The sequence below is a fragment of the Rahnella sp. RFA10(1/100) genome (assembly GCF_004195115.1).
Taxonomy (GTDB): Bacteria; Pseudomonadota; Gammaproteobacteria; order Enterobacterales; family Enterobacteriaceae; genus Rahnella; species Rahnella perminowiae.
On record NZ_SEWR01000001.1, the window covers coordinates 1 to 57,671 of the forward strand.

A 57,671-nucleotide genomic window follows, 5' to 3' on the forward strand; every position below is an offset into this window, starting at 1 on the left:
AGTGAGTTTGTAGCCGTCACGACCATCAAGGTAATGCCTGACGGCCATAAGTTTGATTTGAAAATTGTATTTCATATGAACTCCGAATGAAGGTTTAAAAAGTCCAACATTCGGGGTTCAGTTCATCAGCGTGCAGAATATTTACAGCGGTTTCATGATGCAGTAGCGTCGCGGGCAGATGAACACGTTCAGGCTCTTGTTGAGGAATATGGCGGCCCACATCAGATAGCTAGGGATCTTGTCCAGGCAGCCTGTGGCGCTATTCTGAGCGTTAAAGAAAGCCTTAAAGACGTCCCCTTGAAAAAATGGTGGGTCAGGCCGAAGTATCACTGCATCCCGTCGGCGTAGCTGCACACATTACACCGTGGAATGCCAACATCGTGTACTTCTGCAACAAAGCTGCAGCCGCGCTTGCCGCTGGCTGCACCGTGGTAACCAAACCCAGCGAAATGAGCGCACTACAGACCCAAATCCTGATGGAATGCGTTGACGCCGCCGGATTGCCGGCAGGAGTCATCAATGTTGTTAATGGCCGCGGCGACGTGGTTGGCGTGGAGCTGACCATTAACCCGGACGTAGCCAAAATTTCCTTTACCGGGTCAACTGCCGTGGGTAAAAGTATTGCCGCTCGCAGCGCCGACACCCTGAAGAGAGTTACTCTGGAGCTGGGGGGCAAGTCAGCCCATATAGTTCTTGAGGATGCTGACCTGAACAAAGCGCTGCCATTCATCCTTCAGTCAGGTTTCCTGAACAGTGGCCAGGCGTGCATTGCAGGCACCCGAATTCTGGTGCCGGAAAGCCGTTACGATGAAATTACGACCGCGCTGAAACAGGCCGTCGGGCAACTGAAAGTCGGTCTGCCTCAGGATTCAGATACGGTTATTGGTCCAATGGTCTCCCGGACGCAGTACCAGCGCGTACAGGAGTATATTAAAACAGGCATTGAGGAAGGCGGCGAAATACTGACTGGCGGCCCCGGGAACCCTGAAGGGCTTGAAGACGGTAACTTTGTTAAACCCACCGTCTTTATCAACGTAACAAATAATATGACCATCGCACGTGAAGAAATTTTCGGGCCTGTATTGTGCGTCATTTCCTATAAAAATGAGCAGGAAGCGATCGATATCGCCAATGATTCATCCTATGGCTTGGCGGGCTACGTCAGCGGAGAGGATTTAGCGAATGCGAGAAAAGTCGCTGAGCAGATTCAGGCCGGAACGGTTTCGGTTAATGCATTTGCTTATACCTCTTTCGCTCCTTTCGGCGGCATGAAGCAGTCAGGTATCGGAAGGGAGAACGGTGCGTATGGCATTCAGAGTTACCTGGAATATAAGACGATAGCCTGAAGCTAATTGATAATTCCGCTGTTTATTTCAATAGCGCCCGGTCCCTTCACAGACCAGCAGAGAGTGTGGGGGGATTCATACCAGGCAGACACCAGAGGTTGGATAATGAGAGTTTTAATCTATGGCGCATCCGGGATGGTCGGCCAGGGCGTATTGCGCGAGTGCATGAAAGCAAAAGATGTCGAAACTGTAACCGTTATCGTTCGTTCGCCATTGCCTGAATGCCATACCCGCCTTAATCAGGTTGTTACAGATGACTTGATTTCACCGCTGGCTGGCTTGAATGCAGCGGGAAAATGGGATGCCTGCTTTTTTTGTCTGGGCGTGAGCGCATCAGGTCTGTCAGAGGAAGAATACAGTCGTATTACTTTTAAACTGACACTTGATGTTGCCTCAGACCTGGTACGGTTAGATCCGGATATAACCTTTATCTATGTCTCGGGTGCAGGGACAGACAGCTCTGAAGCGGGAAAAAGCATGTGGGCAAGAGTTAAGGGTAAAACAGAAAATAGCCTGCTCAGGCTTGGCTTCACTTCGGCACTGATGTTTCGCCCTGCAATAATATGGCCTCTTGACGGTATTCGCTCTAAAACTACGGTCTACAGAATTTTTTACACCATACTGTCACCATTCTTTCCTGCCTTAAAACGCCTCTTTCCCAACAGCATTATTACCACTGAAGAAATGGGAAAAGCCATGCTGAATGCCGTACGCTATGGTTACGGTAAGTCCGTCCTCGGAAAAGAAGATATCTGCCTGCTTGCCAAAAAATAATAACAGTCACTGTTTGTTCTTACTTAAAAATGTCCGCTTCTTGCTCATAACCGCCGGTCAAAAAACCAAAAAGCCCACTTAAGTTTCCCTAAGCGGGCTTATCTAATAGGGCTCCTCTGACCGGGAACGCCATTTCCATTAATTGGCTAATAACTAAGAAAAACTCCCCTCCTGTCAAGAGCACCAAAATGGTCGCTATTGGCCTCGCGTTATCGTGAGGCCCGCGCCAGTCCAGCCGGTGAACATGTGGTGTCTGATTCAGCCGATATCGACTTTCATGGCGATGTCCCAGCTGCCGGCGCCATTCTTGGCCAGGCCGATCATCATCAGGCCGAGCGACTCTAGCGTCTTGGCCATTTGCAGGCCGCCGACATCGAACGGACGCAACCCGAGACTTTCGATGAAGGTCGAGACGCGTGCCTTCGCCTGCGCATCGTCGGCTGCGATGAACGCGTCGAGGTGCCCACCCCTGGCCAGTACGTGGCCGAAGAGGGTGTTGAACGCCTTCACGACATGCGCGTTGGCGGGGAGGAGCCTGGCGGTCTCCTGCGCACCGGAACTGCCGTGGGGAGTGACGAGGCCCGAGAGGTCGGGGGCAACCGGGTTAGTGATATCGATGATCACCTTGTTGCCGAGCGCTTCGCCAAAGTCGGCCACCACCGCCGCAACGCTGCTGTACGGCACGGCGAGAATGACGATGTCGCCCGCCGGCGCAGCGCCGTAGGTCCCTATGGTCACGCCGGCTGCCAGCTGGTCGGCCAGCGTCTGGGCCCTGGCAGTGTCGCGTCCGATCACTTCAAGGGTATGTCCAGCCTTGGCGGTACGCCTGGCGATGGCCGTGGCCATGCCTCCTGCTCCTATGATGCTGATAGTGCTCATATGCTGATTCCTCGTGAGTTGGGGGATTGCCCGTCATTGCTAAACGGGCCTCCCCGGTTGATATGTCGTGTGCGTCGGGCCTCCCGCGTCATCCCTGATGCCATTGCCGGGTCGGCAAAGTCTTTGCCCGAACGGGGCAGGGCATCGCGACACCGCCGTCTGCCAGGCTCGTTGCGAGCCGAATCCCTGTCACAGCTCAACTCAACTGGCAGGGAAGTAATGACCGTTGTCCAAACCGGCGAGCAGCCCGGGCTGGGCGGGTTCCCAGCCGAGGGTCTGGCGGGTGATGAGGCTGGATGCCGGGAGGTTCAGCGTGACCAGATTCGCGAGGAACCCAAAGTATCCCGGCAGCATGAGTTCGTCGGCGGGAATGCTCACCGCAGGCAGGCCCAGGCGGCTGCCAATGGCCTCGGCGATCTCGCGGAACGGGATGCCCTCGCTCTCGAGCCCATGCCAGGTCTTGCCGGCCGGACCCTTCTCCAGCGCCAGGCGGAACAGCGAGGCGAGGTCGCGGGCATGCACGGCCGGCCACAGGTTTGCGCCGTCTCCTGGGTAGCCGATGACACCCTTCTCCTTCGCGAGCTTAATCAGTATCGGGAGGAACCCGGCATTGTCGGTTGTGCTGTGCGCGATGGTGGGGATCCGCACGATCGAGGATCGCACGCCGCGCTCCGCAAGGCCGATTACCGCGAGTTCCACGACATTACGGACCCGCAGGGAGCCCTTGTACGCATCGCCGCCGGGAAGGGCCGGGTCCTCTTCGGTCGCCGGTCGGTCCAGGAAGCTGGCCCCGGGCGCCGTCCAGCCCAGGTTCGTGGGCGAGCCAATGCTCCCCGAAACGACCAGCGGTTTTCCGGTTCCGGCCAATGCCTCGCCGTACGCGTGCATGACCTGGAGTTCTGCTGCTGCTACGGCGTCAATCCCGCCGACGGGAAGCAGGTCTTGCCTGTGCGCGACGTGGATGACGCCATCGGACTCCGCAGCCGCCGCCCTGAGCCCATCCAGATCGGAAATATCCCCGCGACGCACCCTGGCGCCGAGCGCGGACACCGCCGCGGCGGATTTATCCGACCTGGCCAGGCCGGTGACCTCGTGGCCGGCGGCGATAAGTTCGGGAATGATGTACGAGCCTATATGGCCGGTCCCGCCAGTGACTAAAACGTGCATGATATTTTCCTTTTAGGTGCGATATGAGTGGGGGTGTCGTGCGCTCAACCGGGAAGGCTGACGCCGATCGAGAAGTTGGTGTGCCTGACGGAGTGGGTCATGAGGCCCAGACACAGCATGCAGGCGTGCTCCAGCGTCCGCGCCATGAACAGCGGCCCGGTATCCATCGGGCGCAGCCCGAGGCTCTCGATGAACGCCGAGACATGTGCCTTCGCCTGCGCGTTGTCCCCGGCGATGAACACGTCCAGCCGGTGACCTTTGACTGAACCCACGGCCAGCACGTGGGAAAACTGGGTGTTGAATGCCTTGACGATATCCGCATCGGCAGGGGCGGCCCTGGCGATCTCCCGCGCGCCGAAACTGTCTTCAGGCGTCAGGAAGCTTGAGAAGTCGGTTTTGATGGGATTGGTGATGTCGATAAGAAGCTTGCCCGCCAGCTTTTCGCCGTACTGCTTCAGCACGCCGAGAACGGCGGAGTAGGGAACCGCCAGGATGACGATGTTCCCGGCCGGGGTGGCGCCGAAGGTTCCCGTCGTTGCACCGGCTCCGATCTGCCCGGCCAGCGCCCGAGCCTTGTCAACGTCGCGACTCATTACCTCGACGAGGTGTCCGGCCCTGGCGGCAAGACCGCCGATCGCCGCCGCCATGCCGCCGGAGCCGATGATGCTGATAGTGCTCATGTGCAATTTCCTTACGGATAGGGGTTAATCATTCATGGATTGCAGGTGCGATCCCACAACCGGACTTAACATACAGGTCATGCTAGCCTTGTCACTTGCAATAAACAAGTAAAATAACTTGTAAAAAACAAGTGAAAAAAAGAGGAGGGTTTGCTTGCGATAGACAAGCGATGTAAGATCCCGCCATGAAAACGACGAATAAAGAAATTCGGTCCCATTGCGCGGTCAACTATGGCGTGGAGATCTTTGGCGACCGGTGGTCGCTCTTGATCATTCGCGACATCGTTTTTACCGGTAAGAAGACCTATGGCGAGTTTATGAAATCAGAAGAGGGCATCGCGACCAATGTCCTGGCGTCCCGCCTTGCCTTTCTTGAACAGCAGGGGGTTCTTGCGAGAGCACCCAGCCCCGACGACGGGCGCAAGGATTTATACACTCTGACCGAGAAAGGCCTCGACCTGATTCCTGTCATGCTTAACATCGTCCTCTGGAGCGCGAAGCACGATTCGAAGTCGTACGTATTGCACCGCAGGGAGTGGGTTGATCGATTAAGTCGAAACCCCGTGGAAGTGAGCGAAGAGGTGAAGGCGCTGGTTCGCCATGGCGGATGCATGTTTCCCGCTGGCAAGCAATGAGTAAGACGGCAAGCGTGCCCTGTCACGCGCAGAAAGAACAACGTGAAAACGATGCCGGGTGCCTGCCATCGGGCTTTCAAGCCGAAAAGCCAAGCTGAAAAATATGTCACTTTTCCCAAACGGAAAAGCAAAAAGCCCGCTCAGGTTTCCCTGGGCGGGCTTCTTTAATTTTGTTTCTCTGGCTGGGTTTGCCTTTGCCTGTAACTTTTTTGATAAGAAAGACAAACCTGAACTCTCTTCCTGTCAAGACCACCAGGGTGACCACTAAAAGTGGTGGGTTACATAAATCTGGTTTCAGCGATCTTCTGCATGTGATGATCGTTACTGTGGTGTCCACCGCAAGGGAGGCGTAACTAGAGCGAACATCGAAGAATCTGCCCTAAGTGGAACTATGTACAAAGAGATTTGACAGGCAGCTTTGTGCCAGGAGCGGACGTGGTTAACGTCATTCCTGAAGGTCACAGTTGCCATGTGTAAAGAGGAGATGAAGAATTTGATTTGTTTACAGTGGTGAGTGGTTGGGTTAAGCCAAGGCAAGAAATCATCCGTATGGAGGGCTGTTTGATGAGTTGTGAGCACTGCTTGGATCTATGTGTTAAATACGTTATACGTCAACCTGAACAATTACGTAAGGCAATCCGTATTGCAAAGTATGCGCTCAACGAAGGGATTCTGACCGAGATTGAAGTAACTGATGATTTGAACCAATATAGCTTTAATGAGTGTTCTGAAAAGATGATATGGGGCGATATAGTTGATTATCATTTTGTATGTAACCATTGCGACACTCAATTTGTATTAGGAACTGAAACATATCATGGCAGTGGTGGCTATTGGTCACCCGAGAATGAAAAACCATCCGCAATAATTGACTAAATATCGTTCTTGGTAGCTGATCCTGGGAGGTTCGAATGCTTTATAGCTGCATGAATAATACAAAATGGAATGAAATCCGCTTGGCAATGGTTGGCATGGAATCTCCTCCTTTATGGAAAATGACGTTTCTCAATGGCTATGAATCCGTAGTTGATGGCGAATGGTTTTACCATTTCAGAGAGGGCGGCTATTTGGATATCCAGTATCTTGATGTTTTGACTAATTCAGTTGAGCAGCATGCCACGGTTGGCACTATTCTTCGGGCTATTCATCTCCCAGGAATGGAGACTTCCACGGGTTATAGGATTTTGGGGTACGCAGATTCAGTCAGCAATGTGGATTATCTTTAGCTGGACAAAACCGTTAAGCGGTCAACAGGATTACTTTAGTTGTTGTGTCAAATTGGCTTCCGCTCTTCGCTGACTATAGAGTGGATTAAATGTTGCACTGAAAGCTATCAGGTCAAAGTCAATACAGTCAGGCATCTTCCCACAGCTGCAACAATTCACCAGGCAACTGTTCCTTATTAAATCCCTCAAACCAATAAACTTTGCCTTTTCGCCCAACAATCGGCACTTCTCCTCAACCCGGATGAAACAATGCGCGATCCCAGTCCGGCTTGAGACGACCACGTCGTTTAAGGCGCTCACCATTACATGCAGCTGAGCGTATTGAAGGAAAGTTAATAAAGAAACTTAACGGCATTCCTTCTTTTTGTGCACGTTGCAATTGCCTAGATATCCAGGCTTGGTTACGTTGGCGAAGTTTCTGTTTCATTGGCTGCTCGTCTGGCTCGACTCACTTGTCAATCAATGGCTTCACTGTAATCTAGCGACATGCTTTGTACAAGAATGCCCGCTCCTCGCTCGCAGCGGACCTAACGAACCTCACACTGGTCTGCTTCGTGCCCAGGCTGTGTGAAAACTTTTTTGGCCGCTGAAACTGCCAAAAACAGAGCTGAAAACCGCGCTCATACGTAAAATTCGGCTCTACTAACCAGTCGATCAATTCCAGATTTTGCGTAGACGTGCGCACTTCAGTTTTTGGTCAGGGTTTTCGCACAGCCTGTGCCAGGAACGGACGCTGCAAAATCTTTCGTGAGTAAAATAGCCCGCAAAAGGAAAACTCCGGACTTTATTTCATGTTTTTGCCGATTTGTATCGCGCATCAAGTTTGTCGAGAAAAGTGAACAAAACCTTATTCATTTCAGTGTAATCATGTGTACGCAGCTCTTCCACGGTATTGACGAAGCGATAGTCTGCGGCCCGGTTCAGGTCTTTCGCGGAATGGGCAATCAGCCGTTCAACCACGTCCGGGGTAAGCTCCATATGGCACTGGAATCCGTAAACTAAATCGGAATAAGCCACGATTTGACGCGGACACCCTTCACTGTAGGCGATAATTTCAGCATGAGCCGTCAGGCCCGGCATATCGTTATGCCAGTGACCTACTTCCAGCGTTGCGCCAAAATGGGTAAACATCTCATTTTTACTGCCCGCCTCGGTCAGGAAAATCGGGAACTTACCTATCTCTTTTTCTGGACTGGGGGCAAACGGGGCATCAAGCGCTTCACCAATCAGCTGAGAACCTAAGCAAATACCAATGACGGCTTTACCAGACTTTATGGCCGAAGCAATTAAAGCCTGCTCAGCTTTTGAGTTAAAATGGGCGCACTCTTCAAGGGTCACGGCCGGATCCTGTGGTCCACCCATGACAATCAATAAATCGATGCCATGAGCATCATATGGGAGCTTTTCACCTGCATAAACACGGGAAAAAGTGACGTCATGACCCCGTACTCTTGCCCATGTTTCATAGGCCCCCGGTGCTTCAAAACTTTCATGTACGATGAAGTGTACTCGCATTGGCATATGCTCCTGTCAAACTTATGATAATCTTCTTTTTTACGTCTCACCCAGCCAATATTGTTCCAGACTGGATGTTTCAACCTGATTATCATACTTGCAGGGGCTGAATCTGAAATGCCAGGTAGTATAGATAAAGCGCCAAGACACGATGACGCCACAGGCTGGTCAGGCACCGCCATATGCTATCAACGCGGGGAAGCTGATCCTCCTCATTATCATATTGAAGGACAACTGCTCTTTGCCACCAGGGGAGTTATGCTGGTTGAAACGGAGGGAAACCGCTGGGTAATACCTCCTCAGCGCGCGTTATGGATACCGCCTCTTCAGATCCACAGTTATAACCTGCTATCGCAGACAGACCTGCGCGCCATCTATTTCAGCAGCAACCTTATCGCTGAATGCACGAACTTTACGAAGAGTAAGCACGTGCACGTCATTACCGCTACCGGGCTGGTGAAAGAATTGATAGCCGGGTTATTCAGTGAGGACTATAGCGAAGCGGGTCAACGGAAAATGGCCCTGTTGCTTCTGGAGATCCTCAGCGAGGCAACCCCCTTAACTGCGCAACTTCCTATGCCCCGTGATGAGCGCTTATTCTGTGCAGCCAGAGAGATAATGGTCAGCTATCGCTGGGAAGCGTCGCTTAGTGAGCTGGCTCATATCGCCACAATGTCTGAACGTACCTTCTCGAGACTGTTTATCAGGGATACAGGATTCAGTTTCAGAACCTGGAAGCAAAGAGCCAGGATTTGTGCTTCGTTAGATCTTCTCGCCAATGGCATGCCCATTAAGCAGGTCGCTTACCAGCTTGGATTCTCATGTCCGGCCGCATTTACAGCGGCTTTTCGTGCCATTTTGGATTCCACACCCCGTAATTTTTTGCCGTAATTTCATGAAAAATCCCTGGCAGAGCACAAATGATGAAGCGTCAGATCCATGCCACCGCGTCGGTGCTTGCAGCCCTTTTTCTGGCCACGTTCTGGACTTCGACGCTGATAACGGCACTGCCAGTTGACTGATGCAGCATACATATTCTGCATGCTGCAAAAACAGGAAAACAAAAAGAATAAAAATATCAAACCGGTACCCACTGCCGGTTACCGGATTGTCACGGAAAGAGCCGATACCGGGTTGCCGGAAGGTTATCTTTTGCCGATGTGACCAATTTCTACGCCAGCTGAGAGGCTTCTGCCAGTAAGGCCGCCTGCACGGCAGGACGGGCATAAATATTTTCCCTATAGGCCGTTAATACAGGCCAGCGATTCAGTTCGATGGAAAAGAATTTACACCAACCCAGCACGGTGAAAAGGTAAGCATCAGCAACGCTGAACGACGGGCCCGTCAGATAGGCATTTTCATTGAGCGTATCCTGCAGAAAATCGAACCGCCGGAAGAGTTTTTCACGAAAAATCGACCTGACGTCTTCAGGCAGTGTTGAGTTGAAAAGCGGTGCGGATCCCGCGTGTATTTCAGTGGTGATAAAGTTTAGCCACTCCTGCAGGCGCACTCGCGCCCAACTGTCCGCTCGCGGTGCCAGCCCTCTTTCCGGCTTCAGGTCAGCGAGGTACTGCACAATTGCCGGACCTTCGGTCAGTATCTGGCCATTGTCCAGTTCCAGTGCGGCGACATAACCTTTAGGGTTAATGGTACGGAAGTCACGTCCGTCAGCGGTGAGTTTGCTTCTGTTGTCCACTTTAACCAGTTCAAATTCAAGCCCGAGTTCACGCAGAACGATGTGTGGTGAAAGCGAACAGGTATCCGGGGCGTAATAAAGTTTCATTATCTCTCCGATAAAATTGAAAAGCTGTTTAACAATGTGCTGTGCGTTCCTGAACACACTGTGCGTAATGTGTTTCCTGCTGTAAAATTAATGATTAACAAATTAACTATTAGATGAGCTACTGATACGCATGATGAATCTTGTGCACTGGCGCTTACTGGTAGCCGTTGCGGATGCCAGTAATATCTCACGCGCCGCTGAAGAGGTAGGAATGACTCAGTCCGGCGCCAGTCAGGCTATCGCCCAGTTAGAGGCTTCACTTGGGTTCCCGGTGTTCACGCGGGAGCGTCGGCACATCGGCGTCACCGCACTGGGTGAGCAGGTTATTGAACAGGCAAGGAGAATGCTTGCGAGCCTGAATGCGATCCGCGTGCTGGCTGATGAGAGCCGTGGTCTACATGGCGGAAGGATTCGCCTCGCCAGTTTTCCCTCAGTGACTTCCACATTTCTTCCTGGACTGCTGCGCGACTTTAAACGCCTGCATCCGGGCACAGAAGTGGTGGTACTGGAAGGTACGGATGAGGAAGTGGAGGAATGGATTGCAGCAGACACTGTTGAACTGGGTGTGGTGATGAACCCTGTACCGGGAAGAGCAGACGTGGTTTTGGGTCAGGATGCGTGGGTAGCGGTAATGCCATCCCATCATTTGCAGGGGCGCAATGAAAGGGCGCATGGCATAACGCTAGAGGAACTGGCCGACCAACCCTTTATTCTCGCGACAGGCGGATGTGTCGTTAATGGAAAAAGCCTGATGGAGCAGGCAGGCTTGCACCTCTCCGATGTACGCGTAAAAGTACGGGATTGGGTCAGCGCCTGCATGCTGGTGCGTGAAGGCATGGGGGTGGCGCTGGTGCCTGAATCTGCCCTGCCAGATGAATTGCGGGGCTTGTGCGTGGTACCGGTGACACCTTCTATACACCGTGAATTTTGTCTCGTATGTTCGCCATCTGGAAAATCTTCCGGTGCGACGCAGGCATTACTGCAAGGGCTGCGTAAAGGAGGATGATTAGCTATCTATCCTATCAACAAAGAGTACTGGGTCAGTGTGATCCTTTCCGGACCATAGTCGTCCAGGGAAATACACGAGCTGCTTGCCGACAGCCATGAATTAACGTCCTGATAATATATTCAAGGATTGATATATATGTGCTGACAAATAGTAAGCGGGCAAACGCGAGTTGACTTTACGCTATCGCTACTTTAAAAAGATCTGGCAGCTATAAAATTTTCAGGGGAAATTAGCGCATGCAACTGCAGGATAGCCTTCAACAGGAAGTTATTACATCTGTAAATAAATCACTTACCTTTGATGTTTTGTATCAGGTTATCAGACCGGATATATCAACGTTTATTGCTGCAAGCTCGAAACTGCCATTAAAAAACCTTGATTACTGGGAATGTTTGATCCGTTGGACAATTTCATCGTCACTTCAAACGTCTCATCCACAATACGCAAGATTTAAGAATTACCTGATTGGTTCTCTCAAATGGCTGGATGTTTGTAATGCTGATGGTTTCAGGCGGGAAAAAGCATTAAGGACATTATCAGGTGGAGCACCAAATAGTTTTTTATTTGCTTTGGTCGTCCGGAAACTTAATGACTGGGTTCCTCAGGTAAGAGAGGCTACACGTGATGTATTACCATTAATCGCTGAATGTTCAGACCCGGAGATTATCGTTGATGTCTTGTTTATAACGCTCCCCTACTGGAATTCATGGGGGAGAATGGGTGATAGAGAAAAAGATATTCTGATGAAAATTATTTTAATGGAGAAAGTAACCGAGTCTCTTAAAAAACGGCTTATTTATTCCACATCGGGACCTGTTGCCACTGTATTTATGCAAGCCGGTCGTATAAATGCATTAGACGCCTTTCTGACAGAGATTGCAGAATCATCGGTTCAACCCACCCTGCGAGCAAAAGCATATCGTTGTCTGTTTGAAAGCAAATTCGTTTGGGCTGAGGGAATGACATGGCAGTGGATTGACAAAGCATATGGCATAAGACGCAGCGTTCCTGTTTTAAAGGAGCGAATAATAGATACCAAAAGGCCTTTTCTTGAGAATTTAAAAATGGCAACCATTGACCGTTCACCTATTGTTCGGCGTATAGCAGGAGAAATGCTAATCAAGGAATTAGATCATATTGGAGATGAAGCATTCAGACTGGCAAAAATACTGGCATCAGATACATCGCTATCAGTATCTGAACGAGGGAGGTACGCATTGGCCGACTTAGGAAAACGTACGTGACACTGTCACTAATAATATGATGCAATATATGTAAATTATGCTCTGCATGAGCAAGGCCGTTATCGTATTGACGACTTTATCCGCTATTCCAGTAAGTTTCCCGCTATATTTTCATACACGTTTTATCACTTATCCCACTGCTAACCCGACGCCGTAGATATTCCCGTAGCGAACGGGACTCATTTTGTTTCACTTATTGCGGTAAATAATTGCCGGGTGTAATCCTGCTTGGGCTGCGTGATCAATGCCTCTGCCTCCCCGGTTTCGATAATCTCTCCATCCTTCATAACGATGACGCGATGACTCATATGGAGCACTACGCCTGGGTCATGTGAGATTAGCAGAATGGCCAGGCCCAACTGGTGTTGCAGGGTTTTCAACAGGTCCAAAACCTGCGCCTGGGTCGTGACATCCAGTGCTGAAACTGGCTCATCGCAAATCATGATATCAGGATCAGAGGCCAGCGCCTGGGCTATTGCCACACGTTGCCGCTGCCCACCTGAGAGTGTTTGCGGGCGACGTGTCAGTAATTCAGGAGACAGCCCTACCTGCTTCATCAGCAGCAGTATTTTATTCTCTATCTCTTCCCGGTTCAGACCTGGGATGAGCTTTAATGGCTGACGGATGATTTGCCCAATTGTGTACTGGGGGTTGAACGAGCCAAGCGGGTCCTGTGTGATAGTCTGAATTCGCCCCCGCAACGGGCGACGTTGTTTTTCAGACATGCTGCTCCAGGCCTGATTGTTAAGCCTGACCTCACCGGAGTGGGGGGACTGCAACGCGAGTAAAATCTTGCCAAGTGTCGTTTTCCCGCATCCTGATTCGCCGACCAGTCCCAATGTCTCTCCCCGGCGCAGCGACAGAGAGACCTGCTTCAGAACCTGGTGTGTTGAACCATCACCACGGGGATAAGCCAGTGACAGGCGATCGGCACGAAGCACCACCTGTTCAGAAGCCGCCTTCATCCTGGGATCGGGCACGTTGCCCGATGTTGAAAGCCAGCGGTGACGGGTATGAACGCCGGGAATAGCACTTAATAGTTTCCGTGTATAGGGATGCTGTGGTGCCGCTAAAACCCGGGCTGCTTCGCCCTGTTCAACACCGATACCCTGTTGCATCACCAGTACGCGATCGGCGATTTGTGACACGACGGACAGATCGTGGGTAATCAACAATACCGCGTGCCCGCGATCCGCCAGTTGGCGAAACAAAAGGAGGATATGTTGTTGTACCGTCACATCCAGGGCAGTGGTGGGTTCATCTGCAATCAGCATCTGTGGCCCCGCTGCCAGTGCGGAGGCTATCAGGGCGCGCTGCCTCAGGCCGCCGGAAAGCTGATGGCTGTACTGCTGCATACGATGATGGGGGTCAGGAATGCCTGCGGAGGTGAGCAGCCCGGCGACCTGGCGATCAATATCCCGTCGTGGCACACGCCGATGCAACTGTAGCGCCTCTGCCACCTCCTGCCCGATGGTGCGTAAAGGATCGAGAGATGTCAGTGCATCCTGTAAGACAAAACCAATCTCTTTACCACGCAGGGCTTTCCACTGAGGATCTCCTGAGGCAAGCAGATCCTGTGCTTTGCCATCCGCTGTTGTCAGTCGCAGTCGTTGTGCGTCAACGCTGGCTTTTTCACCTGCCAGCCCAACCAGTGCGCGCGCGGTGACCGACTTACCCGAACCGGATTCCCCGACCAGCGCCAGGATCTCACCCGCATACAGGTTAAATGACAGTCCCTTGACCACCTCGACATCCGCGAAACTTACCGTGAGATGCGATACCTCCAGCAGCGGGTTAACAGGACGGTTGTTCTCCATAATGGTTACGCTCCTTTTGATGCAATTGTTTGCAAGCGGCGGCCGGCCAGTGTGAGCGCAATCACCGACAGCGCCACCACGCTCGCGGGCAGCAGGCTTATCCATGGCGCAATGTCGAGAAAGTCGCGGCCGTCAGCCAGCAACGCCCCCCATTCTGCGGTAGGCGGCACCACCCCCAGGCCCAGAAAGCTCAACGCAGACGCGCTCAGGACAGCCTGACCAATGCCGATGGTTAACACAATCAGCAACGGGCGCAGCGAGTTGGGAATAATATGCCGCATGATGATGGTGAAAGGCGTTTCGCCGAGGGCGATGGCTTGTTGCACATAACCCGATAGTCGCACCTGGAGGATTTGTGACCGTAGCAGCCGCGCATACCCCGCGATACCCGATAAACCCACTGCCAGCAGCGTATTGGACGGGCCGCGCCCCAGTACGGCGATTACCAGCAATGCCAGCAATAGTTCCGGGAAGGCCAGCAGGATATCCAGCAGGCGCACCACCATAAACCGTATCGGACGGGGCCCCAATGAGGCGATTACACCAAGCAGAATCCCGCCACAGCCCGCAATCAGGGTGGCGCCAACACCAATACTCAGCGACAACGCTGATCCGTATATCACGCGGGTGTAAACGTCACGTCCCAGCGCGTCGGTACCGAACCAATGGTGTAGCGAAGGCGACTGCAATATGGCCTCCATATCCATATCATCCGGCAAGCTGTGGGTAAACCAGTACGGTGCAATGGCAATCAGCACCAGCAATACAATGGCTATTGCCGGGAGCAGGCTTTTTAACGTGAGTAACGGGTGCGCCGGGCGCGATCTGTCACGCTGACGGTTAAGGATAAGGGCCGGATCGCTACTCATATCAGAATGACCTGTTACGAAGACGAGGATCGATGAACAGATAAATCACGTCCATCAGCAAGTTTATGACGATAAATAACAATGCTGAAAGCATTACCAGACCAAGGATAAGCGGCATATCGCGGCTGGCAATGGCCTGAAGCGTGATTTTACCCAACCCGGCGCGGCCGAAAACAGTTTCGGTCAGGATGGATCCGCTGAGCAGATTCGCCAGCATGGTACCGGTCAGTGTAGAAGCGGCAAGCGATGCATGACGCAGTCCGTGGCGCAGGCGTAGCAACGTCTCGCCCGCGCCACGGGTACGAACCGTCATGGCAAACGGCTGTTGCAGGGCCTCTTCCAGACCGTCACGCAGCACCTGACTGAGGATGGCTGTCAGTGGCAGGCTCAGTGCGATAATCGGAAGCACCAGCGAAACCCAGCCGTCGTTACCCGTTACCGGAAACCAGTTCAGGCGGAAACTGAAAATGCTCAGCAGAATAATACCAATCCAGTAGACCGGTGTACTCAGCAGACAAAGTTCCAACCCGGAGAACAGTGCGCGCAGTGGCCACCAGCGCCCGGAGGTCGCCAGAGCGTTGAGCGTAGCCAGTAATACCGCCAGCAGAAGCGCGCAACCTGCCAGTGTCTGGGTCTGTATCAGCGCGGCAGTAATGACTGTGGTTACCGGTGCCCGGAACTGGAAACTCTCACCGAAATGGCCCAGCAGCGCCTGGCCGCAATAATGCAAATACTGCGCCCAGAGAGGCTGATCCAGCCCAAGTTTCGCCGTCATCGTTGCGCGCCAGGCATCATCAACGACGTTCTCGCCGCCGCTCATGATAAGTATCGGATCGCCAGGTATCAGTTTGATAGCTATAAACGTCAGCGTGGCCGCTCCCCACAGGACGGCAATAATGGAGAGCAGGCGGTGCAGGACAATTTTTGCCATATCAGTTGCTCAGCCAGGCATCATAAAAGTTAGGTTTAGCGTTGGTAGCCCAACTGATACCCTGGACTTTTTTGCTGATCCCCAACTGATACGCCGGTATGTACAGCGGAACGACATAGGCCTGATCAATCACCTGGCGCTGGATATCACTGTATATCTGTTTCCGTTGTGCATCAGGAGCACCAATTGCCAGCGTTAGTTTATCGTCCAGTGCATTAACGTGACTGTAGTTGGCACCTTTAGGTGGGATGTAGGCTGAGTGAAAAACGGTACGCAGAATATCCGGTTCGGCGCGCACGTAGAAATTCGAGACGATATCGTAGTCGTTGCTGGCGGTACGCGCGCTGAAGATACCACTGTCAACCGGATCAAACTGAAGGTTAAAACCGGCTTTCTTCACCTGGAACTGGATGGCCTGGAACAGGGTGACATCCGCGCTTTCGGTCGATGCCGGGTCATAGAGAAAATGCACGGTCAACGGCTGCCCCGGGCTGAGTTGTTTTGCCGGCTGGGCTGCGGAAACGCGGGCGTTAGCGTCGTAATAAAGTGTTTGTGGCCCCAGCACGCTATCCGCAGGTTTCAGCGTACCAAAGAAAGCGACTTTTACCGCAGAAGCGGGATCGACCGCATGCAGAAACGCCTGCCGGACGTTAACGTCGCTGAACGGACCTTTAGACGTATTGAGGTACAACACCCGTGGAATGCCCGGATTTTCTTTGGTCAGAATACTGACTTGTGGATTACGCTGAAGTGCACGGACATTGGCGGGAGGAACGGCATCAATGGCCTGCACCTGCCCGCTGGTTAATGCGCCCAATCGGACAGAGGATTCCGGCAGATATTTAAAGTTAATGGCGGAGAGCCATGCAGGACCCTGATGGTGCGCATAGCCCGGCCCCCATTGATAATCATCACGGCGTGTCAGCTGGCTGCCGTTGCCCTTGACGAAGGATTTAAGGATAAAAGGCCCCGATCCCACGACGGTGTTGCTGGTATTTGGGGTGTTCTTCAGATAGGTCGGTGATTGTATACCGAGATAAGGCAGACTCAGACCCTGCAACAGTGGCGCAAACGGCGTCTTATAGTGGATCACCACGGTAAAATCATCCGGTGTGGTGATGCTGTCGATCGGGCCAAGCAGCGATTTCGCATAGCTTGAGGTAGTTTTGGGATCCAGGATGCGATCCAAATTATATTTAACCGCCTGCGCGTCCAGCCGGGTTTTGTCGCTGAAGGTCACGTCCTTGCGCAGGTGGAAGGTATATTGCGTGTGATTGTCGTTAATCTCCCAGCGCAAGGCAAGCCACGGGGTAAAACGGTTATCCCCGGCTTGCCCTACCAGCGAGTCCACGACATTACGGGTAATCAAGGCCGTGACTGAGTAACCGGTAATGGAAGGATCGATGATAGGGGTGTCGCTACCTAAGGCGACATTTAATGTCCCGCCCGATACAGGCGATTCTGCTGCGTGGGCCGTTGCGACCAGTGCCGCTAATAATAATCCTACTGCCGCTTTTTTTTTCATTATTCCTTGCTCCGGGGTATTCAGGCTCTGAGGGTATGACCTCACCCTACAAAGTTGAAGATGCTCATAAAAGTAATAAAAAATGCTATTTATATCTAATTTGAGAATATGGAAGAATGCATACGGATCTGCGCTTCCCGCATACCCTGATTCAGGCGCGCTCAAAAACGGTGGCGATCCCCTGGCCCAGCCCGATACACATCGTGGCGAGGCCAAATTGCCTGTCACGCTGTTCCAGCAGGTTGATTAATGTGGTGGTAATGCGGGTCCCGGTGCATCCCAAAGGATGGCCGAGTGCGATGGCGCCGCCATGTTGATTAATCTTGTCGTCCATCTGGTCAAGCAGACCCAGCCCTTTAATGCAGGACAACACCTGCGCGGCGAAGGCTTCATTAAGCTCAAACAGGTCGATATCTTCGATGGATAGCCGGGCGCGTTTCAGTGCTAATTCGCTGGCCGGAACGGGGCCGTAACCCATGGTTGAAGGCTGACTGCCCACCACTGCCATGGCACGTATACGGGCGCGTACAGGCAGGCCATGGGCACGTGCATACGACTCGCTGGCCAGTAAGACTGCTGATGCGCCGTCTGCCAGTGACGACGACGTCCCTGCAGTGACCGTTCCCGTATGAGGATCAAAAACGGGTCGCAGATTATTGAGACTGTCCAGGCTGGTTTCCGGGCGGATGACCTCATCTTTTTGATGGCGAACCAGTGCGCCATGAGCATCATGACCGTGGGTAGGCACGATCTCTGCATCAAAAAGCCCCTTAAGACTTGCATGTGCGGCCCGCTGATGGGAACGCAGCGCAAATTCATCCTGCATTTCCCGACTGATATTATGCATTTTTGCCAGTAGCTCCGCCGTGAGCCCCATGTTGCCTGCCGCACGGGCAACGGTTTTACTCAGGGCGGGATGAAAATCAATGCCATGGGTCATCGGAACATGGCCCATATGTTCAACCCCCCCGGCGATACAAAGAGTAGCGTCACCAACCATGATGGCCCGCGCGGCATCATGTAACGCCTGCATGGATGAACCGCAAAGCCTGTTCACCGTCGTCGCAGGCACCGTGTGAGGTATTTCCGCCAGCAGTGCCGCATTACGGGCGATATTAAATCCTTGCTCCAGCGTTTGCTGTACGCATCCCCAGTAAATATCGTCAATGTTTGTTGACGACAGGCCGGGTTGTCTGGCCAGCAGCTCGCGCATCACATGTGCTGAAAGGGCTTCTGCGCGGACATGGCGAAATGCACCTTCACGGGCGCGGCCCATCGGCGTTCTGATCGCATCTACAATAACGACATTTTCCATTGAATATTCCTTATGCCAGTACGCTGCGTTGAGCATCGGCGGTGGGATGAGGATAAAACGGTGCGCTCTGGTGAGCAGGGGAAAGCAGCAATGCAGGTAACTGATAGAGGCCACCCAGCGCGCTAAAGTGCCGGGCCGCGCGGTTAAAGTTTGCCGTACCCCGGGTATCGACATAACGGCATGCACCGCCGCGATAAACCGGGAACCCCAGCCCCTGAATCAATGCGGTATCTGCTTCAGCAGCGGAGCCGATCACGCCTTCTTCAAGGCAGCGGATAACTTCATTCACCATCGGGATCATCATGCGATCGATAATGTCATCTTCGCTCAGCGGCACAGGGGGAGACTGCAGTGCGGCCAGCTTCGTCTCAAAATCTTTATCTGCCACACGCTGGCTGCGGCCCTTCTTGTCCTGCTGATAGCGATAAAATCCCTGTCCTGTTTTTTCTCCCAGACGCTGATGTGCGTGAAGAAAATCAATAATTGCCATGGTATCGGCGTTAAAACGCTCGGGCCAGGCGGCAGAAAGCTGTTTAAAAATGGCGTGTGCGGTATCGATCCCGATAACATCCAGCAACCATGCCGGGCCCATTGGCCAGCCAAAGGCATCTTCCATTACCCGGTCAATATGGCGGAAGCTGATGCCATCACGCACCAGCATCAGCAAACCGCTCAGGTAAGCGAAGAGCACCCGGTTGATAAAGAATCCCGGCCTGTCTTTGACGATCACGGGGGTCTTTCCCAGCCTCCTGGCATAGGCCACCACGGTTGCCAGCGTGGCATCCGAGGTGTTTTCACTGCGAATAATTTCCACCAGCGGCATGCGCTGCGCCGGATTAAAGAAATGCAGGCCGCAAAATTGCGTCGGTCGTGTCAGTCCGCGTGCCAGTTCACCAACCCCAAACGTTGAGGTATTGGTGACCAGCACGGTGTCCCGGGCAATGTTTTGCTCTGCCGTGGCCAGCACGAGGGCTTTTACCGCTTTATCCTCTACCACGGATTCAATCACTATCCCGGCCAGATCAAGCCCTTTATAGCCTGCTGTTACGCGTATGTCTGACAGCACGCGGGCCATGTGATTTCCGTCAATCTGATTTTTCGCCAGAAGCTGGTTAAGCCATTTTTTAGGAGCATCCAGCGCAGCGAGCTGGGATTGCGGTCTGTTAGCGTGTATCAACGCGGGTACGCCATGCAAAGCAGAAAGATAAGCGATTCCCTTACCCATAATCCCGGAGCCCAGTACCGCGACCTGTTCAACAGGCTGACCATATGCCGCCAGCGTTTCTGCCCGTCTGATGACCTGTCTTTTGCTGAGGAACGCCCCGATAGAGGACTTTGCTTCGTCCGTGCGCGCCAGCCTGAGAAACTGCTGGCGTTCGGCGTCTGAGGCTTCGCGGTGGGCATGGGAGGCTGAAAACTCGACAGTACTGATAGCAGCAACCGCGGCCGCCTTATACTTCTGTACCGAATTTTTTACCCCTGCAGACGCATGGAAGAATGTCATAACAGACTCTGTTGTGCTCAGGCGCAGCGGGGCCTGTTTTTCACGCCGTGCGACCCGCCAGTCCAATTCACCCTGCGAAGCACCGGTCAGCATATGTGTCGCCGCACTCAGGAGTTGCGACTGAGCGATCCTGGCATCGATCAGGCCCAGTTTCAGGGCGCGGTCGGCATCAGAAGACTGGCCGGTGGTGATAAGCTCCAGGGCATGATCGACCCCCACCAGACGGGGAAGTCGCACTGTGCCGCCAAAGCCCGGAATGAGACCCAGGCTCACTTCCGGCAGGCCCAGACTTGAAGCCGGTGTGGCGATGCGAAAATCGCAGGCCAGCGCCAGTTCACAGCCCCCGCCCAGTGCCGCGCCGTCAATCGCCGCAAGCGTAGGGAAGGGCAAATAATTAAGTAAGTCTAACGATTTATTAGCGTTGTTGATCCAGACGTCGAGGCTATTATCCTGCCGATATTGCAAACTATGTAATTCATACAAATCGGCACCGAGATTAAAGTTATTTTTAGCCGAGCGAATTAATAGCCCCTTAATTTCATTATGATTGCGAGCTATAGTTAATGCTGCATAGAGTTCCTCAAAGAAAACGGAATTCATGGTATTAACTTTGGCTGCGGTGCTATTCAGAACCAGCTCTGCTAACCCATTATCCAGCCAGTTAACGGTCATTTCACGGCCATGAAAAAGCATTTTTACACCTCATTTATTCGGGTGAAAGAAAGCCAGCGACAAGGATTTAATCGTCACAGTATTTGCTGAGCCTTTATTCGGCTTAATAATGATTAGCACAAAATAGATGAAGGGTTTAAATGCCGATTTTGATGTTTAATATACAAAAATGTAGAGTGTTAATTAAAAATTTTATTATGTTTTTCCGGGTTATTATATTAAGAATTGGCATTTAACTTTCTTTACATTCTGATGCAAGTTTATTCCAACTTAACTAAAACGGGACAAACTGCATGAATACCTGGAGTAATATTAAGAAAGCCGTTCAGATCAGTAACAGCTTCTGGCAGGTAACACAGGACTCAGGTTTATCGAACCTGGCAATCACCAATCTTGGCAATGGTCATCATCAGCAAGTCAACAGTGATCACCGCTTTGTGAATATGTCCTCATATTCTTATCTGGGGCTTGATTCACACCCTGAAATTCTCCGGCAGGCCATTGCCGCCTTGCAAAGTAATGGTTCGCTCAATACCTCCACCTCGCGCATACGCATCCAGTTTGAGCTACTGGGGCAAGCTGAGCAGGCGCTGGCCGATCTTATTGGTGCAGACGTGATTACTGTCGCCTCCTGTGCCGCTGCTGCTCAGGGTATTTTGCCGCTGGTTGCATCCGGGGCGCTGACGGAGAATCAACCGCCGGTGCTGGTCTTCGATAAAAATGCTCATTTCTGTCTTAACATCATGAAACCGGTATGCGCTGATGAAACCGAAGTCATTACCATTGCTCATAATGATCTGGAACAACTGGAAGCGATCTGCAAAAAATATCCGCGCGTGGCCTATGTGGCAGATGGGGTTTACAGCACCGGTGGCCAGGCTCCGGTAAAAGAACTTCTGCATTTACAGGAAAAATATGGCCTGTTCCTGTTATTTGATGAGGCTCATGGCCTGTCTACTGTGGGTAAACTTGGCAGGGGACTTGTACTGGATACGCTCGGAGAAATTAATGACCGGACGGTCATTATTACTTCTCTCAATAAGGGGTTTGGTGCTTCGGGAGGGGCGGTGTTTATTGGCCGGCGACCTTATAACGAACAGCGTACGCTCATTTCTCGCTTTGCCGGTCCATTCCTCTGGTCACAACGTATCAATACTGCCGGGCTCGGTGGGATCCTGGCGTCGGTCGCCCTTCATCACACTCAAGAGCTGACGCAATTACAGAATCAACTGCAGCAAAATATCGAATATTTTGATTCGCTGATTGCAAACGACAATCACAATGACGGGCTGCCAATACGTTTTATTCAGATAGGTTCCGAGGAAGCGACCATCTCAATCGCCAAAACGCTATTTGAACGTGGTTTTTATACCTCGCCGATTTTCTTCCCGGTCATTGCGCGCGGTAAAGCAGGTTTGCGCATTATGCTACGTTCAAACATCAGCCGCAGTGAGATTGCGGAGTTTGCCGGACACGTCAACCAGTTGCGAGCGAACTATGAATGAATCTGAAAGTTACCGTGTTCCGGCCGTGGACACGCTTTCGTTGAGGATCATGTCGCTGGCCTGTCTGGTCGTGTTCATGACGCAGATGGCGACCACCATCTACCTTCCTTCACTTCCGGTCGTGATGCGGGAGCTTGGGATGACCCAGAGCGCGACAGAGTTGTCGATCTCGATTTTCGTCGTCGGCGCGGCGGTGCCCGTTATTTTCTGGGGAGCGGCGGCAGACCGCTATGGACGGCGCATCTCACTGACATTATCGCTGGTGTTATTTATCGGCACCAGCCTGCTGCTGGCGTGGTGCAGGGACGCTAACCTGCTTCTGGTTTTACGTGCCTTGCAGGGGATCGGCGCGGGGGGAGCCGCGATTATCGGGCGCATTCTGGTTAAAGATAACTGGAGTGGTGCGGAACTGGCAAAACGACTTTCCGTATTGTCGGTAGCGTTTATTACCGCGCTGGGCGGCGGACAGTTTATCGGCGGACTTATCAGCTATTACCTGCACTGGCAGGTTGCCTTCCTGGTGCTGGCCGCCACCGGCTTTGTTGCGCTGCTTTTCTCACTGACGGTGCCGATGGCGTATGCCGAACCTGCCAGGATCAGCAAGGGTATGGCGCATGCCTACTTAACCATTCTGCGGCGCCCAGGTTTTTTCTGGCCAGCGTGCGTGGGAGGGCTGGGCTTTGCCACGACCGTGACATTGCAGGAAGTCAGTCCGTTTGTCATGCAGCAGAGTTTTGGTCTGGAGGTGACCAGCTTTGGTCTCTTTGGCCTGCTTATCGGCATCTCCTATCTGGCCGGCGCATTGACGGTAAATCGCATCGTGCACGCTACGGGAGTGGTCACCTTAATGCGTCGTGGCTCGTTGATGGTCGCGATCTCCGCGCTGGCGCTGCTTGTTCTGTGGTGGACTGGGCTACTTAGCCACACATCGGGACTGGTTATTTTTATCCTGCTGTATTGTCTGATTATTTTCGGCCAGGCGGTGATGTTCCCAAGCAGCATGTCGGCGGCGGTGAACGATGGTAAGGATTTCGGAGCTTACGCGATGGCGCTGTGCGGGTTTCTGCAGCAGGGGATGGCGGGAATTGCCTCCTCATTTGCCGTGCTGCTGGAGCATCACGGCACATGGACGCTGGCCATCTTGCTGACCGGACTGGCGAGTTTTCTGATCGCCCGGTTCAAAGTCCACGCTTAATTTCTAAGAGAGGCACCATGGCGACAATTGCAGCACGTCATTACACCGATAATCCGACGTTTCGTGAAAACCAGCAGGCATTTGCCCGGATGCAGCAGCCAATAGATGAAGCGCGGCAAGCGGCGCTCCAGGGAGGAGGGGAGGCGGCTCGTCAGAAACAGGCGGCGCGTGGCAAACTTTCAGCCCGTGAACGTATCGCCCTGCTGATTGACGTAGGCAGCGCCTTTGTTGAAATTGGGCAGTTGGCTGCTCATCAGGTATATGAACATTCGGTGCCGTCGGCCGGGATCGTGACCGGTATCGGTATTGTTAAAAATCGCGCAGTGGCGATTTACGCCAATGATGCTTCGGTAAAAGGCGGTGCATATTATCCGCTGACATTGAAGAAGCATCTGCGCATGCAGCAGATTGCCCGTGAAATGGCACTTCCCAGCGTCTATCTGATGGACTCGGGGGGCGTTTATTTGCCGCTTCAGGAAGAGATTTTTCCTGATGAACATCATATCGGGCGCATTTTTCGCAATATTGCTGAAATGTCCGCGGCGGGTTTACCCCAGATCGCGGCGGTGTTGGGTTCCTGTACCGCAGGAGGAGCATATATACCCGCAATGTGCGACGAAACGGTGATTGTCAAAGACAACGGCACTATTTTCCTCGGCGGCCCGCAGCTGGTGCGTGCTGCAACGGGGGTAATTGTTGATGCCCAGACCCTTGGCGGTGCCGATGTCCATACGCTGGATAGCGGTGTGGCCGACCACTATGCAGAACATGACCGTCATGCGTTGCACATTGTCCGTGACATTATTGCCCGCAGCGATGCCGGTAAGCTTGCGTCACCGCCGATGGCGGCGGTTGAGCCGCTGTTCGATCCGCGCCAGATCCCTGGCATTATCAGCGCAAATCCGCGTGAACCTATCCCCGTTCGGGAGATTCTTGCCCGCCTGCTGGACGGCAGCGAGCTGACGGAATACAAAGCCCGCTATGGGCGCACGCTCATTTGCGGAACGGGCCATATCGGCGGTTTTCCGGTCGGGGTGTTGATTAATGACGGGGTGCTGTATTCAGAAAGCGCGCAGAAGGCGGCGAACTTTATCGAGCTGTGTGTACAGCGCAATATCCCCTTGTTGTTCCTGCATAACATCAACGGCTTCATGGTGGGGCCGGAGTATGAAGCCGGGGGCATTGCCAAACACGGAGCCAAAATGATGAATGCGGTCGCCTGCGCCCGTGTGCCTAAATTCTCTGTCCTGATTGGCGGCAGCTTTGGGGCGGGCAATCTGGCGATGTGTGGTCGCGCGCTTGGCCCGCAGCTCATGGCAATGTGGCCGAACGCGAAAATGTCTGTCGTCGGCAGCGAGCAGGCGGCAACGGTGATGGCACTGATGCGTGAGGAGCATTTAGAAAAAAAAGGCCAACCTTTCACCGCTGAAGAGGCTGAACGGGTCAAACAACCGGTCCGCGATGCTTATGACCGGCAGGGACAGGCATTGTATGTCGCTGCACGTTTGTGGGTGGATGCCGTTATTCTTCCCGAACATACCCGCGACTGGCTGGCGTTGGGACTTGCGCTTGCCCACCAGGCACCCCAGCAGACGACCCATTTTGGCGTTTTCAGGATGTGAACCATGTTGAATCGAATTCTTATTGCTAACCGTGGCGAGATTGCCCGACGTATTGCCCGCACCGCCAGAGAAATGGGTATTGAGTACGTAGCGGTTTATTCTGATGCCGATACCGAAGCCGATCATCTGTCAGGTGCAATACGGACCGTCAATATTGGTGGCCCGCTTGCCGCCGACAGCTATCTGAACATTGATGCGCTTGTGAGTGCCGCACGTCATTCGGGCTGTGATGCGGTTCATCCCGGCTACGGATTTTTATCTGAAAACCCGGAGTTTGCCGAGGCGGTTTCCCTGGCTGGGCTGACGTTTATCGGACCGTCGGCGAATATCATCCGCGATATGGGCAATAAAATTCTGGCCCGGCAACAGATGGAAAAAGCGGGAGTGCCAGTACTCCCCGGATCGCAGGAAGCTTCTGAATCCTTCAGTGTGCTGAATGCGCTGGCTGAAGAAATAGGATATCCGGTGATCCTCAAGCCTGTCGCGGGTGGCGGGGGTAAAGGAATGCAGGTGGTGGAGCAGGCTGCTGAAATGCAGGCGGCCGTTGCCGCGGCCGTGCGTATCGCCAGGGCTAACTTTAACGATGGCCGTCTGATGATCGAACGCTATATCCATTCGCCGCGTCATATCGAAGTGCAGATCATGGGTGATAAGCACGGGCAGGTGGTGCACCTGTATGAAAGAGAATGTTCACTGCAACGGCGGCATCAGAAAATTATCGAAGAAGCCCCGGCGACGTCCATTTCTGCGGAGGTTCGCGAAGCAATGTTAAACGCGGCCGTCAACGGGGCACGGCAAATAGGCTATTTTAATGCGGGAACATTTGAGTTTATCGTTGCGCCTGACAACCGGTTTTATTTCCTTGAGGTCAACACCCGCCTGCAGGTAGAGCATCCGGTGACGGAAATGATCACAGGACTGGATCTTGTTGAGTGGCAGATCAAAATTGCGGCGGGCGAACAACTGCCCTTGTCTCAGTCGCAGATAGTCAGTAAGGGGCATGCTTTTGAGAGCCGTATATATGCTGAGGATCCGGACGATGACTTTACTCCCTCGCCAGGACCGGCCACAGTAACATGGCCGGAGACAGCCCGGACCGACAGTGCTTTCGACCACCATGGCGAGGTACCTGCGTTTTACGATCCGCTGATTGCTAAACTTATTGTCCATGCCGCAGATCGCGAGCAGTCCCGGCTTAAAATGGTGCAGGCACTGACTCAGACGTGGGTGTTTGGGGTGACGACCAACAGTGGCTTTCTTCTGGAATTATTAAACCATCCCCGGGTGATGGCCGGTAACCTGCATACCGGGTTAATTGACCAACTTCTTACGGAGCGTGACGTCTCAGTCGGGCCACTGGCTGCCGTTGCCAGCGCAGCTGCACTGCTGGCAAAGCAGGAAAGTGCAGGGCGTACCTCTTCCCCCTGGTACGGGCTACAGGGAAACAGTGACCGGCAGGCATTAGACCCGGCGGCACCCGCAGGAAAAATATATATCCGCTATCAGGGGAATGAAATTGCTGTCAATCTGCTGACGCTCGGTAATACCCGGGTACTGACGGCTATTGGTCCGGAGACATTTACCATCACTATCGCGCCGGTGAATCATGGCTGGGGCGGGCAGTGTGGTGATGTGAGCTGGCAGGGAAGAGAGAGAAAAGGGATCGTGGAAGTGATACTGGCGGGCAAGCGATACCGGGTCGATAGCCAGCTGCATCTGGAAGAGAATAACCGTTCGACTGGCAATGGCGTAACAGCCCCCATGCCGGGAACCATCGTATTTATCGCGGTAGAACCGGGCGCATTCGTTAAGGAAGGCGATACGCTTGCCATCGTCGAGGCGATGAAAATGGAAAACCGGGTGGTGGCAGTCACCGGGGGTGTGATTGCTGAGGTGCTGTGCGCAACGGGTGAGATCGTCAGTAGCGGGCAGCAACTTTTTACCCTTGAGGAGAGGCCGGGTTAATAACCGCATTTTCACACATTGGTTTATAGGGGTTACGGATGCCGGGGAACAGAATCGTAAACCTGGAAAGGTTTTTCAGAAGGCTTGAGACGGCGGATTTTGGTGTCGTTAAGACACCTTTGGTGGTCACGTCATTATCGAACCGCAAACTTTTGCGGATCCGGAACCTCATCACACGTAACCAGCCAGGGATCTAACCCACCGGAATACGACGGCGGTCTTCTTCCAGAGATGCGCCACCAATTAAGACGTTGTCTGGATGGAGCATGTCGTAATCCCGGCAAATAAGAACGCCTTTGCGTCTGATGTTTTTAACCCGATCCACGTATTGCAAATATCAATCAATGCCAGGCTTAAAAAATAATGAAAAGGCGAGGCAATCATTGTTCAGCCCCCCGGGAGACTTCGGCTGTTTCGCCACTCTCCTGCATGTACGCTGTGGTTGTCGTCTACTGAGAAACAGAGCGTAGCGGTGCCCCCGCGCGCAGTCCCGCCATCACCATGTCGATGAGCCAGGTTAGCCGGGGCTGCCACTCATCATTAAAATCGAGCTGCCATATCCCTGCAATTGCCAGGAAAAAGTCGTCAGTGGTAACCCCCGGGTGGATAGTTCCCGCTTTCTTATTGGCATCAAGTAACAACTGAGCGGCAGCAATGACAGGGGCATAGCCTGCCTTTTCCGGACAGTCCCGCGAGAGCGATACCTCGCGAATGGCATTGGCCAGGCCTGCTTTGGTCATTGCGTATTCGGCAAGGCGATTCATCCAGTCACGCAACGCCTGTTCGGGTGCGCAGGTCCGGAGCAAATGTTCTGCAAACTTTGTGACCTGCAACATCTCATAGCGATAAACCTCCATCACTAATACCTCCCGTGTCGGGAAGTTGCGATAAAAAGTGGCCTGCCCGACGCCTGCCTTCTTCGCGATCGTGCTTAGGGGCACGTCTGCGGAAACGGTCAGTTCCTGAAGTGCAACCGACAGAATACGCTCGCGGTTTTGCTGCGCGTCAGCCCGTGCCGGGCGACCCGTTTTTTGTTGCTGTGTCACCAGTCCTCCTGTCCACAATATTAAAACTTGCTTAACGGACAATTGTCCGTTAATTTTTTCCTGTCGGACAACTGTCCGTTTGGCATTCTACCTTTTTCATCAATCCGGAGAAACATATGAAAACTTCAGGTAATACGATCTTCATCACGGGTTCCACCTCGGGGATAGGGCTGGGCCTTGCGGTACGTTTTCATGAAGCAGGCAATAAGGTCATTGTAGCTGGCCGTCGCAAGGCTTTACTTGATCAAATCACAAACGATTACCCCGGCATCGAGGCCATTGAACTCGATATTGCCGATGCCGGTTCCATTACCCGGGCAAGCGAACTCGCAGCAGCACGCTACCCCGACCTGAATGTTGTCATCAACAACGCCGGTATTATGTTGAGCGAAAATGTTTTGGATCAGAATGCAGTGAAGATTGCGCAACAGACTGTTGAGATCAACCTTCTGGGGACCATTCGTATGACTTATGCGTTCTTACCGCAGCTGGTTAAAAAGAATGACAGTGTCATCATTAATGTCAGTTCTGCACTGGCGTTTGTTCCGTTCCCTATTGCCATGACCTATAGCGCCACAAAAGCTGCGGTTCATTCATTCACTGAAAGCTTGCGTGTTCAGCTCGCCGACACTTCCGTACGCGTAATTGAGTTAGCCCCCCCAGGCGTGCAAACCACATTGTTTGGTCAGGAAAGTGACGAGCATGCCATGCCGCTGAAAGACTTCATTAATGAGACGATCGACCTTTTGCATGCAGAGCCCACACCTGATGAAATCATCGTTGAACGCGCCAGATTTTTACGCACTGCCGGGGCTACGGGTCACTACGACAGCGCCCTTAAAATGCTTTCTGAATGGAAGGCTGCAGACTAAGAGCGTTCGTGGCAAAGAGTATGGGCAACCCCGACGCAGCAGATTAGTCACTCCATAATCGAACTGAAATGACCCAAATCTGACGACCAAATTCTCCCGATGCGGAGGGAAAACTGAACATGCATCGGGAAGACTTTTCACGCTAGCTCGTTGAATTTAAATGATACAAAGGTTCGTTCAGTTTTATGAAAACCAAAAAGCCCGCTTAAGTTTCCTTAAGCGGGCTTCTCTAAATAATTAATGGTGCAATAAGTCACTTAAAAACTTCCTGGCACGTGGGTGTTGCGGATGATTGAAGAAGTTTTCCGGTTTGGATTTTTCCAGAATTTTCCCCTGATCCATAAACCAGATTGTGTCCGCCACGTCGCGGGCAAAATTCATTTCGTGTGTGACGCACATCATGGTCATACCTTCACGTGCAAGACTGCGCATCACATTCAGGACTTCACCGACCATTTCCGGATCAAGCGCCGACGTCGGTTCATCAAACAGCATCACTGGCGGTTTCATGGCTAATGCCCGGGCGATGGCAACACGTTGCTGCTGCCCGCCGGAAAGCTGTGCCGGATAGGCATTGGCTTTGTGTGATAATCCGACACGTTCCAGCAGTTCACCAGCGTGCTTGCGTGCTTCCTGACGTTTCACGCCGAGCACCTTTACCGGCGACATCATGATGTTGTCCAGCACCGAAACGTGCGGGAAAAGATTAAAGTTCTGAAAGACAAAACCGATACGCGTGCGCAACTGGTTCAGGCGGGTGCTGGTGCCATGAATATCCATGCCATCGAACAGGATCTGGCCCTCTTCAATAGGTTCCAGCCGGTTGACGGTGCGGATCAGCGTTGATTTGCCCGAGCCGGACGGTCCGCAAACCACTACGACTTCACCACTTCTAATTTCTGCACTCAGGTCGGTCAGCGCCTGATATTCGCCATACCATTTATTAACCTGATTAAATAAGATCATCGGTCGCATCGTCGTTCCTTATTATGGTTGAGTCTTCAGCAGTGGAGCCTTCGTCATTTTCTCCGCTTCCGGCATCCGGTTCTGTCGTTTGCGCGTGATACGGGCTTCAAGCTTATTGGCCAGCCACGTCAGGCTGAAACAGATGATGTAATAGCCAATCGCGACAATCGCGAAGACTTGAAAAGGTTTGGTCAGCAGTTGGTTATTCACCTGATTAGCGGCAAAGGTCAGCTCCGGCACGTTAATGACGTAACCCAGCGTGCTGTCTTTAATGATAGAAACCAACTGGCTGACCAGACTTGGCAGCGTGTTGTATAACGCCTGCGGCAGAATAATCAGACGCAGCGTTTTGAAATAACTCATCCCTAAAGCGCGCGCCGCTTCGTACTGGCCGCCCGGCAGCGCCTGAATGCCGCCGCGCACGATCTCGGCGATATACGCACTTTCATAAATCACCAGCGTACACAGCATAGTGCTGAAGCCGCTGATGTTGTGACCGATTAACAGTGGAACGCAGAAATACGTCCAGAACACCACCATCAGCAGTGGAATGCCGCGTAAGCCGTAGACCCAGCAGGCAGCGGGCCAGCTCAGCCAGCGGAAAGGCGATAAACGCGCCAGCCCGAGCAGAATACCCACCGGCAGTGCAAACAAAACGGCCAGCAGGGAAATCAGTAATGTACAAAGTATCCCGCCCAGTGGCCCCTGCGGGTATTGCCCCATCAGGAACAGCATCCCGTTGTCGTGCAAAATCGTGAACATCTCGAGCATGTGATTACCTCGCGTAGGCCCGCTGGAACCGGCGGGCCAGCAATGCGCCAGCACCCATCAGCAGCAGAGAGAAGAACAGATAACCGGCGGAGGCCACCAGATACGATTCGAAAGTCCGGAACGTCTGGTTTTCAATATCACGGGTCACGTAAGTCAGTTCAGCTACGCCAATGACCATAGCCAGACTGGTGTTTTTGAACAGTAAAACGGTGTGGTTGAGCAGCGAGGGCAGCGCGTTGCGGATGCCCTGCGGTAAAATAACCGAACGCAGCGATCGGGTGTAACTCATGCCCAGCGCGCGTGATGCTTCGGTTTGCCCTTCAGGAATAGCGCGTAATCCGCTGCGGATGTCTTCAGAGAAATACGCCGCCTGACACAATCCGAGCGCAAACATCGAGAACAGAAACTCGGCGTTGAAATCGTTAATCCACATCTGCACAGATTCCGGCAGCAGCGTCGGAATGGCGAAATACCACATCATCAGCTGAATAAGCGTCGGTACATTGCGGTGATACGACACATAGGCGCGGACGAAATATTCGGCGGCGCGTTTGTGCGTCAGCCGGATGACGACCAGCAGCAGGGCAATACACATCGCGAGCAGCCAGGACCCCAGCGCCAGCTTGAGGGTGACAACCATGCCATCGACGATCATCTGCCCGAACTGACCGGTCAGGACTTTGCTGAAATCGAGCGTCATCGTATTTTCACCCTCCTGAATGGTTGTACTGTGGGTTTATAGGAAAAAGATCACAGACCTTCGCCGGGGCGCATGGTGGAAAGGCCACCGGGAACCTGCAACGTCGGGGTGATTTCGATGTTGCCGATGTTGACGGCAATCGGCGCAGAAACGGCAAACGCCACGCAATCGGCGATGTCTTTGGCTTCGGGCAGTTCAAAACCGTCAATGAAACGGCGGCGGGCTTCTTCGTGATCGCCGGAAACATTGCCGAAAATATCAGTCGCCACGCGGCCCGGGCAGATTTCAGTGATGCGCACACGCTTGCCGTAGCAGTCAACGCGTAGCTGGCGTGACAGGGCGTGAACTCCGGCTTTGGTGGCGTGATAAATCGAGTTGCCGCCGAAGTTATAAATCGCGGCAATCGAGGTGATGTTGATGACGTGGCCGCGATCGCGTTCCATCATGCCCGGTACCAGCAGGCGGCAAAGATGCAAAACGGCGCGCAGATTCACATCCACCTGCGTATCCACGGATTCTTCATCGGCGCTCAGGATAGAGCCGGGACGGGAAACCCCGGCGTTGTTCACCAGAATATCCACGCTGATCTCGCTGCACAGGCGCGTCACCGCGTCGAGGTCGCTGACGTCGAGCGCATGCGGAATACAACCGGTGCGGGCGGCGAGGGCGGCCAGCTGATCGGCGCGGCGCGCGACGGCATGAACGGTGATCCCTTCCTGACAAAGGCGTTCGACAATGGCTTCACCCATGCCGGCCGATGCGCCGGTCACCAGCGCGGTTTTGTAATCTGAAAATGGCATTGCGACTCTCCTGTTAAACCTCCGGCTCCATCATGTTCTGCCGGTGGGTGTTTTCTGACTGTATCCAGTAATTCTCAGACGGTATAAGACATAAACCGTGTGAGGCGATAAGAGGGGCTTATAACAGCGTGTTTTACCGTGCCATCTGGCGGCGTTGCCGGGCTGGCGGCATCAGCGCGATGTCCATTTCGGCAATAATTTCCCGCAGCGTATGCACCATTTCGAGGGATTCCGGCGTATCGCCGTGAACCAGAATCGATGTCGCATCCACCGGCAACGTCGCGCCGTCGATGCTTTGCACCGTGCCTTCGCGCAGCAACTGCCGGATGCGCGCGCGTACCTGCTCTTTGTCATGAATAACCGCGCCCGGCAGCGTCCGGCTGACCAGCAGGCCGTTGCTTTCATAGGCGCGGTCGGCGAGAAACGTACCAATCACCGGCAAATCCAGCGCCCGCGCCATGCGTTCGACGGCGTTGCCGGGCATCGTGCTGATGATCATTTGTGCATCGAAATTCTTCACCGCCTGCAATAACACCCGCGCCAGCCGGGCGTCTTCGGACACCATATTGCCCAGCGCACCGTGGAAACTCATGTGCGTCAGCGGGTAATCCGCCGCTTTCGCAAAAGCAGAAAGCGCGCCAAGCTGATAGGTGACGTAATGCGCCATCACCTCCGGTTCGATGTGCATCCGGCGGCGGCCAAACCCGGACAAATCGGGAAATCCGACGTGCGCACCGAGATCCACCTGATACTTTTTCGCCAGCGCGACGGTTTTCGCCATAATCACCGCGTCCCCCGCGTGAAACCCGCAGGCCACGTTGGCGGAGGTGATCAGCGGCATCAGCGCGGCGTCGTCGGCGATGGTGTAATCGCCAAAGCCTTCGCCGATATCGGCGTTTAAATCGATGTATTTCATGCGGCCAGCTCCTCGCGGCGTAAAGTGAAAATCTCCGCGCCGTATTCAACGCAGTCACCGTCTTCCACGAACAGGGATTCCACCACGCCCTGCACCGGGCTGCGCAGCGGCAGATAAATCACGCCGACTTTCAGCAGGCCGAGCAGCGCATCTTTCCCGACTTTTTCACCCGGTTGTGTGAACGGAATTTTGTTGAGCGGATGCCGTAACAACACAATGCCGGGGAAAGGTGCACACACCGCGTCGGGAGCGGTCAGCACGGGAAGCGCAGGCGTTTCGTCCGGCATGCGGCATGGCAAAATGGCGGGGGAGACTGGCGCGTATTTCATGCTGATCCGAAAGCCGTTTCCGCTGAGTTCAATCTGGCTCAGGCCGGACGTACGCATCTTTCGTGCGATATCTCGCAACTCGCTGAGTGCTGGTGCTTTTTTTTCCATATCCTTCCCGTCGAAGAGAGAGTGTCCCCGCGCAATAACGACGACAAAACGACCCGCTTTGCGGGCGGTAAAAGCACTCTATCGTGTCACTGCCGACGTCAGGAAAGAGGATTTCGCTTTGCGGTAATAAGGTGTGCTTATTACCCCACCAGCGTCAGTGGCCGGTTATCCACCGTGCGGCTGGCCATCAGCGACAGTAAAATCGCTTTGACCGCTTCGGCGGGCTGGGACAGCGGCAGATGGTCGGACATGCAAAATGACAGCGCCGCCTGAATATTCGGTTTATCAATTTTCGCCATCCACGAACCCGAGGCTTTGAGCATCGCGCGGGCGGCGGATTCCGGCATGATCGTGCAGCCTAAACCCGCCGCCAGCGCGGCATTGAGGGTGGTTTGCGATTCGATTTCGCATTTCACGCGGTACGTCACTGCTTCATGGATAAACGCGTCGTCGATGACTTTACGCATGATGTTGTAAATGCGCGGCAGGAACAGGTCATACTTTGCCACCTGCGCCAGACTGACGGATTTCAGCGGTTTGCTCAGCGCGTGCGGGCAGACGAAATACAACTCTTCTTTCATCAGCGGTATAAACCGTAATCCGTGAATTTCCCGGTTGCCGTAAATCACCGCCATATCCATCCGGCCATTCATGATCAGCTCGCTGAGCGTGGTACCGAAGTTTTCATTGAAATACAATACGATGCCCGGATATTGCCGGTGGACTTCTTCCATCAGCGGCAATGCCAGTTGCTGTGCGGCGGTGCCCGGCGCAAGCCCGACAGAAACGCTGCCCGAAAGTGCCAGCGCCGAGCCGTCAATCGCGCTCTGGGCCTGATCGCACTGGCGCAAAATGGCCTGCGCGTGGATATACAAAATCTTGCCCGCTTCGGTCGGCGTCACGCCGCGTTTGGTGCGGATCAGCAGTTGCTGATTCACTTCGCCTTCCAGCGTCGCGAGTTGCTGGCTGAGCGCAGGCTGTGCAATGTGCAGGATATCTGCGGCCTGAGTGAGGCTACCCACATCGACAATCTTAATAAAATATTTAAGGCGGCGGAGATTCACGATGGCATCCTCATCACGGAAACAAGTGGTGTTATAAGTAATGTGTATGAAGCAAGATGAGTGCCAACACGCACTAACAGGCTGATTTATGTCCGATATCCGGTTTTCCTTCTGATTTACCCGCCGATTTATTCACTGTATAGCCGGATGTTTTCTGCCTTTGCGCAGCCTCCCGAATAATGAAAATTCCCGCCTGCACTGCGCCGGTGCAAATTGCCTGATTTGCGCGTTCAGCCATTGTTTTGTGTTATGTCACCACAACAAAGCGCTATTGGTCGGCGCGGTCCGTTCCTCATTACTCTTTCCCCTGAAGTGCCTCATCGCTGTCCGTCTTTTTACGTTCGATAAAAACAATGGAACCCCAGGACCATGCCTGATATCGCCGATCGCTTAAAAAATGTCTCTGTTTCTGCCTCCGTCGCCATGACGCAAAAGGCCCGTGACCTCGCAGCCGCAGGCGTGAACGTCATTGCGCTTTCTACCGGTGAACCGGATTTTCCGACGCCCCCTCATGCCACGGAAGCCGCCTACGCCGCCGCGCTCGGCGGTGATACCCGTTATCCGCCAACCGACGGAACCCCGGCGCTGCGGGCGGCCATTGCGCGTAAATTTCAGCGCGATAACAACCTGAATTACGACGTGAGCCAGATCCTCACCGCAGGCGGCGCGAAGCAAATTATTTTTAACGCGATGCTGGCGACGATTAATCCGGGCGATGAAGTGGTGATCCCGACGCCGTCGTGGATTAGCTATGCGGATATCGTCAAATTCGCGGGCGGTATTCCGGTGCCGGTGGCCTGCCCGGAGGAGAACAATTTCAAGCCGTATCCGCAGGACATCGACGCGGCGATTACGCCGAAAACCAAGTGGCTGCTGCTGAATTACCCGAGCAATCCGACCGGTTCCGTGGCAACCCGCCAGGAATTGCAGGCGATGGGCGAGGTGATGCTGCGCCATCCGGGCGTGTGGATCCTGACTGATGACATTTACGAACATCTGATTTATGACGACGTGACGTTTTATACGCTGGCCGAAGTGGAACCGCGTTTGCTCGATCGCGTGCTGACGGTCAACGGCGTGTCGAAAGCCTATTCCATGACCGGCTGGCGTTTAGGTTTTTGCGGCGGTCCGCAAGATCTGATTAAAGCCATGAGTAACGTGAACACGCAAAACAGCGGTGGCGTCACCACGCTCACGCAGGCAGCGGCGGTCGCGGTGCTTAACGGCCCGCAGGATTTACTGAAAGAGCGCGCCGAAATCTACCGCCAGCGCCGCGATTACGTGCTGGAGCGGTTAACATCCGTGCATGAACTGCGCTGTCATAAACCGCAGGGTGCGTTCTATCTGTTCGTGAACATTGAAGGCTGCATCGGGAAAACCACCGCAGGCGGGCGTCACATCAATAGCGATGCCGATTTCGTGATGGCGCTGATCGAAGAAAAACACGTCGTCACCGTGCAGGGCGCGGCCTACGGCATGAGTCCGTATTTCCGCATTTCGTATGCGACCAGCATGGAAGTTTTGCAAGACGGCTGCGACCGGATAGCAGAGTTTTGTGCGGAGCTGAAGTCATAACGTCTGAGTCAGAAGCATAAAAAAACGGGCCTGTTCTGGCCCGTTTTCTGTTTCATCCATAGGGCGTTTTAAACCCCCATGATTTTCTTCACCGGCATAACGCTATCGCGCAGGCGGGTGAGCCACTGGCTGATCTGCGCTGCAACAGCAATGGCTTCGCGTGCATCGCTTTTGACCAACTGAATGCTCTGACCGGGCTGAACCTGCGCCAGGCGCCATAAGTCTTCTTCAATAATTCCGGCAATTTTCGGATAGCCTCCGGCGGTATTGGCGTCAGCCAGCTGAATGATCGGCTCGCCGGCAGGCGGAACCTGAACGATGCCGGGGACTAAACCGTATGAACGCATTTCGATGACTTTCGAGGGCGTGACCGGCGCGCCGGATAAGCGGTAACCGGTGCGGTTGCTGTGCAGGGACACTTTCCACGGCTGCGACCAGAAGCGGGGAAGATCGGCTTCAAACAGCGTGTATTCTCCGGCGGGAATAGCCCGCAGTTGCACGCATCCCTCAGTGCTGGTCGGGAATACGTTTGCCAGCGCGATCTCCGGCGGCTCGATGCCCATACCTTGCGCAGGCAGGGGAGATGCGGTGGTTTTACCCGCCGCGAGGCGATCGTTTTTCTCCAGTGGTCGTCCGTCTAAACCACCAAAACCACCACGCAGCGCGGTACTGCGCGAGCCCATAACGACCGGGACGTCAATGCCTCCGGCGACGCACAAATAGCTGCGCGCACCGTAACGCGGGAACTGCATTTCCAGTTCCTGCCCTGCGCGGACGGAACACGCCCACCAGGGCGGAAGATCTGTACCGTCGAGCTTCGTGCGGCAATCTGCGCCGGTGATGGCAATGCTGGTATCGGCGAGAAACCGGACCTTAAACGGAAACATCTGCACTTCAATGCAGGCGGCGTTTTCGTCATTGCCCAGCATGATGTTGCCCGCGTGAAACGCCAGCGGATCCATCACGCCGCTGACGGACACGCCGATATCCCGAAATCCGTTGCGGCCCGCGTCCTGAACGGTATTCAGCGGGCCGGTTTTCACTATTTCAATCACGGCTGGTTCAGTCACAATTCAATCCTTTCTGGCAGAAAGCGCACGCTGTCCCCCGGTGCCATGAGTGCAGGATTCTCCGCCTGCGGGTCAAACAGCGTCAGTTCGGCGAATCCGATGGCGTTCCAGCCGTTTGGCCCGGTCAGCGCGGAAATCCCGGTCTGTGCGCCGCCGATGGTCACGGTGCCTTTGAGCATATTCAGCGAGGGGACTTTTTTACGCGGCGTGGCCAGAGACGGATCCAGCCCGTGGAGATAGCCAAAACCCGGTGCGCTGCCCAGTGAAAACACCGTGTAGCAACCCTCGGAATGGCGATGGATGACCTCGCGTGGCGAAAGCCCGGTATGCTGGCAAACCGCGTCCAGATCGGTGGCATATTGGCCGCCGTAAATCACCGGAATTTCAATCAGTTTGCCTTGCGGATGTACGGCCTGTGCCTGTTCCCAGGCGGCCACCAGCAGGGCAAAGGTGGCGTCGTAATCTGCCGGTGTCTGGCGAAACAGCACCAGCAGATTGGTCACGCCGGGGATCAGTGATTCGATATCATTACGCGCACGCAATGCGACCGCCAGTGACCAGATGCGGCGCTGAGCGGGCAGGTCGAAATCTCCTGGCGCTTCAATCAGCCATGCACGGCTGCCGATGGTGGAGATTTTGATGTTGTCGCCCTGACTGGCAAGAATAAAAGAGGCGCGGGAAGGCGCCTCGTGCGACGCAGTGATCATCGGTTATTCCAGAGGTTCGAATTTAAGGCTGGAGAGCGGCTGTACTTTGTCTTCGCGCACCATTTTGTATTTGGTATTTGGCCCGATCCAGGTATCCCAGATTTTATCGATGGTGCCGTCGTCATCCATCGCTTTCAGGCTGCTGTTAACCTTCGCCAGCAATGCCGGTTCGTCCTTTTTCATGCCGACGCCAATCGGCTCCAGCGCCATCGGCTCTTTGATCATCCCCAGTTCAATGCCGTCTTTTCCGGCCTGAGAAATCATTTTGATGGCGGTCATGGTGTTGGTCACAAAGCCCACCGCTTTATTCTGTTCCAGCGCCAGAAAGGCCGACGCAGCATCCTGGAAGGTTACGGCTTTTGCGCCTGCCAGATAAATCGATTGTTCAGACGTTGTGCCTTTGGTGGCGCTGATGCGTTTGCCTTTAAAATCCGCACGAGTTTTATCGACGTTGGGCTTTTTCACCACCAGCACTTCTTTCGCCACATAATACGGGTCGCTGAACTGAATCTGTTGGCCGCGAGTTTTGGTATACGCCAGATTGGCAATCAGCACGTCGGCGCGCCCAGTGGCGATCACCGCAATGCGCGCCTCAATAGACGTCGGCATCAGATTGAGTTTTACGCCCATCTGTTTGGCTAACGCCGTACATAAATCGACGTCCATGCCCGCAAGCTGGCGCGTTTTCGGATCCGGCGACGAGAACGGCGGCACATCGGAATACACGGCACAATTGAGTGAACCGCGTGCCTGAATATCAGAAAGAACATCCGCTTTCGCAGAGGAAAAGGCCGCCATCAGTGGCAACGCCAGCAAGGAACAAGACAGTAACTTCAGTTTCATCATTCATTCTCCGGGATTTTTTAATTAGCAGTGTGTGACGACAACTTCCCCTGGCTCACTGTGAGCAAAACTGGCTGCGGTTTCTTTATGAGTCAGCCCGACTATATAAGCTCACCCTGGCGTTGTATAAGAAGTAAACCCTGTATGGCGATACGCTTTTTGTATGACCGGGAAAAAGGCAGCTCTGCCAGAATAGCGGACAGATTCATCCCGCTGCTCACCAGGAACGAAGGTTAATAATGAACGCCAGAATGGGTATTTCGCTAAAAATATTATCAGCCCTGTGTGCCACATTAATGCTGGCCTGCGTGAAAGGGTTAGGCGGAAATATACCTACCGGAGAAGTGATATTTTTTCGCTCTTTCGTTGCCTTATTCCCGCTGCTGATCTGGCTCAAATTGCAGGGCCCTGTTTCCCCGCAAATTAAAACGAAGAATATATTCGGCCATTTAATTCGCGGTTTTTCCGGCACGGGTGGAATGTATTTTAACTATCTGGCGTTAGTGTATATCTCGCTGGCGGATGCCACGGCGATAAGCTACGCCGCGCCGCTATTTACGGTGGTCATGGCCGCGGTTTTACTGCGTGAAAATGTTCACGCAGCCCGCTGGCTGGCGGTGGGCATCGGTTTCACCGGCATTATCGTCATGCTGTGGGCGCATCTGACAGACAGCGGTTCGCTGCTGTCGGGCAGTGTTAAGCAGGTTTCAGCGGGGCTGGGCGTGATTCTGGCGCTGCTGGCGGCGATGTGTACGGCCGTCTCTTCGGTGCAAATCCGTTTTTTAAATGGCATCGAAAGACCGGGCGCGATCGTTTTCTACTTCTCGCTGATGACCATGCTGATTGGTCTGGCGACGATTTTCTTCGGCTGGAAAATCCCGACTACCTTGCAGCTTTTACTGCTCATCGGTTGCGGATTTTTTGGTGGAATGGCACAGATCCTGATTACGCTGAGCCTGCGTTACGCCGATGCGTCGCTGCTGGCGCCTTTTGATTACACCACGATGGTCTGGTCGATGATGCTTGGTTTTCTGTTCCTCGACAGTTTTCCATCATCTTCTACGCTGGCCGGTGCGTCAATCGTGGCCGCAGCCGGGATTTTCGCCTTATTGAGTGAGAGGCGTATAAACAGAACGGCTATTATCAAATCAGCAAAGTAGGGGAGTAAGGGGGGCGGTAAGCATCCTGATCTCATCCAGGATATCTCAAACGTGCGTGGAACTAAAACAGGTGTGCTTACATAATGGCTACGCGAATTTTAGCCAAGCCAGCACGGCAATAACGAATTACATCACAGGATATTACAGCCAGCTCAGACCCCATCAATATAATGGTGGTTTGACGCCGAATGAATCAGAAAGATTGTTCTGGAAAAACTCTAAAGCCGTAGCCAGTTTTTGTTGACCAGTACAGACCTCATACTCATTTTCCTCCAATCAGAAACGTCCTTCGTGCTAACCCATCCTATTCAGCAAAATCGCAAGGCATTGTCCGTTTTGTGATCTGTATTGCAGTACGTGTTTAATAAATTGTACTACAATTTTCATGAAAATTAAGAACAATAGTTGTGAATCGTACGGTGATCTTGCGACGCATAGGCGCGATACAGGTAAAGTACCCGGCAACTTTTCCTTTTATTCTTTTGTGGAGCCTCTATGAGTAGCCAGGAGTTGAGCAAAACCGATCGCATTATTCTCGAGATAGGGCAGCAAATCGTCAGTGGCAAATATGCCCCAGGGTCTGCATTGCCAGCGGAAACCGAGTTGTGCGAAGAGTTCCAGACGTCACGGAACATCATTCGTGAAGTGCTTCGCTCGTTGATGTCGAAACGGCTGGTGGAGATAAAGCGTTATCGCGGTGCTTTTGTGGCTTTACGCAACCAGTGGAATTATCTGGATACCGATGTTTTGCAGTGGTCGTTGGCGAATGATTATGACCCGCGGCTGATCCCGGCGATGAGCGAGGTGCGTAATCTGGTTGAACCGGTCATTGCCCGTTGGGCTGCGGAAAGGGCGACCTCCAGCGAATTAGCGGTTATTGAAAAGGCACTTAACGATATGATCGCCGATCACCAAAATCGTGACGCATTCAATGAGGCTGATATCCGTTTTCACGAAGCGGTACTGGCGTCGGTGCATAACCCGGTGCTGCAACAACTCAGTGTGGCGATAAGTTCCTTGCAGCGTGCCGTATTTGAACGGACCTATATGGCCGATGAAGCCAACATGCCGCGCACATTGAAGGAGCATCAGGATCTGTACGATGCGATACGGCATCAGAACGCAGATGCAGCAGAACAGGCGGCACTGACAATGATCGCCAGCTCGACCAAAAGGCTGAAGGATATTACATGAGAGAAAGTTATATCGCCATTGACTGGGGTTCGACCAACTTGCGCGCCTGGCTCTACCTGAACGGTGAATGTACCGATCACCTGGAGTCAGAAGCGGGGGTTACCCGGCTCAATGGCCGTACTCCTGAACAGGTTTTCCGCGACACACTTTTACCCTGGCAAGCTCATCAGGTGCCGGTTCTGATGGCTGGAATGGTTGGCAGCAACGCAGGATGGATGACGGTGCCTTATCTGCCTTGCCCGACGCGGCTGACTGATTTGTCCAGACAGTTAACACGGGTGGAGCAGGCTACACCGTTCAACGCGTGGATTATTCCCGGTCTGAGTGTGGTCAGCGAGGGTAATTGCAATGTCATTCGCGGTGAAGAAACACAGTTAATCGGTGCTTATACAGAATGTCCGGCTTCGCTTTATCTGATGCCGGGAACGCACAGTAAATGGGTACAGATGGACGGTAGCGAGATTGTTGATTTCCGCACCGTCATGACAGGTGAACTCCACCATTTGCTGATGCACCATTCGCTGATTGGTATCGGGCTGACTGAGCAACAGGCGAATCCGGCGGTATTCCAGCAAGGGCTGGAGAGTGGTTTCAAAGAAACCAACATTATTCGTAGTCTTTTTGAGACCCGCGCGGCGCATGTGTTAGGGCAATTAGATAAAAGCGCCGTCAGTGAATGGCTATCGGGGTTGTTGATCGGCAATGAAGTGTCGCAAATGCAGCGGCAATACGGCATCACTGGCGATCAGCCCATCACCTTAATTGGGAGTCCCAAACTGACCGCACGTTACCAGCAGGCATTGAAGTTTGCCGGACTGTCCTGGCAAACGCTGGAAGGCGATCGCGCTTTCCAGACAGGTATAAGGAGTATTATCAATGAGTTGGAATACTAAGCTTCCGTTAATCGCCATTCTGCGCGGTATCACACCACAAGACGTTCAGGCGCATGTGACAGTATTGCTGGAGGCAGGTTTTGATGCAGTGGAGATCCCACTCAACTCGCCTGACTGGCAGCGCAGCATCAGTGAAACGGTGAAAGAGTTTGGGCATCGGGCGCTGATTGGTGCCGGGACGGTTTTACAATCTGCGCAAGTTGATGAACTGAATGCAATGGGTAGCCGTCTGGTGGTCACCCCTAATATTCAGCCGGAAGTGATTCGTCGGGCTGTGGGGTATGGCATGACCGTTTGCTCTGGTTGCGCGACCGCGACGGAAGCCTTCAATGCACTGGATGCGGGCGCTCAGGCGCTGAAAATCTTTCCTTCTAACGCATTTGGACCGGATTACATCAAAGCGTTGAAAGCGGTGCTACCGCCAGAAATTCCGGTCTTTGCCGTGGGGGGGATCACTCCTGAAAATTTACATCTCTATCTTAATGCCGGTTGCATCGGTGCAGGGTTGGGAAGTGATCTCTACCGTGCCGGACAGTCTGTTGAACGTACGACACAACAAGCTAACGCCTTTGTTAAAGCTTATAAGGAATCAACCCGATGAAAGTGACCAAACTAACCACCTACCGGCTACCGCCGCGCTGGATGTTCCTGAAAATAGAAACTGATGAAGGCATTGTCGGTTGGGGAGAACCGGTTGTTGAAGGCCGTGCCCGCAGTGTGGAGGCTGCTGTGCATGAGCTGTCTGAATATGTGATCGGACAGGATCCGGCGCGCATCAATGACATTTGGCAGACCCTCTATCGCGGTGGATTTTATCGCGGTGGGCCGATTCTGATGAGCGCGATTTCCGGTATCGATCAGGCACTGTGGGACATTAAGGGCAAAGCCCTGGGCGTTCCTGTTTATCAACTGCTCGGTGGTCTGGTTCGCGATAAGATTAAAGCCTACAGTTGGGTTGGCGGCGACCGCCCGGCAGATGTGATTGAAGGCATTAAAAAGTTGAAAGGCATTGGTTTTGATACCTTTAAACTCAATGGCTGCGAAGAAATGGGCATGATAGACAATTCACGTAAAGTTGACGATGCCGTCGCCGTCGCCGTCGTGGCGCAAATACGTGAAGCATTCGGTAACAGCATTGAGTTCGGACTCGACTTCCATGGCCGTGTCAATGCACCTATGGCGAAGATTCTGATCAAAGAGCTCGAACCTTACCGTCCGCTATTTATCGAAGAACCGGTACTGGCCGAACAGGCAGAATACTACCCTCGTCTGGCTGCTCAGACACATATTCCCATTGCTGCCGGTGAACGTATGTTCTCGCGCTTTGAGTTCAAACGTGTATTGGCCGACGGTGGTTTAGCCATTATCCAGCCGGATTTGTCGCACGCGGGTGGGATCACGGAATGCTTTAAAATTGCGGCGATGGCAGAGTCTTACGATATTTCGCTGGCACCGCATTGTCCGTTGGGGCCGATCGCACTGGCTTCTTGCCTGCATCTGGATTTTGTGGCGCGTAATGCGGTATTCCAGGAGCAGAGTATGGGTATCCATTATAATAAGGGTGCCGAATTATTGGATTATGTCATTAATAAAGAAGATTTTACCATGACGGATGGTTATTTCTATCCGCTGAATAAACCCGGACTGGGCGTTGAAATTAATGAGGAGTTGGTGATTGAGCGCAGTAAGAATGCCCCTGACTGGCGCAACCCAATTTGGCGTTATGAAGATGGTGCTGTCGCCGAATGGTAACCTGTTCTATATATTTTAAGTAACAGAGATAACAAGTAAAACCATATCAATAAAGCAATTAATAATAATATCGATATATCCGTATTTGTTTTTTAATCCACATTAGGTGGGATGGCCATCTTATGCCCTGACACCAGGGACAGACTCATTAAGGTGATAATAATGAACATCGATCTGTGCTCTACAACACTAAAAAAATTAAACGCAAAAATAATACCTTTTATTATTATTTGCTACTTTGTTGCCAATCTGGATAAAACCAATATATCCGTTGCGGCACTGCAAATGAATGCCGATTTAGGCTTGTCTGCCAGTATGTATGGCCTGGGTGTCGGTATGTTCTATATCTCCTACATTATTTTTGAAATACCCAGTAACGTCATTATGACGCGGGTTGGTGCACGCATCTGGATTGCGCGCATCATGATTACCTGGGGGGTTGTCAGCGCCGGGATGTCACTGGTCCATACGCCGACACAATTGTATGTGATGCGCTTTTTGCTGGGTATGGCAGAAGCCGGGTTTACACCGGGGATTATCTACTATATCTCCTGCTGGTTTCCCAAGAGCAACCGCGCCCGTGCCATGTCGTTCTTTTATATGGGATCGGTGCTGGCGTCAGTGATTGGATTACCGATTTCCGGCAGTATTCTCAATATGCACGGCATTGCCGATATCGCGGGCTGGCGCTGGCTGTTTGCGATGGAAGGCATCCCGGCCATCATTCTCGGCTGTCTGGTTCTGTTACGTCTGCCGGATACGCCAAATCATGCCACCTGGTTGAGTGCGGACGAGAAAAAATGGCTGAACACCCGGTTACAACAAGAGAATAGTGACGTAGAAGTAGGGAAACATCATTCATGGGCCAGTGCGCTCAGGAATAAAGTGGTATTGATGTTGAGTCTGGTGTGGTTCCTGCAAGCATTTTGCTCAATTGGTATTACACTCTTCCTGCCGCTCATTATTAAAAGTGTGGCTACAGAACAGAGTAATTTTGTTATTAGCGTTTTGTCGGCCATTCCTTTTGCCTTTGCCGCGATCTTTATGTACGTGAATGGACGCCATTCAGATCTTACCAAAGAGCGCTCGCTGCATCTGGGGGTGCCGTTAATTATTTCCGGCTTACTGCTGGCTGCCTCGATATATACCAGTAACCTCTTTGTTGCCTATATTATGCTGGTATTGACCGTCGGCTTTAACTTCGCGCTGACCCCGATATTCTGGGCGGTAACGACCGAAAAATTAGCGGGTGTTGCTGCGGCGGCTTCTATCGCTTTCATTAATGCCATTGCCAACTTTGCCGGTCTGGGATTGCCGCCATTGCTGGGGAAAATAAAGGATGTCACCGGCAGTTTCCATTATGGCTTATTGATCATTGCTACGGCACTGGTTATCGGCGGCATCGTCGGTATCTATGTTGGCCGTCCGGCTAAAGTAATAGCGACAAAATCGTCAGCCTCGTCATTATCGCAACACTAAGGTCTTGTTATGAAGAATATCGCGGTTAAACAGAAAATATTGAAGCAGGCATCGCTGCCAGATCAGTTGAATGCACAACTGAACGCGCTATACGATGTGTATGAATACAACGACATGGCCGCAGGGGAGTTTGACCGGCTGGCCGCCGAGTTTCGTGTAGTACTTACTAACGGCGAAGCCGTGGTCAGTCGCGAATTTATGGGACGGCTACCTAACCTTGAACTTATCAGCGACTTTGGTGTTGGCTATGACGGTATTGATGTTGCCGCAGCAAGAGAACGTGAGATCGCTGTGACCCATACCCCCGGCGTATTGACGGATGACGTCGCCGACCTGGCCATGGGGTTGATACTGGCAACGTCACGCCAGATCCCTGGAGCACAACGCTTTATCGAACAGGGGGCATGGCAGAAGGGAGGTTATCCCTGGACCCGCAAAGTCTCAGGAGCGCGGTTAGGCATTATTGGCATGGGGCGTATTGGGCGTGCTATCGCCAAACGCGCGGCTGCATTTAATATGTCGATCGCCTATACGGATCGCGCAGCACTTGCCGACATGGATTACACCTTCCATGCGACATTGCTATCGCTGGCCGGGGCGAGTGATTTTCTGGTGGTCTGTACCAACGGTGGTGCAGAAACCCGCTGCCTCGTTAATCGCGATGTATTGAATGCTCTGGGCGCAGAAGGCATTCTGATCAATATTTCCCGTGGATCGGTCGTCGATGAGCGAGCGCTAGTTGAAGCCATCGAAGAGGGGACACTCGGGGGAGCCGGTCTTGATGTTTTCTGCGACGAACCGCACGTCCCGCACGCATTGTTACACCGGGCAAATGTGTTGGTCACGCCGCATATGGCCAGTGCTACCTGGGCGACGCGCAAAGAGATGTCGCGTCTGGTGCTGGAAAATGTCAACGCCTATTTTGCTGGCGAGCCGTTGGTGACGCCTATTCCGCAGTAACCGAGTGAAAACGTATTCTGCATTTAAATCAAAGCGTGGCGTGAAGTCGCGCTTATTTATTGTCAGCGTTAAGCCACCTCCCGGGAGGAGGTGATTATCCCTGTGAGGCTTTAGCCTGAAGGAGGTCCATGTCAGCTTACTCACCACAAGTCCCGTTTGGGGGATAATCACGTTGTTCTTTCGCAGTCATCGCCGTCCGGGACTGACCACTGAAGGGCGCATCTGTCTGCGGGCAATACGGCCAGCTTTCAGCCAGATAAAAGGTATCGTACTTGTTCCCATTACTCTTATGCGCGAAGAACAGGAGAGGGGCTTGCTGATTGTCCCGCAGGAAATGCCGATTAGTTCACTGATTGCGTATTACCTTGTATACAAGAAGTTCGCCATATTACAGAAGATAAGTCGCCGCTTCCGTAACTGGATAACGACTACCGCAGCAGCAGCCAGGAATGAACATTCAGATAAACTAGGGAATGTCAGAATGCATCACCGCATTCATCAGCGCTAGCAACAGATGTACCAGTGCTGATAAACCCATCAGTACGGTTATGGGGGCCTGCGTGCATGAGAATATCAGCCCGGCCAGCGCGATGCCCACCAGGGAACCTGTTTGCCTGAAAGTGGTATGTATGGCTGAGGCGGTACCTGCTGTGTCCCGCGTTCTGCCTGCAAGTACGACTGCGGTCATTGGCGGTACGGCAAACGCCACGCCACCTGCGAGCAGGGCCATTGAGATAAAGACCAACAGGGTTATCTGTCCGTTTAGCAATATCATTCCTGCATAACCCGCGCTGCCTGCGAGAAGGCCTGTGACCATTTGTTTTTTTATTCCCCAGCGCCGCATTAACCGCCCGGCGGACAGATTGCCTACGAAGAGAAAAAATGCCAGCGGCATTAACGGTAGCGCACTCTGGCCCCATTCCTGTTCCGGGAGCTGTATCAGGACCCAGCTCAGACAGCCCAGGGTGGCCATCGCCAGAACCTGGCCGGTGAAATCCAGCGCCCGTAAACGGGATGGCAAGGCAGCAGGCAACAGCCTGTAACCGGAACAGATGCCGTACAGACCCACAGGCAGATTGATGAGAAAGATGCTGCGCCAGCCGAAATCCCCCACCCGAACACCGCCAAGCACCGGGCCTGCCGCCGCCGCAACGGACACCAGACCGCCAAACATGCCGATTGCCTGCTGTCGTGCATGCCTGTCGGGGATTAATGACGACAACATCAAAATCTTCAGACTGAAGATAGCAGGCTGCATCGGATTCCAGACCTCCTATTGCTTCCATCAGGATGAGTTTTATACTATTTCTATTTAAAGCCTTGATTATGCTAATAAAAATATCATTATCATTTGACACCGTTAACTGACTGACAATATGACTGTTCGCAATGTCCAGAATGCTTTTAGGTACATCAATTCCCGCGCAATTAAAATGGCAGGTCAGATTCAAAAAAATTCCACATGATATTCAAATAATTTGAATATTTTTTGAAAGATCGAACATTTCCCCTCAAAGGCATTACAGGCTGCGGAAAACCTCGGTTTCCATCCTCATTCTGTAAAAATCATATTGGCTAATCGAAGAATAATGTTCAAAAAAAATTCTTGACATGAGTTTACTGAACGTAAGGATATGTCAACCTCTGTTTGATAATGGTAATGTTAATCAAAACCATTACCAATTACATACATTACCATTCAGGGTTGAAGATGAAATATAACAAGATAGCCTCGGCGCTCGCCGTGATTCTGGCAGGAAAATTCGCTTACGCAGCAGATCAAACTATCGTGGTATCCGGTAACGTGCTTGGGGACTCGCGCGCCGAAGAGGTGAAAACCTGGGCTGGTAGCCGGACTGTGATAAGCAACGACCAATTGCAGAAAGGCGCGAATCGCACGCTGGATGACGCGTTACAACGCGTTCCTGGCGTGAAAATTCAGGACGAAACGGGCACTGGCGTGTTGCCGCAGATCGCGGTTCGCGGCCTTTATGACAGCCGTAGCGGTCGCGCACAGATCCTTGAGGACGGTATTCCGCTGGCGCTAGCACCCTACGGTCAGGAAGGGATGTCGTTATTCCCGGTGACGTTCTCTACCATCGACCGCATTGACGTAGTGCGCGGCGGTGCAGCGGTGCAGTATGGCCCGAATAACGTCGGCGGCGTGATCAACCTGATCAGTAAGCCTATCCCTGTGAAATGGGAAAATGAAATCGGTGAGCGCGCTACCTTCTACGGCAAAGGGCGAAATCTGTGGGATACCTATCTACGGACTGGCGGCATGCTGAATGATGATTTCGGGCTGCAGGTGGAGGCCAACCAGGTGAAAGGCAGTTCGTTCCGCGAGCACAGTGACAGTAAAGTACAGAACTTCCGCGTGCGCGGCCTGTGGAATATCAATGAAGACACCACGTTAAATCTTTCTTATCAGTACTATGACGCGCATGCCGATCTGGCCGGTGCGCTTTCCACTGAGGATTATCTGAGCGATCGCCGTCAAAGTACTCGTCCGTATGATGATTATGACGGCCACACGAAGCGATACAGCGCGGTATACAACCAGCAGTTGGGATCGCTCGGTTTCATCGATTCGGCGGAATTTAACTGGATGTTCTTCGGTCATGAATCAGACCGTGATTTCCATGTTGGGATGAGTAAAATTCCGGGGCAGAACTTCAACCCGGCGCTGCCTGCCGATATCGTGCAAAACTCCCCACGTAATTTCAAAGTATGGGGTACCGAGCCCCGTATTAGCCTGGATGTCGATGGTGACAAGGTGAACCAACAATGGATCATCGGTGGGCGTTTCGTCAGCGAAAAAGTGGACTATCAGGTGCGTCAGCAGGCGCTGGCGACCGGGGTCACGACGGTGACGCGCGACTGGAATTTTGATGATAAAGCCTGGGCGGGGTATATCAGTAACGCCGTGAAATTGTTTGGCGATACCCTGACCATTACGCCAGGCATGCGCTACGAGAACGTCAGTGAAAAATATGTGGATAAAACGAGCGGCCAGCGTACTTCTTCGCCGGATACACAGTGGCTGCCGGGGTTGACCGTTGGCTATCAGTTGGCACCAGAGTGGTTCCTGTATGCTGATATGCAAAAGAGTTTGCGTCCCGCGCAAGTGACACAGATTGTGAAGGGCGGGGATGTCAGCTCAGAACTGGCATGGAACTATGAAAGTGGCGTGCGCTACACGCCCATGGACAACCTCAGTCTGCATGCGGGCCTGTATCGTATCGATTATAAAGATCAGATTTCCTATGACAGCACCTCTGACAGCTACCTGAACATTGGTCGCACTCGTCATCAGGGCGTGGAGCTGGAAGGTTTCTGGAGCCCGGCAGCGGTCGACGGGCTGAAACTGCACGCCGGTTATGCCTATTTGCAAGCTGAGCAGCGTAATGGCGTCAACCGTGGCAAAGAGGTGCCCTATGCTTCCCGCACCCAACTGACGCTGGATGGCAGCTATGAATGGCGCGGTACCACGTTATCACTGGCGAGTTACTACTTCAGTAAATCCTTTGCTGATGCAGCAAACTCGGTAAGCGAAAACAGCACCGGTTCGGTTGGCGAGATGCCGTCTTACTGGGTGTGGAACACGCAAGTGAGCCGCGATTTGTATAAATCTGGCAGCACGGTAATGAATGGTTATATTGGGGTGAACAACCTGTTCAATCGTGACTACTGGTTCCGTGGCGTTGATACCAGTCCGTGGGGACGCCAACCGGCGCCAGGCCGTTCAGTGACCGCGGGTGTTAGCGTGAAATTCTAAACCTGATAAGCCCGCTCGTACTGAGCGGGCTTAGTGTTTATAGCTGGATGAAAAACAAGCCGCGATAGGGCATGCCGATAAAATCACGATAGAGTGCTTCAAGATCGGCTTGCGGATCCACATCGGCAAATGACTGCGGATGGAACAGTTTCGCCATTGCCTCCAGCGCCACGACGTTGAATGGACTGTCGTAGAATTGATGGTAGATGGCCATGACGCGATGTCCGTTTGCCACCGGCAATACACTCAACATGGGACGCTGCATGAGTGCCTGCAAACGTGGCAGGGTAGTTGCTCGCGTCGCGTCATAACCGAGGGGAACGGCCAGCGACGTCCTACCGCGCTGGCTCCAGTCCGCGCCACTCATCAGATAAATATCCGGACGTGCAACGATCAGCAACTCCGGGCTAATGTCCGCGCCTTGTGGCGGCACCTTATCGGCAATCAGGTTGCGCCCACCGGCGGCTGGAATGAACTCGCCGAAACTATCACGACCAAATACCGCGCAGCAATTCATGCCGCTCATCCCTGCATGATTCTCAAACACCACGCCAGGCCACTGATCTTGTGGGATTGCCGCAACGCGTTCCTGGGTGCGCGCCAGCAATTGATTCCAGCGCTGAATAAAACGTTCGGCATTCTGGGTTTCGCCGGTCACTGTCCCCAGCAGGCGCAGACTGACCGGTGTGTTGGTCAGTGGCTTGTGGCGAAAGTCGATAAAGATCACCGGGATGCCACTTTTTTCCAGTAGTGCCAGCGTACCTTCGCCGCGCAATTTCGCCAGGATACCGATATCAAAGACCACCAAATCCGGTTTTAACGTCATCGCCTGCTCAACGCTGAACGTACTGCGATACGGATTGATAAATACAGGAATATCGCTTAACCGTGGGTATTGACGAGCAAAGTAGCGGGCCATATCGGGCGCACGGGTTTTTAACGAATCGTCCCAGGCCACAATCCCTTTCAGCGCATCGCCAGGATGCAACAAACTCATCGTCAGTAACATGCGACTATCGGCCAGTATGATGCGTGTTGCCGGGGCATTGAGCGTCACATTTCGCCCGGCAAGATCGGTGACGGTGACCGGCTGTGCCATGCCGGACACAGGCCAAAGCAGGATAGAAAACAGTAAAAGCCACTTGCCTCTCATTAATCTTTTCTCTTTTTGAAAAATCCGCTGTTGAAGTTTTTCTAACGTGATGTTGATGCACGTTATCGTCGTTAAAGGGGAATTACGTCTAAATATCGGGGAGATACCTTAGGGTGCAGGTAATCCAGCCACACAAGTTAAGGTAGATAAGTCACCGTCACACAGTGAATATAGTTAACTATTCTTGTCAAATCATTTGAAAAAGATCGACAGAATGGTAATGATAATGCAAACGATAAGCATTATTAAATGGGTTTCGCATGATTTCTCTGACTTCACCTGATGAACGTCTGCAGTCGCAATCAGCGCTGTATGGCATCCTCAACTCCGTTCCGCATCCGACTATTGTCGACATGATTGCTACCGCGGGTTATGACTTCGTTCTGCTTGACCTGGAACACTTACCACACAACGAAACACTGTTAAGCCACTGCATTCAGCTGGGGCAACTCAAGGGGTGTATTCCTCTGGTGCGTATCACTGTGGATGACATTCCGCGCGCCGGCCGCATTCTCGATATGGGTGCGCATGGCATTGTGCTGGCACGTACCGAAAATGCACAACAGGTGAGTGCGCTTTGTGATGCGATGTTCTTCCCGCCGTTGGGTACGCGCGGCATCACCGGTGGCAGTGTCACTGGTTTTGGCACGATGCCGCTCGGCGATTACATCGGCCATGCGAATGAGAAGTTGTGGCTGGTACCCATGATTGAGACGGTGCCCGGCATTGACGCCATCGATGAAATCCTGCGTATTCCGCAAGTGACACTGGTGATGGAAGGAGCACTGGACCTGGCAATGAGTATGCAGCTCGGCCCGCAACCGTCGCATCCTGATGTTGAAATGCACATCCGCTTACTTGCCAGCCGCTGTATCGCCGCAGGGAAGCGTTTCTGTGCTAATCCCCGCACACCGCAACAGCAACAGTTTTGGCGTAGTCAGGGTATTGATTGCTGGTTATGCGGCGAAGACCGCGGCTTCCTGTTTCGCACCCTGAAACAACACCTTACCGATTTTGTTTCCCCTAATCCTTAGTTTCTGAAACCAAAACAGGTATGCACATGTTCAACCACAAGCCCTATGTAATCATTAGTCACGTCGTTAACGCGGCGGTGATCGAAGGCTTTATCCCTGCGGCGCAGCGTCTCGGTTATCCGGTGGTGCTGCTCACCGACCACGCTATGGCACACAATCAGGTGCTGGATGACAACGTCTGCGTGATTGAGTGTGAGGTGTTTAACCCGCTTTCAATCCTCGATGCGCTGACCGAGTGGGGCATTACGCCTGCCGCATTGTTCTCCAATAGCGATCACCTGCAAACCGCCACGGCCATTGCCGCCACGGCCCTCGGGCTGCCAGCAAAAAACTGGCAAATTTGCTATGCCGCGAAAGAAAAGTGGCGTATGCGCCAACGGTTACAGGCGCATGGACTGCCGTCGGTGTGGTCAAGCCAACTGCTGCCCAACGAAGCGCCGCACGCCAACTGGCCCTGGCCTGTGGTGATCAAGCCGGGTCAGGGGGTGGCTTCAATGGATGTGCGTTTGCTGGACGATCTCGCCAGCTGCCAGCACTATCTCGCGTCGCTGTCGTCGCGTCAGACGCTGCTGGTCGAAGCATTTATGCAAGGCCCGCTGTTCACGTTGGAAACGCTGGGTGACGGTAACGAGCTGGTGGCGGTCGGTGGCTTCGATGTCGAACTCTCCCCACCACCACATTTTGTTGAAATGGCCGCGCGCTGGGGCGGTGAGCACAGCGTGCGCTGGAAACAGCAGGCATTAGATCAACTGCGCCAGTTTGGTGTCGGTTTTGGCGTCTGTCACAGCGAGTTTATCGTTACCGATAAGGGTCCCGTGCTGGTGGAGATCAACTATCGCAGCATTGGTGATGGACGCGAATTTCTGCTTGAACGCCTGCTGCCGGAAGGCTGGTTCACGCCGATTCTGTGCCTGCATCTCGGTGAGCCGCTGCCGCCAGTGAAACCAGCGCGGGGGGAAGCGCTGATCCACTATCTGGTGGCGCAACAGAGCGGCACGTTACAGCTTGCACCGCAGCCCGCCGCCGCACCGGGGTTACGTTATCGCCCGTTAAAAGCGCAGGGCGAACGCATTGAACTGACTCATTCCAATAAAGATTACCTCGGCGTCCTTTATCTTGAAGCCAGCGATACTGCGCAACTGGAGCAACTCACTGCCTGCACTTTAGCGGCACTGAAATGGGAGGTTGCGTAATGAACCAGCACGATTACATCACGCTGCGCATCATCAATGCCAGCCTGCGCGAAGACGTTGGCGGTCTGGTAAGTACAGGCCGCATTACCGAACAGGATGATCAGCAGTGGCTGGTTTATGAGGCGGCGCAGCACAAGCTGCGATTAGCGGTACGTGCCAGCGATTATATGCAGCGCTGGCAGGCGATTTATCCGCACTGGGAAGTGCAAACCCTAACAGGTTGGCAGCAACAGTCCGGTTATACCGACTGGCTGGCTGTGCTGATGCCCGATCAGCAGGATGAAACCCGTCAGCTTTTCGCTACTTATAAAGAAGAAGCTGATGCCGCCGTGATACAGGGTGAACTGTGTGCCACGGCGTTTGCCACGCAACGTGAGGCCTTGCTGCGTGCACCGACATCGATGCACTGGGGCGAACGTCTGCGCCATGCCGATCAGTTGGCGAGTTTCCTCGATCATCCATATTACCCCACGGCGCGCGCGAAGTTTGGCTTCAGCGAGGACGATCTGCGTCAGTACGCGCCGGAGTTTTGCCCGTCGTTCCACCTGCGTTGGCTGGCGCTGCCGCGCGGACAGCTGTCGCTCACCGTGCCGCAGGCAAAACCTACCTGGTGGCCACTGCCGCAGCAGGTCGGGTTGGATGCCCGACTGCAGCAGGATTATGAGCTTATTCCTCTCCATCCGCTGACACTGCGTCATCTGAGCGATCTGCCTGCCGGCGCGATCATTGCGCCGCAAGCCTGGCTTGAAGTCTATCCGACACTGTCGGTACGCACCGTTCAATTGGCGGATTATCCCACCGAACACCTTAAAGTGCCGCTCAGCATGCGCACCCTCGGACAGAAAAACATCCGCCTGATTAAAGCGTCCACTCTGTACGACGGGCAGTGGTTTGCCGAGGTGCTGTCGGCGATTGGTGAACAGGACAGCCTGTTGCGCGGCAAATACCGTCACGTGGATGAGCGTTTCTGCGGCCATGTGGCGGAAAATAAGCAACTGGCGTTCCTGCTACGCCGCTACGCCGCACCGCGCAGTGGCGAAACGTTGTTACCGGTGGCGGCGCTCGGCAGCACATTGCCGGACGAACGGCTATATCTCGTTTCGCTGCTGGAACAGCCAGGCATGCCGGATGCTGCCAGTTGGTGGCGCGAGTACTGCCAGCTGATGGCGGATGTGCACCTGACGTTGTGGCTGCGCTACGGTATTGCACTGGAATCCAACCAGCAAAACGCGGTACTGAGTCTGACGCCAGGGGAGCCGCTGACGCTGGTGATGAAAGATAATGATGCCGCGCGCATTTTCCCGCAGCGCTTCAAAGCCGCCTGTCCACAACTGGCGGAACGTGTTCAGCAACTGCGCGATGAGCGTATTTGCGTGCAGGAGGATCTTTCGCTGGCGCAGATGTTTATCACTATAACCCTCCAGCTGTGCCTGGCGGCGGTGTTGGAGAGCCTTGCTGCGGCGAAGCTACTCGATCGTGAAGCCGCTTATGACACGCTGCGAAGTGCGCTGGAAAACAGCCTGGCACGGCTGGACAGTGAAGGTGTTGATACCGCCTTTGCCAGAGAGCAGTTGTTTGCCTCTGCAACCCAGCCGGTGAAATACCTGATGCTGAGTGGCAGCCTGCTGAGTAAGCAGGCATCCGGTGCGGCGGATATCAACAAATTCTACGGCCAGAGCGGACCGAATTTCCTGCAGCGAGGCGATCGCTGATGCGCAGCACGCTAATGGCGGTGCTGGCTTGCCATTTTCTTGCGGCGTTCACCGTACTTGGCGTGCCGCTCTATTTACCGCGTTTGTTGTCAGCGTTTGGCATCGGTGAGCAGAGTCTGTGGGCCGGTGTGCTGTTCAGCTTACCGGCGGTGATGACGGCACTTTCATCGGCATATTGGGGGCGGTTTGCCGATCGCTACGGTCGGCGTCTGTCGCTGCAGCGCGCACTGGTTGGGCTGACGCTGGCGTTTATTCTGGCTGGCATTGCCCCCTCGCTACCCTGGCTGATTGTGGCGCTTGCGTTACAAGGTCTGGCCGGCGGCACGCTGGCGGCGGCTAACGGTTATCTGTCTCTGCACATGCGCGGTGATGCGCTGGCGAAAGCACTCAACTGGACACAGTTCTCGGCGCGTCTGGCGTTGTTGAGTGCACCGCCGCTGATGGGAGGCATTCTGATGCTGTTGCCTCATATCGGACAGCGTCTATGGTTGGGATTAGCCTTTTTGCCGCTGTGCGGATTGCTGCTCAGTCTACGCTTGCCCGCTGACGTGGCCATTTCACCCAACCCTCACGCCAAAGAAGCGGTCAGCGGCAAAAATCCGCTGCTGCTGTGGACCATGCAGTTCTTGTTCAATTTCGCCATGGTGGTGACCTTTCCCTATTTTTTGCCCTATGCCGCGCACTGGCTGCATCAGGAGGTGTTAATCGGTGTGTTCTACAGCTGGCCGCATCTGATCTATTTGCTGTTGTTGCCACTGTGGCACCGGCTGAGTGGCCGCAGCACGTTCTTCCTGCCAGGGTTGGTGCTGATCGCGCTGGCCGCGCTGTGGCATACACAGATCGCAGGTCCGCTAACCCTGCTGGCGGCACGCACCCTTTTTGGCATCGGCATATTACTGGCCTATAGCGGTGCCAATCAGATGTTGAGTGACAGCATTCGCCAGCACAACGCGGGTAGGCAGTTTGGGCAAATCGATGCCGCTGGTAAATGGGCTGGCGTGGCTGCGGGTATCAGTTCGGGCTGGCTTGTCGTGCATTTCTCGCTGCTGACGCCGTATCTGGCGTCAGCGACAGCGGCACTGTGCGGCGTCGCTATTTTTATTCTTTCATCCTTACGAGGTTCAGGTTATGTCCGTATCACTCGCAGTTCGTGAACACCCGCGACTGACGCCAAAAGTCGCGCCAGAGCGTGAGCAGGCGGAATTTGCTGGTCTGACAGCGCTGCTGAATTGCTATATTCGTGAATTCGCCCGACCGGCTGGACGTATCAGCCTGGTGCGCCAGGGGAACATTCCGCTGTCTCTGGCAAGTCGCATGGTGTCCGGCGAGGTCGTTTTGCTTGAGCTGGCAGGGTCGGATGGCACACTGTTGGCCATCCGTGCTACACGCTGGAGCCTGCTCGGGCGTGGTGATTTTACCGGCACGCCTTTTATCAAACAATTTGGCCGCTCATGGCGTGCCATACGTTGCAGCGAGGCGATGGCGTTTCTGGTCAACGATATGGTGCATCAGACCGGTCAGTTGCCGGATCTTGAACTGATGGACCAGATTGAGAACAGCGTGCAGGTGGCCAGCTTGTTTTTGCAACATTTGCCGGAAGATACCGGGCAACACGGGTATATCCGCAGCGAGGAGAGTCTGCTGTGGGGACACCCTATGCATCCCAGCCCGAAAAGCCGTCAGGGCCTGACGCCCCAGGCGTTGCTGGCCTGTTCACCCGAAGTTTCCGCACGTTTCCCTTTGTTCTGGTTTCGTATCCATCCTTCACTGTTGCAGGTGCGTGGCAGCGCGCCAATCACAGCGATGCTCGAGCAGCTCAATGGCGACCACTGCTATCCGTGCCATCCATGGGAAGTGTCCCATATAACTGAGTCGGCATTGTACGCCCGGGCGCTCAATGCGGGGCTGATTACACCGCTCGGCCTGATCGGCCCGACATTCTCTGCCACTTCGTCGGTGCGTACGCTGTATCGCGCCGATCTGCCGTACTACCTGAAATGTTCCATTCATGTCCGCCTGACTAACTGCGTGCGCAAAAACGCCTGGTACGAGTTGGAGAGCGCGGTGGCACTGAATGAATTACTCGAGAGTCATTTTGCCCGCCTGGAAGCACAAACGCCGGGCTTTCACATCATGCGCGAACCGGGGGCAAGCAGTCTGGACTTCTCCGTGCTGGCGCAAGCGGGTGAAACGGATGAGGTGCGCCATCTGCAGGAGTGCTTCGGCATTTTATACCGTGAGAACCTGGGTGATGAACAACCGTGGCTTGCTGCCGCGCTGTTTGCCCTCGACCGCCACGGAAATAGCCCATTGCAGGTCGTCATTCAGCAACTCAGCGCAGCGCAGACGATTCCCCTACAGCAGGCCAGTCTTCTATGGCTGGAACGCTATCTGGCACTTTTGCTGCCAGGGGTGCTG

At 53.5% G+C, this 57,671-nt stretch carries 52 protein-coding genes and 2 pseudogenes (1 of these 54 running past the window's edge); 29 read left to right on the forward strand and 25 right to left on the reverse strand.

The annotated features are described in order from the left end of the window. The first annotated feature begins 305 nt into the window (after positions 1–305). Positions 306–1,346, forward strand: a complete 1,041-nt coding sequence (locus ETV65_RS00005; protein ID WP_129950980.1) for an aldehyde dehydrogenase family protein — start codon at positions 306–308, stop codon at positions 1,344–1,346. 105 nt (positions 1,347–1,451) lie between these two features. After that, entirely contained in the window at positions 1,452–2,120 is a 669-nt protein-coding gene (locus ETV65_RS00010) for an epimerase (protein ID WP_129950981.1), read from the forward strand. A 258-nt stretch (positions 2,121–2,378) separates the two neighbouring features. Here the strand turns inward: ETV65_RS00010 and ETV65_RS00015 are convergent, their stop codons facing one another. From ETV65_RS00015 to ETV65_RS00025, 3 genes are all read right to left on the reverse strand, one after another. Then, a complete protein-coding gene (locus ETV65_RS00015; RefSeq protein WP_129950982.1) occupies positions 2,379–2,999 on the reverse strand; it encodes an NAD(P)-binding domain-containing protein in 621 nt (206 codons plus the stop codon). A 201-nt stretch (positions 3,000–3,200) separates the two neighbouring features. Further along, positions 3,201–4,166: an SDR family oxidoreductase gene (locus ETV65_RS00020; protein WP_129950983.1), complete on the reverse strand. Its 966-nt coding sequence runs from the start codon at positions 4,164–4,166 to the stop codon at positions 3,201–3,203. Between the two features lie 44 nt (positions 4,167–4,210). Beyond that, positions 4,211–4,846, reverse strand: coding sequence for an NADPH-dependent F420 reductase (locus ETV65_RS00025; RefSeq protein ID WP_129950984.1), 636 nt, complete (start codon positions 4,844–4,846; stop codon positions 4,211–4,213). 185 nt (positions 4,847–5,031) lie between these two features. Here ETV65_RS00025 and ETV65_RS00030 point away from each other — a divergent pair, with 185 nt between their 5' ends. From ETV65_RS00030 to ETV65_RS00040, 3 genes are all read left to right on the forward strand, one after another. Beyond that, positions 5,032–5,481, forward strand: coding sequence for a helix-turn-helix domain-containing protein (locus tag ETV65_RS00030; RefSeq protein ID WP_129950985.1), 450 nt, complete (start codon positions 5,032–5,034; stop codon positions 5,479–5,481). A gap of 507 nt (positions 5,482–5,988) precedes the next feature. Next, positions 5,989–6,357 carry a hypothetical protein gene (locus ETV65_RS00035; RefSeq protein ID WP_235174259.1) on the forward strand — a complete coding sequence of 123 codons (369 nt, stop codon included), beginning with the start codon at positions 5,989–5,991 and terminating at the stop codon, positions 6,355–6,357. 35 nt (positions 6,358–6,392) lie between these two features. Then, a complete protein-coding gene (locus ETV65_RS00040) occupies positions 6,393–6,707 on the forward strand; it encodes a DUF6678 family protein (RefSeq protein WP_129950986.1) in 315 nt (104 codons plus the stop codon). A 789-nt stretch (positions 6,708–7,496) separates the two neighbouring features. On the opposite strand, the gene ETV65_RS00045 is transcribed toward ETV65_RS00040, so the two are convergent. Next, positions 7,497–8,222: a type 1 glutamine amidotransferase gene (locus tag ETV65_RS00045; RefSeq protein WP_129950987.1), complete on the reverse strand. Its 726-nt coding sequence runs from the start codon at positions 8,220–8,222 to the stop codon at positions 7,497–7,499. Positions 8,223–8,339: 117 nt separating this feature from the next. Here ETV65_RS00045 and ETV65_RS00050 point away from each other — a divergent pair, with 117 nt between their 5' ends. Beyond that, positions 8,340–9,113, forward strand: a complete 774-nt coding sequence (locus tag ETV65_RS00050) for a helix-turn-helix transcriptional regulator (protein ID WP_129950988.1) — start codon at positions 8,340–8,342, stop codon at positions 9,111–9,113. A 150-nt stretch (positions 9,114–9,263) separates the two neighbouring features. Next, positions 9,264–9,386: a hypothetical protein gene (locus tag ETV65_RS25290; RefSeq protein WP_258453513.1), complete on the forward strand. Its 123-nt coding sequence runs from the start codon at positions 9,264–9,266 to the stop codon at positions 9,384–9,386. A 7-nt stretch (positions 9,387–9,393) separates the two neighbouring features. On the opposite strand, the gene gstA is transcribed toward ETV65_RS25290, so the two are convergent. Further along, on the reverse strand, positions 9,394–10,005 hold the full coding sequence (gstA, locus tag ETV65_RS00055) for a glutathione transferase GstA (protein WP_129950989.1): 612 nt from the start codon (positions 10,003–10,005) through the stop codon (positions 9,394–9,396). 130 nt (positions 10,006–10,135) lie between these two features. Between gstA and ETV65_RS00060 the strand changes: the two genes are divergently transcribed. Further along, positions 10,136–11,011 (forward strand): LysR family transcriptional regulator, encoded by an 876-nt coding sequence (locus ETV65_RS00060; RefSeq protein ID WP_205951546.1) that lies wholly within the window; start codon positions 10,136–10,138, stop codon positions 11,009–11,011. Positions 11,012–11,250: 239 nt separating this feature from the next. Further along, the gene (locus ETV65_RS00065) at positions 11,251–12,258 is read left to right on the forward strand and encodes a hypothetical protein (protein WP_129950990.1); all 1,008 of its coding nucleotides are present in this window, start codon (positions 11,251–11,253) and stop codon (positions 12,256–12,258) included. A 179-nt stretch (positions 12,259–12,437) separates the two neighbouring features. On the opposite strand, the gene ETV65_RS00070 is transcribed toward ETV65_RS00065, so the two are convergent. The 6 genes from ETV65_RS00070 to ETV65_RS00095 all read right to left on the reverse strand — a co-directional run bounded on the left by ETV65_RS00070 (position 12,438) and on the right by ETV65_RS00095 (position 20,912). After that, positions 12,438–14,075 carry an ABC transporter ATP-binding protein gene (locus tag ETV65_RS00070; protein ID WP_129950991.1) on the reverse strand — a complete coding sequence of 546 codons (1,638 nt, stop codon included), beginning with the start codon at positions 14,073–14,075 and terminating at the stop codon, positions 12,438–12,440. A gap of 5 nt (positions 14,076–14,080) precedes the next feature. Then, positions 14,081–14,944: an ABC transporter permease gene (locus ETV65_RS00075; protein ID WP_129950992.1), complete on the reverse strand. Its 864-nt coding sequence runs from the start codon at positions 14,942–14,944 to the stop codon at positions 14,081–14,083. A gap of 1 nt (position 14,945) precedes the next feature. Continuing rightward, a complete protein-coding gene (locus ETV65_RS00080) occupies positions 14,946–15,875 on the reverse strand; it encodes an ABC transporter permease (RefSeq protein WP_129950993.1) in 930 nt (309 codons plus the stop codon). Position 15,876: 1 nt separating this feature from the next. Beyond that, a complete protein-coding gene (locus ETV65_RS00085; RefSeq protein WP_129950994.1) occupies positions 15,877–17,400 on the reverse strand; it encodes an ABC transporter substrate-binding protein in 1,524 nt (507 codons plus the stop codon). Between the two features lie 151 nt (positions 17,401–17,551). Next, positions 17,552–18,715 (reverse strand): acetyl-CoA C-acyltransferase FadA, encoded by a 1,164-nt coding sequence (gene fadA / locus ETV65_RS00090; protein WP_129950995.1) that lies wholly within the window; start codon positions 18,713–18,715, stop codon positions 17,552–17,554. 10 nt (positions 18,716–18,725) lie between these two features. Next, positions 18,726–20,912 (reverse strand): 3-hydroxyacyl-CoA dehydrogenase NAD-binding domain-containing protein, encoded by a 2,187-nt coding sequence (locus ETV65_RS00095; RefSeq protein ID WP_129950996.1) that lies wholly within the window; start codon positions 20,910–20,912, stop codon positions 18,726–18,728. A gap of 272 nt (positions 20,913–21,184) precedes the next feature. Here ETV65_RS00095 and ETV65_RS00100 point away from each other — a divergent pair, with 272 nt between their 5' ends. Genes ETV65_RS00100 through ETV65_RS00115 form a run of 4 tightly spaced genes read left to right on the forward strand, consistent with a single transcriptional unit; the run spans position 21,185 to position 27,178 of the window. Further along, a complete protein-coding gene (locus ETV65_RS00100) occupies positions 21,185–22,396 on the forward strand; it encodes an aminotransferase class I/II-fold pyridoxal phosphate-dependent enzyme (RefSeq protein WP_129950997.1) in 1,212 nt (403 codons plus the stop codon). A 49-nt stretch (positions 22,397–22,445) separates the two neighbouring features. Next, positions 22,446–23,591 (forward strand): MFS transporter, encoded by a 1,146-nt coding sequence (locus ETV65_RS00105; protein WP_129952100.1) that lies wholly within the window; start codon positions 22,446–22,448, stop codon positions 23,589–23,591. 17 nt (positions 23,592–23,608) lie between these two features. Beyond that, positions 23,609–25,213 carry a carboxyl transferase domain-containing protein gene (locus ETV65_RS00110; protein WP_129950998.1) on the forward strand — a complete coding sequence of 535 codons (1,605 nt, stop codon included), beginning with the start codon at positions 23,609–23,611 and terminating at the stop codon, positions 25,211–25,213. Positions 25,214–25,216: 3 nt separating this feature from the next. Then, a complete protein-coding gene (locus ETV65_RS00115) occupies positions 25,217–27,178 on the forward strand; it encodes a biotin carboxylase N-terminal domain-containing protein (protein WP_129950999.1) in 1,962 nt (653 codons plus the stop codon). Between the two features lie 449 nt (positions 27,179–27,627). Here the strand turns inward: ETV65_RS00115 and ETV65_RS00120 are convergent, their stop codons facing one another. Continuing rightward, positions 27,628–28,224, reverse strand: coding sequence for a TetR/AcrR family transcriptional regulator (locus ETV65_RS00120; RefSeq protein WP_129951000.1), 597 nt, complete (start codon positions 28,222–28,224; stop codon positions 27,628–27,630). Between the two features lie 116 nt (positions 28,225–28,340). On the opposite strand from ETV65_RS00120, the gene ETV65_RS00125 reads away from it, so the two are divergent. Next, entirely contained in the window at positions 28,341–29,096 is a 756-nt protein-coding gene (locus ETV65_RS00125; RefSeq protein ID WP_129951001.1) for an SDR family NAD(P)-dependent oxidoreductase, read from the forward strand. Positions 29,097–29,333: 237 nt separating this feature from the next. On the opposite strand, the gene ETV65_RS00130 is transcribed toward ETV65_RS00125, so the two are convergent. The 7 genes from ETV65_RS00130 to nac form a co-directional block, all read right to left on the reverse strand. Further along, the gene (locus ETV65_RS00130) at positions 29,334–30,071 is read right to left on the reverse strand and encodes an amino acid ABC transporter ATP-binding protein (protein WP_013576021.1); all 738 of its coding nucleotides are present in this window, start codon (positions 30,069–30,071) and stop codon (positions 29,334–29,336) included. 12 nt (positions 30,072–30,083) lie between these two features. Then, positions 30,084–30,833 carry an amino acid ABC transporter permease gene (locus ETV65_RS00135; protein ID WP_129951002.1) on the reverse strand — a complete coding sequence of 250 codons (750 nt, stop codon included), beginning with the start codon at positions 30,831–30,833 and terminating at the stop codon, positions 30,084–30,086. Positions 30,834–30,837: 4 nt separating this feature from the next. Then, positions 30,838–31,533 (reverse strand): amino acid ABC transporter permease, encoded by a 696-nt coding sequence (locus tag ETV65_RS00140; protein WP_013576019.1) that lies wholly within the window; start codon positions 31,531–31,533, stop codon positions 30,838–30,840. Between the two features lie 50 nt (positions 31,534–31,583). Further along, a complete protein-coding gene (locus ETV65_RS00145; RefSeq protein ID WP_013576018.1) occupies positions 31,584–32,333 on the reverse strand; it encodes an SDR family oxidoreductase in 750 nt (249 codons plus the stop codon). A 133-nt stretch (positions 32,334–32,466) separates the two neighbouring features. Further along, the gene (locus tag ETV65_RS00150) at positions 32,467–33,249 is read right to left on the reverse strand and encodes a 5-oxoprolinase subunit PxpA (protein ID WP_129951003.1); all 783 of its coding nucleotides are present in this window, start codon (positions 33,247–33,249) and stop codon (positions 32,467–32,469) included. Continuing rightward, positions 33,246–33,686, reverse strand: coding sequence for an acetyl-CoA carboxylase biotin carboxyl carrier protein subunit (locus ETV65_RS00155; RefSeq protein ID WP_129951004.1), 441 nt, complete (start codon positions 33,684–33,686; stop codon positions 33,246–33,248). The genes ETV65_RS00150 and ETV65_RS00155 overlap by 4 nt, the downstream gene beginning before the upstream one ends. 140 nt (positions 33,687–33,826) lie before the next feature. Continuing rightward, the gene (gene nac / locus ETV65_RS00160; protein ID WP_129951005.1) at positions 33,827–34,750 is read right to left on the reverse strand and encodes a nitrogen assimilation transcriptional regulator NAC; all 924 of its coding nucleotides are present in this window, start codon (positions 34,748–34,750) and stop codon (positions 33,827–33,829) included. Between the two features lie 369 nt (positions 34,751–35,119). Between nac and ETV65_RS00165 the strand changes: the two genes are divergently transcribed. Then, positions 35,120–36,325 (forward strand): pyridoxal phosphate-dependent aminotransferase, encoded by a 1,206-nt coding sequence (locus ETV65_RS00165; protein ID WP_015690101.1) that lies wholly within the window; start codon positions 35,120–35,122, stop codon positions 36,323–36,325. A gap of 68 nt (positions 36,326–36,393) precedes the next feature. Here the strand turns inward: ETV65_RS00165 and ETV65_RS00170 are convergent, their stop codons facing one another. The 3 genes from ETV65_RS00170 to ETV65_RS00180 are packed head-to-tail and all read right to left on the reverse strand — an operon-like array spanning position 36,394 to position 38,945. Next, complete coding sequence (locus ETV65_RS00170) at positions 36,394–37,380, reverse strand: biotin-dependent carboxyltransferase family protein (protein WP_205951552.1); 987 nt, start codon at positions 37,378–37,380, stop codon at positions 36,394–36,396. 11 nt (positions 37,381–37,391) lie between these two features. Next, positions 37,392–38,102, reverse strand: a complete 711-nt coding sequence (gene pxpB / locus ETV65_RS00175) for a 5-oxoprolinase subunit PxpB (RefSeq protein ID WP_129951007.1) — start codon at positions 38,100–38,102, stop codon at positions 37,392–37,394. A gap of 3 nt (positions 38,103–38,105) precedes the next feature. Next, entirely contained in the window at positions 38,106–38,945 is an 840-nt protein-coding gene (locus ETV65_RS00180) for a transporter substrate-binding domain-containing protein (RefSeq protein WP_129952101.1), read from the reverse strand. A gap of 239 nt (positions 38,946–39,184) precedes the next feature. On the opposite strand from ETV65_RS00180, the gene ETV65_RS00185 reads away from it, so the two are divergent. The 8 genes and pseudogenes from ETV65_RS00185 to ETV65_RS00220 all read left to right on the forward strand — a co-directional run bounded on the left by ETV65_RS00185 (position 39,185) and on the right by ETV65_RS00220 (position 46,383). Further along, the gene (locus ETV65_RS00185) at positions 39,185–40,105 is read left to right on the forward strand and encodes a DMT family transporter (RefSeq protein WP_129951008.1); all 921 of its coding nucleotides are present in this window, start codon (positions 39,185–39,187) and stop codon (positions 40,103–40,105) included. Between the two features lie 85 nt (positions 40,106–40,190). Then, a pseudogene (locus ETV65_RS00190) lies at positions 40,191–40,349 on the forward strand (IS3 family transposase); the annotation flags it as partial. Positions 40,350–40,600: 251 nt separating this feature from the next. After that, positions 40,601–41,299 (forward strand): D-galactonate utilization transcriptional regulator DgoR, encoded by a 699-nt coding sequence (gene dgoR, locus ETV65_RS00195; RefSeq protein ID WP_013575998.1) that lies wholly within the window; start codon positions 40,601–40,603, stop codon positions 41,297–41,299. Beyond that, positions 41,296–42,192 (forward strand): 2-dehydro-3-deoxygalactonokinase, encoded by an 897-nt coding sequence (locus ETV65_RS00200; RefSeq protein WP_129951009.1) that lies wholly within the window; start codon positions 41,296–41,298, stop codon positions 42,190–42,192. The genes dgoR and ETV65_RS00200 overlap by 4 nt, the downstream gene beginning before the upstream one ends. Continuing rightward, positions 42,176–42,793, forward strand: coding sequence for a 2-dehydro-3-deoxy-6-phosphogalactonate aldolase (locus ETV65_RS00205; protein ID WP_129951010.1), 618 nt, complete (start codon positions 42,176–42,178; stop codon positions 42,791–42,793). The genes ETV65_RS00200 and ETV65_RS00205 overlap by 17 nt, the downstream gene beginning before the upstream one ends. Further along, positions 42,790–43,944, forward strand: a complete 1,155-nt coding sequence (gene dgoD, locus ETV65_RS00210) for a galactonate dehydratase (RefSeq protein ID WP_129951011.1) — start codon at positions 42,790–42,792, stop codon at positions 43,942–43,944. The genes ETV65_RS00205 and dgoD overlap by 4 nt, the downstream gene beginning before the upstream one ends. A gap of 162 nt (positions 43,945–44,106) precedes the next feature. Then, positions 44,107–45,423, forward strand: coding sequence for an MFS transporter (locus tag ETV65_RS00215; protein ID WP_129951012.1), 1,317 nt, complete (start codon positions 44,107–44,109; stop codon positions 45,421–45,423). Positions 45,424–45,432: 9 nt separating this feature from the next. Continuing rightward, the gene (locus tag ETV65_RS00220; protein ID WP_129951013.1) at positions 45,433–46,383 is read left to right on the forward strand and encodes a 2-hydroxyacid dehydrogenase; all 951 of its coding nucleotides are present in this window, start codon (positions 45,433–45,435) and stop codon (positions 46,381–46,383) included. A gap of 466 nt (positions 46,384–46,849) precedes the next feature. Here the strand turns inward: ETV65_RS00220 and ETV65_RS00225 are convergent, their stop codons facing one another. Continuing rightward, positions 46,850–47,641, reverse strand: coding sequence for an MFS transporter (locus ETV65_RS00225; RefSeq protein ID WP_129951014.1), 792 nt, complete (start codon positions 47,639–47,641; stop codon positions 46,850–46,852). Beyond that, a pseudogene (locus ETV65_RS25050) lies at positions 47,580–47,828 on the reverse strand (IS110 family transposase); the annotation flags it as partial. The gene ETV65_RS00225 and the pseudogene ETV65_RS25050, both read right to left, overlap by 62 nt. A 266-nt stretch (positions 47,829–48,094) precedes the next feature. Between ETV65_RS25050 and ETV65_RS00230 the strand changes: the two are divergent. After that, the gene (locus ETV65_RS00230) at positions 48,095–50,161 is read left to right on the forward strand and encodes a TonB-dependent siderophore receptor (RefSeq protein WP_129951015.1); all 2,067 of its coding nucleotides are present in this window, start codon (positions 48,095–48,097) and stop codon (positions 50,159–50,161) included. A gap of 37 nt (positions 50,162–50,198) precedes the next feature. On the opposite strand, the gene ETV65_RS00235 is transcribed toward ETV65_RS00230, so the two are convergent. Further along, positions 50,199–51,314, reverse strand: a complete 1,116-nt coding sequence (locus ETV65_RS00235; protein ID WP_129951016.1) for an ABC transporter substrate-binding protein — start codon at positions 51,312–51,314, stop codon at positions 50,199–50,201. A 260-nt stretch (positions 51,315–51,574) separates the two neighbouring features. Between ETV65_RS00235 and ETV65_RS00240 the strand changes: the two genes are divergently transcribed. The 5 genes in view from ETV65_RS00240 to ETV65_RS00260 are tightly spaced (at most 26 nt apart) and all read left to right on the forward strand, a layout consistent with a single transcriptional unit that may run on beyond the window. Further along, complete coding sequence (locus tag ETV65_RS00240; protein ID WP_129951017.1) at positions 51,575–52,348, forward strand: aldolase/citrate lyase family protein; 774 nt, start codon at positions 51,575–51,577, stop codon at positions 52,346–52,348. 26 nt (positions 52,349–52,374) lie between these two features. Then, positions 52,375–53,541, forward strand: a complete 1,167-nt coding sequence (locus tag ETV65_RS00245) for a siderophore biosynthesis protein PvsA (protein ID WP_129951018.1) — start codon at positions 52,375–52,377, stop codon at positions 53,539–53,541. Further along, entirely contained in the window at positions 53,541–55,253 is a 1,713-nt protein-coding gene (locus ETV65_RS00250; RefSeq protein WP_129951019.1) for an IucA/IucC family protein, read from the forward strand. The genes ETV65_RS00245 and ETV65_RS00250 overlap by 1 nt, the downstream gene beginning before the upstream one ends. Next, entirely contained in the window at positions 55,253–56,407 is a 1,155-nt protein-coding gene (locus ETV65_RS00255) for an MFS transporter (RefSeq protein ID WP_129951020.1), read from the forward strand. The genes ETV65_RS00250 and ETV65_RS00255 overlap by 1 nt, the downstream gene beginning before the upstream one ends. Further along, positions 56,382–57,671 carry the 5' portion of an IucA/IucC family protein gene (locus ETV65_RS00260; RefSeq protein ID WP_129951021.1) on the forward strand. The gene runs 468 nt beyond the window's last position, so only the first 1,290 of its 1,758 coding nucleotides appear in the window; its start codon is at positions 56,382–56,384; the stop codon falls past the right edge of the window. The genes ETV65_RS00255 and ETV65_RS00260 overlap by 26 nt, the downstream gene beginning before the upstream one ends.

Coding starts and splice junctions, on each gene's coding strand:
- ETV65_RS00020 (WP_129950983.1), bottom strand. CDS start 4,166: ATGCACGTTTTAGTCACTGGCGGGACCGGCCATATAGGCTCGTACATC.
- ETV65_RS00220 (WP_129951013.1), top strand. CDS start 45,433: ATGAAGAATATCGCGGTTAAACAGAAAATATTGAAGCAGGCATCGCTG.
- ETV65_RS00005 (WP_129950980.1), top strand. CDS start 306: ATGGTGGGTCAGGCCGAAGTATCACTGCATCCCGTCGGCGTAGCTGCA.
- ETV65_RS00085 (WP_129950994.1), bottom strand. CDS start 17,400: ATGAAAAAAAAAGCGGCAGTAGGATTATTATTAGCGGCACTGGTCGCA.
- ETV65_RS00110 (WP_129950998.1), top strand. CDS start 23,609: ATGGCGACAATTGCAGCACGTCATTACACCGATAATCCGACGTTTCGT.
- ETV65_RS00070 (WP_129950991.1), bottom strand. CDS start 14,075: ATGGAGAACAACCGTCCTGTTAACCCGCTGCTGGAGGTATCGCATCTC.
- dgoD (WP_129951011.1), top strand. CDS start 42,790: ATGAAAGTGACCAAACTAACCACCTACCGGCTACCGCCGCGCTGGATG.
- pxpB (WP_129951007.1), bottom strand. CDS start 38,102: ATGATCACTGCGTCGCACGAGGCGCCTTCCCGCGCCTCTTTTATTCTT.
- ETV65_RS00125 (WP_129951001.1), top strand. CDS start 28,341: ATGAAAACTTCAGGTAATACGATCTTCATCACGGGTTCCACCTCGGGG.
- ETV65_RS00240 (WP_129951017.1), top strand. CDS start 51,575: ATGATTTCTCTGACTTCACCTGATGAACGTCTGCAGTCGCAATCAGCG.
- ETV65_RS00250 (WP_129951019.1), top strand. CDS start 53,541: ATGAACCAGCACGATTACATCACGCTGCGCATCATCAATGCCAGCCTG.
- ETV65_RS00135 (WP_129951002.1), bottom strand. CDS start 30,833: ATGCTCGAGATGTTCACGATTTTGCACGACAACGGGATGCTGTTCCTG.
- ETV65_RS00045 (WP_129950987.1), bottom strand. CDS start 8,222: ATGCGAGTACACTTCATCGTACATGAAAGTTTTGAAGCACCGGGGGCC.
- ETV65_RS00115 (WP_129950999.1), top strand. CDS start 25,217: ATGTTGAATCGAATTCTTATTGCTAACCGTGGCGAGATTGCCCGACGT.
- ETV65_RS00030 (WP_129950985.1), top strand. CDS start 5,032: ATGAAAACGACGAATAAAGAAATTCGGTCCCATTGCGCGGTCAACTAT.
- ETV65_RS00245 (WP_129951018.1), top strand. CDS start 52,375: ATGTTCAACCACAAGCCCTATGTAATCATTAGTCACGTCGTTAACGCG.
- gstA (WP_129950989.1), bottom strand. CDS start 10,005: ATGAAACTTTATTACGCCCCGGATACCTGTTCGCTTTCACCACACATC.
- ETV65_RS00200 (WP_129951009.1), top strand. CDS start 41,296: ATGAGAGAAAGTTATATCGCCATTGACTGGGGTTCGACCAACTTGCGC.
- ETV65_RS00025 (WP_129950984.1), bottom strand. CDS start 4,846: ATGAGCACTATCAGCATCATCGGCTCCGGCGGCATGGCGGCGGCGATC.
- ETV65_RS00225 (WP_129951014.1), bottom strand. CDS start 47,641: ATGCAGCCTGCTATCTTCAGTCTGAAGATTTTGATGTTGTCGTCATTA.
- ETV65_RS00255 (WP_129951020.1), top strand. CDS start 55,253: ATGCGCAGCACGCTAATGGCGGTGCTGGCTTGCCATTTTCTTGCGGCG.
- ETV65_RS00095 (WP_129950996.1), bottom strand. CDS start 20,912: ATGCTTTTTCATGGCCGTGAAATGACCGTTAACTGGCTGGATAATGGG.
- ETV65_RS00065 (WP_129950990.1), top strand. CDS start 11,251: ATGCAACTGCAGGATAGCCTTCAACAGGAAGTTATTACATCTGTAAAT.
- ETV65_RS00140 (WP_013576019.1), bottom strand. CDS start 31,533: ATGACGCTCGATTTCAGCAAAGTCCTGACCGGTCAGTTCGGGCAGATG.
- ETV65_RS00060 (WP_205951546.1), top strand. CDS start 10,136: ATGATGAATCTTGTGCACTGGCGCTTACTGGTAGCCGTTGCGGATGCC.
- ETV65_RS00015 (WP_129950982.1), bottom strand. CDS start 2,999: ATGAGCACTATCAGCATCATAGGAGCAGGAGGCATGGCCACGGCCATC.
- ETV65_RS00235 (WP_129951016.1), bottom strand. CDS start 51,314: ATGAGAGGCAAGTGGCTTTTACTGTTTTCTATCCTGCTTTGGCCTGTG.
- ETV65_RS00075 (WP_129950992.1), bottom strand. CDS start 14,944: ATGAGTAGCGATCCGGCCCTTATCCTTAACCGTCAGCGTGACAGATCG.
- ETV65_RS00230 (WP_129951015.1), top strand. CDS start 48,095: ATGAAATATAACAAGATAGCCTCGGCGCTCGCCGTGATTCTGGCAGGA.
- ETV65_RS00130 (WP_013576021.1), bottom strand. CDS start 30,071: ATGCGACCGATGATCTTATTTAATCAGGTTAATAAATGGTATGGCGAA.
- ETV65_RS00185 (WP_129951008.1), top strand. CDS start 39,185: ATGAACGCCAGAATGGGTATTTCGCTAAAAATATTATCAGCCCTGTGT.
- ETV65_RS00165 (WP_015690101.1), top strand. CDS start 35,120: ATGCCTGATATCGCCGATCGCTTAAAAAATGTCTCTGTTTCTGCCTCC.
- ETV65_RS00040 (WP_129950986.1), top strand. CDS start 6,393: ATGCTTTATAGCTGCATGAATAATACAAAATGGAATGAAATCCGCTTG.
- fadA (WP_129950995.1), bottom strand. CDS start 18,715: ATGGAAAATGTCGTTATTGTAGATGCGATCAGAACGCCGATGGGCCGC.
- ETV65_RS00215 (WP_129951012.1), top strand. CDS start 44,107: ATGAACATCGATCTGTGCTCTACAACACTAAAAAAATTAAACGCAAAA.
- ETV65_RS00145 (WP_013576018.1), bottom strand. CDS start 32,333: ATGCCATTTTCAGATTACAAAACCGCGCTGGTGACCGGCGCATCGGCC.
- ETV65_RS00010 (WP_129950981.1), top strand. CDS start 1,452: ATGAGAGTTTTAATCTATGGCGCATCCGGGATGGTCGGCCAGGGCGTA.
- ETV65_RS00150 (WP_129951003.1), bottom strand. CDS start 33,249: ATGAAATACATCGATTTAAACGCCGATATCGGCGAAGGCTTTGGCGAT.
- ETV65_RS00050 (WP_129950988.1), top strand. CDS start 8,340: ATGCCAGGTAGTATAGATAAAGCGCCAAGACACGATGACGCCACAGGC.
- ETV65_RS00100 (WP_129950997.1), top strand. CDS start 21,185: ATGAATACCTGGAGTAATATTAAGAAAGCCGTTCAGATCAGTAACAGC.
- ETV65_RS00205 (WP_129951010.1), top strand. CDS start 42,176: ATGAGTTGGAATACTAAGCTTCCGTTAATCGCCATTCTGCGCGGTATC.
- ETV65_RS00105 (WP_129952100.1), top strand. CDS start 22,446: ATGTCGCTGGCCTGTCTGGTCGTGTTCATGACGCAGATGGCGACCACC.
- dgoR (WP_013575998.1), top strand. CDS start 40,601: ATGAGTAGCCAGGAGTTGAGCAAAACCGATCGCATTATTCTCGAGATA.
- ETV65_RS25290 (WP_258453513.1), top strand. CDS start 9,264: ATGCTGCAAAAACAGGAAAACAAAAAGAATAAAAATATCAAACCGGTA.
- ETV65_RS00180 (WP_129952101.1), bottom strand. CDS start 38,945: ATGAAACTGAAGTTACTGTCTTGTTCCTTGCTGGCGTTGCCACTGATG.
- ETV65_RS00155 (WP_129951004.1), bottom strand. CDS start 33,686: ATGGAAAAAAAAGCACCAGCACTCAGCGAGTTGCGAGATATCGCACGA.
- ETV65_RS00080 (WP_129950993.1), bottom strand. CDS start 15,875: ATGGCAAAAATTGTCCTGCACCGCCTGCTCTCCATTATTGCCGTCCTG.